General features: G+C 64.3%; 60 protein-coding genes (2 of these 60 running past the window's edge). 38 read left to right on the top strand and 22 right to left on the bottom strand.

All coding sequences use genetic code 11. The features are described from left to right. The 3 genes in view from B2P87_RS02810 to B2P87_RS02800 are tightly spaced (at most 48 nt apart) and all read right to left on the bottom strand, a layout consistent with a single transcriptional unit that may run on beyond the window. Positions 1-223 carry the 5' end (the start) of a DUF2235 domain-containing protein gene (locus B2P87_RS02810; RefSeq protein ID WP_141890627.1) on the bottom strand. It extends 854 nt beyond the left edge of the window, so the window shows 223 of its 1,077 coding nt (coding positions 1-223); it begins with the start codon at positions 221-223; its stop codon lies beyond the left edge, outside the window. After that, positions 201-2,498: a xanthine dehydrogenase family protein molybdopterin-binding subunit gene (locus B2P87_RS02805; protein WP_141890628.1), complete on the bottom strand. Its 2,298-nt coding sequence runs from the start codon at positions 2,496-2,498 to the stop codon at positions 201-203. The genes B2P87_RS02810 and B2P87_RS02805 overlap by 23 nt, the downstream gene beginning before the upstream one ends. 48 nt (positions 2,499-2,546) lie before the next feature. Next, positions 2,547-3,698 (bottom strand): type III PLP-dependent enzyme, encoded by a 1,152-nt coding sequence (locus B2P87_RS02800; protein WP_141890629.1) that lies wholly within the window; start codon positions 3,696-3,698, stop codon positions 2,547-2,549. A 104-nt stretch (positions 3,699-3,802) separates the two neighbouring features. Between B2P87_RS02800 and B2P87_RS02795 the strand changes: the two genes are divergently transcribed. The 17 genes from B2P87_RS02795 (at position 3,803) to B2P87_RS02715 (ending at position 20,610) form a co-directional block, all read left to right on the top strand. Next, complete coding sequence (locus tag B2P87_RS02795) at positions 3,803-4,240, top strand: Lrp/AsnC family transcriptional regulator (RefSeq protein WP_141890630.1); 438 nt, start codon at positions 3,803-3,805, stop codon at positions 4,238-4,240. Between the two features lie 367 nt (positions 4,241-4,607). Beyond that, positions 4,608-7,679 carry a valine--tRNA ligase gene (locus B2P87_RS02790; RefSeq protein WP_141890631.1) on the top strand — a complete coding sequence of 1,024 codons (3,072 nt, stop codon included), beginning with the start codon at positions 4,608-4,610 and terminating at the stop codon, positions 7,677-7,679. Between the two features lie 189 nt (positions 7,680-7,868). Continuing rightward, the gene (locus B2P87_RS02785) at positions 7,869-8,162 is read left to right on the top strand and encodes a DUF1330 domain-containing protein (RefSeq protein WP_058287816.1); all 294 of its coding nucleotides are present in this window, start codon (positions 7,869-7,871) and stop codon (positions 8,160-8,162) included. A 43-nt stretch (positions 8,163-8,205) separates the two neighbouring features. Beyond that, positions 8,206-8,667 (top strand): TerB family tellurite resistance protein, encoded by a 462-nt coding sequence (locus B2P87_RS02780; protein ID WP_058287849.1) that lies wholly within the window; start codon positions 8,206-8,208, stop codon positions 8,665-8,667. Then, the gene (locus tag B2P87_RS02775; RefSeq protein WP_058287817.1) at positions 8,667-9,107 is read left to right on the top strand and encodes a TerB family tellurite resistance protein; all 441 of its coding nucleotides are present in this window, start codon (positions 8,667-8,669) and stop codon (positions 9,105-9,107) included. Before B2P87_RS02780 ends, B2P87_RS02775 begins: the two co-directional genes overlap by 1 nt. Further along, positions 9,104-9,877: a phosphate/phosphite/phosphonate ABC transporter substrate-binding protein gene (locus B2P87_RS02770; RefSeq protein ID WP_141890632.1), complete on the top strand. Its 774-nt coding sequence runs from the start codon at positions 9,104-9,106 to the stop codon at positions 9,875-9,877. The genes B2P87_RS02775 and B2P87_RS02770 overlap by 4 nt, the downstream gene beginning before the upstream one ends. Positions 9,878-10,010: 133 nt before the next feature. Beyond that, positions 10,011-10,790 (top strand): ABC transporter ATP-binding protein, encoded by a 780-nt coding sequence (locus tag B2P87_RS02765; RefSeq protein WP_027238073.1) that lies wholly within the window; start codon positions 10,011-10,013, stop codon positions 10,788-10,790. Between the two features lie 47 nt (positions 10,791-10,837). Continuing rightward, complete coding sequence (locus B2P87_RS02760; RefSeq protein WP_027238074.1) at positions 10,838-11,545, top strand: transporter substrate-binding domain-containing protein; 708 nt, start codon at positions 10,838-10,840, stop codon at positions 11,543-11,545. A gap of 110 nt (positions 11,546-11,655) precedes the next feature. Continuing rightward, complete coding sequence (locus tag B2P87_RS02755) at positions 11,656-12,540, top strand: ABC transporter permease (RefSeq protein WP_058287819.1); 885 nt, start codon at positions 11,656-11,658, stop codon at positions 12,538-12,540. Further along, complete coding sequence (locus tag B2P87_RS02750) at positions 12,537-13,343, top strand: ABC transporter permease (RefSeq protein ID WP_141890633.1); 807 nt, start codon at positions 12,537-12,539, stop codon at positions 13,341-13,343. Before B2P87_RS02755 ends, B2P87_RS02750 begins: the two co-directional genes overlap by 4 nt. Before the next feature lie 191 nt (positions 13,344-13,534). Beyond that, on the top strand, positions 13,535-14,869 hold the full coding sequence (locus B2P87_RS02745; protein WP_141890634.1) for a glutamine synthetase family protein: 1,335 nt from the start codon (positions 13,535-13,537) through the stop codon (positions 14,867-14,869). A gap of 75 nt (positions 14,870-14,944) precedes the next feature. Further along, positions 14,945-15,625, top strand: coding sequence for a type 1 glutamine amidotransferase (locus B2P87_RS02740; RefSeq protein WP_058287822.1), 681 nt, complete (start codon positions 14,945-14,947; stop codon positions 15,623-15,625). Next, positions 15,625-16,983 (top strand): glutamine synthetase family protein, encoded by a 1,359-nt coding sequence (locus tag B2P87_RS02735; protein WP_141890635.1) that lies wholly within the window; start codon positions 15,625-15,627, stop codon positions 16,981-16,983. Before B2P87_RS02740 ends, B2P87_RS02735 begins: the two co-directional genes overlap by 1 nt. 105 nt (positions 16,984-17,088) lie before the next feature. Beyond that, positions 17,089-18,399 (top strand): NAD(P)/FAD-dependent oxidoreductase, encoded by a 1,311-nt coding sequence (locus B2P87_RS02730; protein WP_208764536.1) that lies wholly within the window; start codon positions 17,089-17,091, stop codon positions 18,397-18,399. Between the two features lie 143 nt (positions 18,400-18,542). Continuing rightward, positions 18,543-19,748: a DegT/DnrJ/EryC1/StrS family aminotransferase gene (locus B2P87_RS02725; protein WP_141890636.1), complete on the top strand. Its 1,206-nt coding sequence runs from the start codon at positions 18,543-18,545 to the stop codon at positions 19,746-19,748. A 92-nt stretch (positions 19,749-19,840) separates the two neighbouring features. Continuing rightward, positions 19,841-20,362: a hypothetical protein gene (locus B2P87_RS02720; RefSeq protein WP_286851711.1), complete on the top strand. Its 522-nt coding sequence runs from the start codon at positions 19,841-19,843 to the stop codon at positions 20,360-20,362. A gap of 65 nt (positions 20,363-20,427) precedes the next feature. Further along, complete coding sequence (locus B2P87_RS02715) at positions 20,428-20,610, top strand: hypothetical protein (protein WP_244270270.1); 183 nt, start codon at positions 20,428-20,430, stop codon at positions 20,608-20,610. Positions 20,611-20,719: 109 nt separating this feature from the next. Here the strand turns inward: B2P87_RS02715 and phaR are convergent, their stop codons facing one another. Next, complete coding sequence (gene phaR, locus B2P87_RS02710; RefSeq protein ID WP_058287827.1) at positions 20,720-21,277, bottom strand: polyhydroxyalkanoate synthesis repressor PhaR; 558 nt, start codon at positions 21,275-21,277, stop codon at positions 20,720-20,722. Between the two features lie 199 nt (positions 21,278-21,476). Here phaR and B2P87_RS02705 point away from each other — a divergent pair, with 199 nt between their 5' ends. Together B2P87_RS02705 and B2P87_RS02700 are read left to right on the top strand one after the other, a co-directional pair. Beyond that, entirely contained in the window at positions 21,477-22,346 is an 870-nt protein-coding gene (locus B2P87_RS02705; protein ID WP_141890638.1) for an NAD-dependent epimerase/dehydratase family protein, read from the top strand. Between the two features lie 117 nt (positions 22,347-22,463). Beyond that, the gene (locus B2P87_RS02700; protein ID WP_141890639.1) at positions 22,464-24,212 is read left to right on the top strand and encodes an adenylate/guanylate cyclase domain-containing protein; all 1,749 of its coding nucleotides are present in this window, start codon (positions 22,464-22,466) and stop codon (positions 24,210-24,212) included. 95 nt (positions 24,213-24,307) lie between these two features. Here the strand turns inward: B2P87_RS02700 and B2P87_RS02695 are convergent, their stop codons facing one another. Together B2P87_RS02695 and B2P87_RS02690 are read right to left on the bottom strand one after the other, a co-directional pair. Continuing rightward, positions 24,308-24,757: a phasin, PhaP gene (locus B2P87_RS02695; protein WP_141890640.1), complete on the bottom strand. Its 450-nt coding sequence runs from the start codon at positions 24,755-24,757 to the stop codon at positions 24,308-24,310. A gap of 131 nt (positions 24,758-24,888) precedes the next feature. Beyond that, a complete protein-coding gene (locus B2P87_RS02690; RefSeq protein WP_141890641.1) occupies positions 24,889-26,691 on the bottom strand; it encodes a PHA/PHB synthase family protein in 1,803 nt (600 codons plus the stop codon). A gap of 134 nt (positions 26,692-26,825) precedes the next feature. On the opposite strand from B2P87_RS02690, the gene phaZ reads away from it, so the two are divergent. Together phaZ and B2P87_RS02680 are read left to right on the top strand one after the other, a co-directional pair. Beyond that, entirely contained in the window at positions 26,826-28,112 is a 1,287-nt protein-coding gene (phaZ, locus tag B2P87_RS02685) for a polyhydroxyalkanoate depolymerase (protein ID WP_141890642.1), read from the top strand. Between the two features lie 4 nt (positions 28,113-28,116). Continuing rightward, the gene (locus B2P87_RS02680) at positions 28,117-28,689 is read left to right on the top strand and encodes a DUF6151 family protein (RefSeq protein ID WP_141890643.1); all 573 of its coding nucleotides are present in this window, start codon (positions 28,117-28,119) and stop codon (positions 28,687-28,689) included. Here the strand turns inward: B2P87_RS02680 and B2P87_RS02675 are convergent. The 3 genes from B2P87_RS02675 to B2P87_RS02665 all read right to left on the bottom strand — a co-directional run bounded on the left by B2P87_RS02675 (position 28,686) and on the right by B2P87_RS02665 (position 30,913). Beyond that, positions 28,686-29,408 carry an alpha/beta fold hydrolase gene (locus B2P87_RS02675; RefSeq protein ID WP_141890644.1) on the bottom strand — a complete coding sequence of 241 codons (723 nt, stop codon included), beginning with the start codon at positions 29,406-29,408 and terminating at the stop codon, positions 28,686-28,688. The two genes, B2P87_RS02680 and B2P87_RS02675, sit on opposite strands and share 4 nt — an antisense overlap. Positions 29,409-29,530: 122 nt before the next feature. After that, entirely contained in the window at positions 29,531-29,956 is a 426-nt protein-coding gene (locus tag B2P87_RS02670; RefSeq protein WP_141890645.1) for a VOC family protein, read from the bottom strand. Between the two features lie 198 nt (positions 29,957-30,154). Beyond that, positions 30,155-30,913: an alpha/beta hydrolase gene (locus B2P87_RS02665; RefSeq protein WP_141890646.1), complete on the bottom strand. Its 759-nt coding sequence runs from the start codon at positions 30,911-30,913 to the stop codon at positions 30,155-30,157. A gap of 133 nt (positions 30,914-31,046) precedes the next feature. Here B2P87_RS02665 and B2P87_RS02660 point away from each other — a divergent pair, with 133 nt between their 5' ends. After that, complete coding sequence (locus tag B2P87_RS02660) at positions 31,047-32,051, top strand: DUF4105 domain-containing protein (protein ID WP_141890647.1); 1,005 nt, start codon at positions 31,047-31,049, stop codon at positions 32,049-32,051. 102 nt (positions 32,052-32,153) lie between these two features. On the opposite strand, the gene B2P87_RS02655 is transcribed toward B2P87_RS02660, so the two are convergent. Then, positions 32,154-32,468 (bottom strand): hypothetical protein, encoded by a 315-nt coding sequence (locus tag B2P87_RS02655; RefSeq protein ID WP_286851696.1) that lies wholly within the window; start codon positions 32,466-32,468, stop codon positions 32,154-32,156. 214 nt (positions 32,469-32,682) lie between these two features. Here B2P87_RS02655 and thrS point away from each other — a divergent pair, with 214 nt between their 5' ends. From thrS to B2P87_RS02630, 5 genes are all read left to right on the top strand, one after another. After that, positions 32,683-34,629, top strand: coding sequence for a threonine--tRNA ligase (thrS, locus tag B2P87_RS02650; protein ID WP_141890649.1), 1,947 nt, complete (start codon positions 32,683-32,685; stop codon positions 34,627-34,629). Between the two features lie 231 nt (positions 34,630-34,860). Beyond that, positions 34,861-35,166 carry a DUF2282 domain-containing protein gene (locus B2P87_RS02645; RefSeq protein WP_058287839.1) on the top strand — a complete coding sequence of 102 codons (306 nt, stop codon included), beginning with the start codon at positions 34,861-34,863 and terminating at the stop codon, positions 35,164-35,166. Between the two features lie 68 nt (positions 35,167-35,234). Beyond that, complete coding sequence (locus B2P87_RS02640; RefSeq protein WP_141890650.1) at positions 35,235-36,089, top strand: DUF692 domain-containing protein; 855 nt, start codon at positions 35,235-35,237, stop codon at positions 36,087-36,089. Then, positions 36,086-36,841 (top strand): DNA-binding domain-containing protein, encoded by a 756-nt coding sequence (locus B2P87_RS02635; RefSeq protein WP_141890651.1) that lies wholly within the window; start codon positions 36,086-36,088, stop codon positions 36,839-36,841. The genes B2P87_RS02640 and B2P87_RS02635 overlap by 4 nt, the downstream gene beginning before the upstream one ends. Positions 36,842-36,845: 4 nt before the next feature. Then, positions 36,846-37,409: a DoxX family protein gene (locus B2P87_RS02630; RefSeq protein WP_141890652.1), complete on the top strand. Its 564-nt coding sequence runs from the start codon at positions 36,846-36,848 to the stop codon at positions 37,407-37,409. A 70-nt stretch (positions 37,410-37,479) separates the two neighbouring features. Here B2P87_RS02630 and B2P87_RS02625 read toward each other — a convergent pair whose 3' ends face one another. Then, entirely contained in the window at positions 37,480-37,848 is a 369-nt protein-coding gene (locus B2P87_RS02625; RefSeq protein ID WP_058287843.1) for a hypothetical protein, read from the bottom strand. 42 nt (positions 37,849-37,890) lie between these two features. Then, on the bottom strand, positions 37,891-38,208 hold the full coding sequence (locus tag B2P87_RS02620; RefSeq protein WP_141890653.1) for an ArsC/Spx/MgsR family protein: 318 nt from the start codon (positions 38,206-38,208) through the stop codon (positions 37,891-37,893). A 189-nt stretch (positions 38,209-38,397) separates the two neighbouring features. On the opposite strand from B2P87_RS02620, the gene B2P87_RS02615 reads away from it, so the two are divergent. Further along, positions 38,398-38,604: a cold-shock protein gene (locus tag B2P87_RS02615; RefSeq protein WP_008555379.1), complete on the top strand. Its 207-nt coding sequence runs from the start codon at positions 38,398-38,400 to the stop codon at positions 38,602-38,604. Positions 38,605-38,675: 71 nt separating this feature from the next. On the opposite strand, the gene B2P87_RS02610 is transcribed toward B2P87_RS02615, so the two are convergent. After that, entirely contained in the window at positions 38,676-39,155 is a 480-nt protein-coding gene (locus tag B2P87_RS02610; protein WP_141890654.1) for a dihydrofolate reductase, read from the bottom strand. Positions 39,156-39,173: 18 nt separating this feature from the next. Next, complete coding sequence (locus B2P87_RS02605; protein WP_141890655.1) at positions 39,174-40,007, bottom strand: thymidylate synthase; 834 nt, start codon at positions 40,005-40,007, stop codon at positions 39,174-39,176. A gap of 248 nt (positions 40,008-40,255) precedes the next feature. Here B2P87_RS02605 and B2P87_RS02600 point away from each other — a divergent pair, with 248 nt between their 5' ends. The 3 genes from B2P87_RS02600 (at position 40,256) to B2P87_RS02590 (ending at position 43,098) form a co-directional block, all read left to right on the top strand. Further along, a complete protein-coding gene (locus tag B2P87_RS02600; protein ID WP_141890656.1) occupies positions 40,256-41,158 on the top strand; it encodes a transferrin-binding protein-like solute binding protein in 903 nt (300 codons plus the stop codon). A 3-nt stretch (positions 41,159-41,161) separates the two neighbouring features. Further along, a complete protein-coding gene (locus B2P87_RS02595) occupies positions 41,162-42,595 on the top strand; it encodes a hypothetical protein (RefSeq protein WP_141890657.1) in 1,434 nt (477 codons plus the stop codon). A gap of 74 nt (positions 42,596-42,669) precedes the next feature. Then, entirely contained in the window at positions 42,670-43,098 is a 429-nt protein-coding gene (locus tag B2P87_RS02590; protein WP_008554058.1) for a VOC family protein, read from the top strand. 135 nt (positions 43,099-43,233) lie between these two features. Here B2P87_RS02590 and B2P87_RS02585 read toward each other — a convergent pair whose 3' ends face one another. Both B2P87_RS02585 and B2P87_RS02580 read right to left on the bottom strand, forming a co-directional pair. After that, entirely contained in the window at positions 43,234-43,425 is a 192-nt protein-coding gene (locus B2P87_RS02585; RefSeq protein ID WP_141890658.1) for a hypothetical protein, read from the bottom strand. Between the two features lie 13 nt (positions 43,426-43,438). After that, positions 43,439-43,678 carry a YdcH family protein gene (locus B2P87_RS02580; RefSeq protein WP_141890659.1) on the bottom strand — a complete coding sequence of 80 codons (240 nt, stop codon included), beginning with the start codon at positions 43,676-43,678 and terminating at the stop codon, positions 43,439-43,441. Positions 43,679-43,820: 142 nt separating this feature from the next. Between B2P87_RS02580 and B2P87_RS02575 the strand changes: the two genes are divergently transcribed. Further along, positions 43,821-44,744 carry a hydrogen peroxide-inducible genes activator gene (locus tag B2P87_RS02575; protein ID WP_141890660.1) on the top strand — a complete coding sequence of 308 codons (924 nt, stop codon included), beginning with the start codon at positions 43,821-43,823 and terminating at the stop codon, positions 44,742-44,744. Positions 44,745-45,267: 523 nt separating this feature from the next. Here the strand turns inward: B2P87_RS02575 and B2P87_RS02570 are convergent. From B2P87_RS02570 to B2P87_RS02560, 3 genes are all read right to left on the bottom strand, one after another. Next, positions 45,268-45,765, bottom strand: a complete 498-nt coding sequence (locus B2P87_RS02570; RefSeq protein ID WP_375543687.1) for a MarR family winged helix-turn-helix transcriptional regulator — start codon at positions 45,763-45,765, stop codon at positions 45,268-45,270. A gap of 76 nt (positions 45,766-45,841) precedes the next feature. Beyond that, positions 45,842-46,099: a succinate dehydrogenase assembly factor 2 gene (locus B2P87_RS02565; protein ID WP_141890661.1), complete on the bottom strand. Its 258-nt coding sequence runs from the start codon at positions 46,097-46,099 to the stop codon at positions 45,842-45,844. 7 nt (positions 46,100-46,106) lie between these two features. Continuing rightward, on the bottom strand, positions 46,107-46,523 hold the full coding sequence (locus tag B2P87_RS02560; protein WP_058285737.1) for a helix-turn-helix domain-containing protein: 417 nt from the start codon (positions 46,521-46,523) through the stop codon (positions 46,107-46,109). A 96-nt stretch (positions 46,524-46,619) separates the two neighbouring features. On the opposite strand from B2P87_RS02560, the gene B2P87_RS02555 reads away from it, so the two are divergent. Both B2P87_RS02555 and B2P87_RS02550 read left to right on the top strand, forming a co-directional pair. Beyond that, the gene (locus B2P87_RS02555) at positions 46,620-47,822 is read left to right on the top strand and encodes a pyridoxal phosphate-dependent aminotransferase (RefSeq protein ID WP_141890662.1); all 1,203 of its coding nucleotides are present in this window, start codon (positions 46,620-46,622) and stop codon (positions 47,820-47,822) included. A gap of 13 nt (positions 47,823-47,835) precedes the next feature. Beyond that, entirely contained in the window at positions 47,836-48,249 is a 414-nt protein-coding gene (locus B2P87_RS02550) for a hypothetical protein (RefSeq protein ID WP_141890663.1), read from the top strand. A 21-nt stretch (positions 48,250-48,270) separates the two neighbouring features. On the opposite strand, the gene B2P87_RS02545 is transcribed toward B2P87_RS02550, so the two are convergent. Next, positions 48,271-49,071 (bottom strand): hypothetical protein, encoded by an 801-nt coding sequence (locus B2P87_RS02545; RefSeq protein WP_141890664.1) that lies wholly within the window; start codon positions 49,069-49,071, stop codon positions 48,271-48,273. A 219-nt stretch (positions 49,072-49,290) separates the two neighbouring features. On the opposite strand from B2P87_RS02545, the gene B2P87_RS02540 reads away from it, so the two are divergent. Both B2P87_RS02540 and B2P87_RS02535 read left to right on the top strand, forming a co-directional pair. Continuing rightward, on the top strand, positions 49,291-50,154 hold the full coding sequence (locus B2P87_RS02540) for a delta-class carbonic anhydrase (RefSeq protein ID WP_141890665.1): 864 nt from the start codon (positions 49,291-49,293) through the stop codon (positions 50,152-50,154). 149 nt (positions 50,155-50,303) lie between these two features. Next, positions 50,304-50,666 (top strand): PRC-barrel domain-containing protein, encoded by a 363-nt coding sequence (locus B2P87_RS02535; RefSeq protein ID WP_058285742.1) that lies wholly within the window; start codon positions 50,304-50,306, stop codon positions 50,664-50,666. Between the two features lie 18 nt (positions 50,667-50,684). Here B2P87_RS02535 and B2P87_RS02530 read toward each other — a convergent pair whose 3' ends face one another. Then, positions 50,685-51,128 (bottom strand): nucleoside deaminase, encoded by a 444-nt coding sequence (locus B2P87_RS02530; protein WP_244940718.1) that lies wholly within the window; start codon positions 51,126-51,128, stop codon positions 50,685-50,687. A gap of 174 nt (positions 51,129-51,302) precedes the next feature. Between B2P87_RS02530 and B2P87_RS02525 the strand changes: the two genes are divergently transcribed. Next, positions 51,303-51,671: a DUF1428 domain-containing protein gene (locus tag B2P87_RS02525; protein WP_141890667.1), complete on the top strand. Its 369-nt coding sequence runs from the start codon at positions 51,303-51,305 to the stop codon at positions 51,669-51,671. A 15-nt stretch (positions 51,672-51,686) separates the two neighbouring features. On the opposite strand, the gene B2P87_RS02520 is transcribed toward B2P87_RS02525, so the two are convergent. Further along, positions 51,687-53,069, bottom strand: coding sequence for an MATE family efflux transporter (locus tag B2P87_RS02520; RefSeq protein WP_141890668.1), 1,383 nt, complete (start codon positions 53,067-53,069; stop codon positions 51,687-51,689). A gap of 118 nt (positions 53,070-53,187) precedes the next feature. On the opposite strand from B2P87_RS02520, the gene B2P87_RS02515 reads away from it, so the two are divergent. Continuing rightward, on the top strand, positions 53,188-53,344 hold the 5' portion of the coding sequence (locus tag B2P87_RS02515; RefSeq protein WP_141890669.1) for a TIGR02453 family protein. The gene runs 494 nt beyond the window's last position; 157 of the gene's 651 nt are visible here — the first part of the coding sequence; the start codon lies at positions 53,188-53,190; its stop codon lies beyond the right edge, outside the window.

Genomic DNA, 53,344 nt, shown 5'->3' with positions numbered 1-53,344 from the left:
CGCCGGATTCATAAAAGACCGAGACCTGGCCGCTGGTCTGGCTGCACAGCCGGTACAGCTGGCCGGCGTGGGTTTCATGCCCCGCCTCCAGCGTCGACATGGTGCCGTCCAGGATGATCACATGCGCCTGCGGCCCGCGCAGCTTGGTTTCGCCGGAATGCTCCGAGCGCAGCGGCCGTCCCAGCCACCCTAGAACCCTTTTACTCAGCTGCTTCAGAAACATCCCTAAGCACTTCCCAAATCCTCAGCGGGGTGAAAGGCATGTCCACCTGCCGCACGCCGCGGTCCCAGACCGCGTCCTGCACCGCGTTTGCCACCGCTGCCAGCGCGCCGACGGTGCCCGCCTCGCCGCAGCCCTTCATCCCCATCGGGTTCTGTGTCGAAGGCACCGGCTCGGAGGTGAATCCAATCATGGGAACGCCGCTGGCCCGCGGCAAGGCATAGTCCATGAACGAAGCCGTGAGCAGTTGTCCGTCCTCGTCATAGACAACACGCTCCAGCATGGCCTGTCCCAGCCCCTGCGCCACCCCGCCGTGCACTTGGCCTTCGGCCAGCACCGGGTTGATCAGATTACCGAAATCGTCGACTACAGTGTAGCGCTCCACAGCGGAATTCCCAGTCTCCGGATCGATCACGACCTCGGCAACATGGGCACCGTTCGGAAACGAGCGCCCCGGCAGCCGGGCCCGCGCCGCGTGACGCTGCAGATCGAGCCGCCCGTGCGCGCGGGCCATCTCTGCCGCTTCCAGCATGGTGGGGGTCAGGTTCGAACCCGGTGCACGGAAGGTTTCGCCATCAAACCCGACAGCCTCTTCCTTCACCCCCATCTCCTCCGCCAGGAAGGGGATGAAGGCGGCGATCATCGCATCCACCGCCGCCAGCGTGGCATTGGCCTGCGTCGTCACCGAGCGCGAGCCGCCGGTGCCGCCGCCGGTGGCAATACGGTCGCTGTCGCCCTGGATGACCTGGATCTTTTCTGCCGAAATACCGCTCTGGTCGGCAAGAAACTGGGCATAGACGGTTTCATGCCCCTGTCCGTTGCTTTGCGTGCCGACATAGATATGCACCCGCCCGTCCTCCAGAAACTCCACTTCCGCGCTTTCCGAAGGATCGCCCAAAATGCTTTCGATATAGTAACAAAGCCCGGCGCCCCGTAACTTGCCGCGTTTACCATCTTCGGCGCGGCGGGCCGCGAATCCCGCGATATCAGCCTCTTGCGCGGCGCGGCTCAGGACTTTGCTAAAATCGCCTACATCATAGGTCTCTCCGGTCACGGTGTTGTAGGGAAACGCGTCAGCCGGAATGAAGTTCCGCCGCCGCAGCTCCCACGGGTCCACCCCCAGTTCGCGGGCGGCCCGGTCCATCGCACGCTCCAGCACATAGATCGCCTCCGGTCGCCCGGCGCCGCGGTAGGCATCGACCTGGGTGGTGTTGGTATAGATCCCCTCCACCTGCAGCCAGGCGGTCTGAATGTCGTAGACACCTGCCAGCACGCGGCTGAACAGCTGGGTCTGAATCGGCTGGCCGAAATGAGAGTTGTACGCGCCAAGGTTGCAGCGGGTGGTGACCCGGTAGGCGCTGATCTTGAGGTTTTCGTCAAAGGCCAGTTCCGCCAGCGAGGTGAGGTCGCGGCCGCCATTGTCGCTGAGCATCGCCTCGGAGCGGTCCGACATCCAGAACACCGGCCTGCCCAGCGTCCGGGCGGCATGGGCGACCGCGAAATACTCCGGATAAGGCATCGCCTTCATGCCAAAGCCGCCGCCCACATCGGGCGTGGTGACTTTCACAGCGGCCTCGTCCAGCCCCAGTTTGGCGGCAAGCTGGGATTTCATCGCCCAGACCCCCTGCCCGCCGTAGCAGAAATGCAGCCGCTCCGCGGACCACTCGGCAAAACAGCCGCGCGGCTCCATCGAATTGACGATGATCCGGTTGTCCTCGACCTGCAGCGCAACAGTATGGGCCGCGCTTTGGAACGCCGCCGCGGTGGCGGCCTCATCGCCCATGCCCCAGTCAAACGCTTTGTTGTCCGGAACCCCCGCGTGCAGCGGCGCACCGCCCGGCAGCACGTCCAGCTTCACCGGCAGATCGTCGATGTCCAGTTCGATCAGCTCCCCCGCATCGCGGGCCTGATCCAGCGTCTCCGCGATGACCACCGCCACCGGCTCCCCGACATAGCGCACCCGGCCACGCGCCAGCATCGGGCGCTCGGGCGCCGCGCCCTTGGTGCCGTCGCGGTTGGTCACCAGCGAGCCGTCCATCGAGGTGTTGATGCCCGCAGCTTCCAGATCGGCCAGGGTGATTACCGCATGGACGCCCTCCGCCGCGCGCGCATCCTCGACGTCCAGCGCTGAGATTTCCCCATGCGCCACCGGGCTGCGCAGCACCCAGGCGCGCAAGGCGTCCGCCGGGGCAGCATCCTCGATGTACCGCCCCTGGCCGGTCAGGAACCTGACGTCCTCGACCCGCTTTACCGGCTGGCTTTTCCCGAATTTTTCCATGCTCGCCCCCTGTCCGCGCTGGCTGCTGTTGCGGGGGCGAGACTACTGTCAGCGGGCCGCTTGTCCAGCCAGCTCAATCACCGTCGCCACGTCAGACAGGCCATAGCCGTTGAATTGCGTGCTCATGGCCGAGGAATAGGCGCCCAGCCCCGGAAACAGCACATAGTCCCCCGCGACGCAATCGCAAGGCAGCGGCAGCCCGTCCGGCAGCCGGTCAAGACTGTCGCAGGTCGGTCCGAACACCACCCGCGGCTTGCGGACACCGCTGCGGTGGGTGCCGTCGGAGGCCACGACCTCAACCCGGCCCGGCAGCCCCATGTCGCGGATATCGACCAGGCCGCCATAGATCCCGTCGTTCAGGAACACCACCGCGCCGTCCTTGCGCATCCCCTTGATGCGGGCGGCCAGGGTGAAGCTTTCGGAGACCATCGCCCGGCCCGGCTCGCAGATCAGCGTGGGCTTCTCCGCGCCGAACGCCTGATCCGCCGCCGTGCCAATGGCGGCAAAGACCTTTTCCAGATCCGGCGCCACGCCATCGCGGTTGGCGGCAAAGCCGCCGCCCACATTCAGGCGCGCAATCCGCACTCCCGCCGCATCGACGATCCGCTTTGCGGCATGGACATATTCGACCCAGGCCATCTCATCTTCGCACTGAGTGCCCGGGTGGAAACACAAGGCAGGCGTCCAGCCCTTGGCCGCCACCTGCTTCAGCAGTTCCACCGCCTCCTCCGGCGCGGCGCCGAACTTGCTGCCGAAATCATAGGCCGCGCCCGCCACCGGCAGCGCAAAGCGCACGGCGATCTCGCAGGCGCGCGGCACAGCGTCCAGCTTTTCCAGCTCGCTCAGCTCATCCACTGACCAGCTGGCGACGCCGTGTTCGATCCCGGCGGCGATCTCCGCTTCGGACCGCATCGGGTTGTTGTAATGCATCACCGCATCGGGGCTGGCGGCGCGCACCGCCTCCATCTCTGCGGGCGAGGCCACATCAAAGGCGGTGATCCCCGCCGCCACGAGGTTGGACAGAACCGCCGGGTGCGGGTTGGCCTTGACCGCATAGGTCACCAGCCCCGGAAACCCCTGGCTGAACCGCCGCGCCACCTCGTGCAGGACCCGCGGCGAGAAATACAGGATCGGATGATCCGGCGCGCTGCGGGCCAGGTGGGACTCAGGCGAAAGCCAAAGCGGGGGAATCTGCTGCATCTGTAACCCTCATTCGTTTTACATATTTTCCGCGAGTTTTCCGTCGATTCCGCTCGTCACTTTGCCTATAGTGACGAAAACTTTCGTCAGATCGCAGGCATTTCATGCAAACCGACGACACCGATCAGCGCCTTGTCACACTGATGCGGGAGAATGCCCGCCGCCCGGTGGCCGAGCTGGCGCGCCATCTTGGCCTTGCCCGCACCACAGTGCAGGCCCGGATCGAGCGGCTGGAGGCCACCGGGGTGATCACCGGCTACACGCTCAAATCCTGCGCCGCCGCCCGCCCGCCGCTGCAGGCCACGGTGCTCATGTCGATCGAGCCGCGCAGCGGGCCGGAGGTGCTGGCGCGGCTGCGCAAACTGCCGGGGGTTGAGGTCGTTCACACCACCTCCGGCCGGTTCGATCTGCTGGCGCAGGTGGTGGCGCAAAGCACTGCGGAACTGGACGAAACCATCGACAAGATCGCGGAAGCCCGCGGGGTGCGCTCGTCGGAAAGCCTGATCCACCTGGCGACCAAGCTGGACCGGACCGGGCAATAAGGGGCAGACGGTCCGTGCGCGATCCAGCTGCCTGCGGCGGAGATTACGGCCGCCGGGCCTAAGGTGTCGCGCTCTCCGGAAAATCGTGCGCCCGGCCCGTACCGCGGAATGCGCGTCAGCAGGGGCCGGGCGTCTTTGATTTCGGCGCCGCTGCGGGGCGCTTGAAAGACCGGTGCGCCACCGCTGTTCCGCGCGGCGCTTGGTTAACGGAAAACGCGCCCGCCCGCCGCTGGTTCCATAAAAGTTGACCGATGCCACGCCCGGCAGGCCGCCGCACTGCCCCGGTGCCGCTGGGACTTTCCCTTTGCCGCCCCTTTCGGTAAGGGATAGCGCGACCCCAAATTTACACGCACGCAGGACCTAGCGCATGGCGATGGAAAAGACATTCAACGCGGCTGAGGCCGAAAGCCGCCTTTACAAGGCCTGGGAAGAGGCCGGCTGTTTCAAGGCAGGCGCAAATGCCAAGCCGGAAGCCTCCACCTATTGCATCATGATCCCGCCGCCGAACGTCACGGGCGTCTTGCACATGGGCCACGCCTTCAACAACACGTTGCAGGACATCCTGATCCGCTGGAAACGGATGCAGGGGTACGACACCCTGTGGCAGCCGGGCACCGACCACGCGGGGATCGCGACCCAGATGGTTGTCGAGCGTGAGCTGGCCAAGACCCAGCAGCCGTCCCGCCGCGTGCTGGGCCGCGAGCAATTCCTGGAGAAGGTCTGGGAGTGGAAGGAAAAATCCGGCGGCACCATTGTTGAGCAGCTGAAACGCCTCGGCGCGTCCTGCGATTTCTCCCGCACCGCCTTCACCATGGCGGGCGCCCATGGCGACACCCGCGTGGGCCACGAGAACTCCCCCAACTTCCATGACGCCGTGATCAAGGTGTTCGTGGAGATGTACAACAAGGGCCTGATCTACCGCGGCAAGCGGCTGGTCAACTGGGACCCGCATTTCGAGACCGCGATCTCTGACCTCGAAGTCGAGAACATCGAGGTTGCGGGCCACATGTGGCACTTCAAGTACCCGCTCGCGAATGGCGCCACCTACACCTATGTGGAGAAGGACGCCGACGGCAACGTCACGCTGGAGGAAGAGCGCGACTATATCTCTATCGCGACCACCCGGCCCGAGACCATGCTGGGCGACGGCGCGGTTGCGGTGCATCCCAGCGATGAGCGGTATGCGCCCATCGTCGGCAAGCTGTGCGAAATCCCGGTCGGCCCCAAGGAGCACCGCCGCCTGATCCCGATCATCACTGATGAATACCCGGACAAGGACTTCGGCTCGGGTGCGGTGAAGATCACCGGCGCGCATGACTTCAACGACTACCAGGTTGCCAAGCGCGGCGGCATCCCGATGTACCGCCTGATGGACACCAAGGGCCAGATGCGCGACGACGGCGCCCCCTACGCAGAAGCCGTCGGCATTGCCATGGCAGTGGCCAAGGGCGAACAGACCCTGAGCGAGAATGAAGCCGACGCCATCAACCTGGTGCCGGACGACCTGCGCGGTCTGGACCGGTTCGAGGCGCGCAAACTGGTGGTGGAGCAGATCACCCGCGAAGGCCTGGCGGTGATGCAGACCGTCACCAAGACCGACCCTGAGAGCGGCGAGGACGTTCAGGTGCAGGTGCCTTACGTCGAGAACAAACCGATCATGCAGCCCTTTGGCGACCGTTCCAAGGTTGTGATCGAGCCGATGCTGACCGACCAGTGGTTCGTGGACGCGGAAAAGGTTGTCGGCCCGGCGCTGGATGCCGTGCGTAATGGCGATGTGAAGATCCTGCCGGAATCGGGCGAGAAGACCTATTACCACTGGCTGGAGAACATCGAACCCTGGTGCATCTCGCGCCAGCTGTGGTGGGGCCATCAGATCCCGGTTTGGTACATCCCCGGCGAGGAGGACTGGTACCCGATCTGCGCCGCGACTGAGGAAGAGGCGCTGGAAAAGGCACGCCTGCAGTCCGCCGAAGGCACCGAATTCCGCATCGTTGCAGATCAGCACGAAGCGGCGAAGATTCTGGCCGAACAGGTCAAGCTGATGGACGTGCAGGACGAAGGCGCGATCCGCAGCTTTGACGGGCCGATGCAAGTGCCGATGTTCCGCGACCCTGACGTCCTCGACACTTGGTTCTCCTCCGGCCTCTGGCCGATCGGCACGCTGGGCTGGCCGGACACCACTCCGGAAATGGAGAAGTACTTCCCGACCTCGACCCTGGTCACCGGCCAGGACATCCTGTTCTTCTGGGTTGCCCGGATGATGATGATGCAGCTGGCGGTGCTGGACGAGAACCTGCCGGTCAAGAAGCGCATCCCCTTCGACACCGTCTACCTGCATGGCCTCGTGCGCGACGCCAAGGGCAAGAAGATGTCGAAATCCACCGGCAACGTGGTCGACCCGCTGGAGATCATCGACGAGTTCGGCGCCGACGCGCTGCGCTTCTCCTCCGCCGCGATGGCGGCGCTTGGCGGCGTGCTGAAGCTGGATATGGAGCGGCTCAAGGGCTACCGGAACTTTGGCACCAAGCTGTGGAATGCGGTGAACTTTGCCCATTTCAACAACGTCTATGACCCGAACGTCCCCGCCTACGCCTGCCCGGATGCCAAGGCAGCCGTGAACCAGTGGATCATTGGCGAGACCGCCAAGGTGCGGGTTGAAGTGGACGCCGCCCTCGAGGCGTTCCGCTTCAACGATGCGGCCAATGCGCTTTATGCCTTTGTCTGGGGCAAGGTCTGCGACTGGTACATCGAGCTGTCCAAGCCGCTGTTCGGCTCCGAAGATGAGGCGGTGATTACCGAGACCCGCCAGACGCTGGGCTGGGTGCTGGATCAGTGCATGATCCTCCTGCACCCGATCATGCCCTTCATCACCGAGGAGCTGTGGGGCAACACCGCCAAGCGTTCGAACATGCTGGTGCATGAAGACTGGCCGGCCTACGGCACTGAGCTGGTCAACCCGCAAGCGGACGCCGAGATGAACTGGGTGATCACCGCAATCGAGAACATCCGCTCTACCCGCGCGCAGATGCATGTGCCGGCCGGGGCCAAGATCCCGATGGTGGTGACCGAATTCTCCGATCAGGCCCGCGCGGCCTGGGAGAAGAACGAGGCGATGATCCAGAAACTGGCCCGCATCACCTCGCTGGAACAGGTGGAGAGCTTCCCCAAAGGCTGCGCCTCGGTCGCTGCTCCGGGCGCCTCCTTCGGTCTGCCGCTGGCGGATGTGATCGACGTGGACGCCGAAAAGGCGCGGCTGGAAAAGACCCTGGGCAAGCTGGCCAAGGAGCTGGGCGGCCTGCGCGGGCGGCTGAACAACCCGAAATTCGCGGCCTCCGCCCCGGAAGAGGTTGTGGCAGAGGCGCGCGAAAACCTCGCCGCGCGCGAAGAAGAGGAAGCCAAGGTCAAGGAAGCGCTGGCACGCCTGGCTGAAATCGGCTGACACGGCCCTGCCGTTAATCATGGTTGAAACGCCCGCCGTGTCTGGCGGGCGTTTTCCTTTCCGGCGCAACATACTGAAACAACCGCAAATTCCGTCAGAACGGCAAATTCTTAATAACCGCCCCATTGTGTTCGGAACGGATTTGTATCAGCCTGAACTCAACCATAAAAAGAAGGGAGGCTGCACCCCATGCCCAAAGGATACTGGGTGGCCCACGTGGATGTGAATGACGCGGAGCGTTACAAGGATTACATCAGCGCCAACGGGCCGGTGTTTGCGGAATACGGCGCCAGGTTCCTGATCCGCGGCGGCCCGAAGGAAGTGCGCGAAGGGCAGATGAAGGCGCGCACGGTGGTGATTGAATTCAAGGATTTCGCAACCGCAAAAGCCTGCTATGATTCAGTGGCCTACCAGGACGCCAAGGCCTTGCGCGATCCGGTGTCTGCCGGTGATATGGAAATCATCGAAGGCTACGGCGAATAATCCCGCGCCCCGCCGCGCAGCTGACTGAGGTCATCGAATGCCCCTGCTTAAGAAATTCTTCCAAGCTTTCCGCCCGTCCGAACCGCCGGCCCTGCCCGACCCGGATGCCGAACTGGCGCTGGGGGCGCTCTTGGTGCGGGTGGCGCAATCCGACCGCGACTACCAGCTGGAGGAGATCAGCCTGATCGACCGGATCCTGGCCCGGCTTTACCAGCACAACGCGATCGAGGCCGCCAAGGTGCGCGCCACCTGCGAGAAGCTGCACGCCGCGGCGCCGGAAACCGACACCTTCGGGCGGCTGATCCGCGAAACCACCGGCCTGGAGGAGCGCCTCGCCGCGCTGGACGCGCTGTGGGAAGTGGTGCTGGCCGACGGCAGCGCCCACGAGGGCGAAGTCACCATCGTCGAGGAGGCCCGCAAGGCGATGGGCCTGTCCTATACCGACAGCCAGAAGGCCCGGGAGCGCGCCGAGGAGAAACTCGGCAGCACCGCTGGAGAGCATTGATGTTCCGGGAGCTTCTGCACCGCCTGCTGGAGCCCGCGCCTGCCACGCTGGATGACGAAGGCGCGCGGCTGGCGCTGACCGCGCTGCTGGTGCGGATTGCCCGCTCAGACCACAATTATTCCGAAGTGGAAAAGGACCGCATCGACCGCATTCTGGCGGCCCGCTACGGGCTGGACACCGGCGGCGCGCTGATCCTGCGCGAACAGGCGGAGGCGATGGAGGCCGAGGCCCCCGACACCGTCCGCTTTACCCGCGCGATCAAGGATGCCGTGGCCTATGAGGACCGCACCGGCGTGCTTGAGGCGCTGTGGCAGGTGGCCCTGGCCGACGGACGCCGCGATGCGAACGAAGACGCGCTCTTGCGGCTGTCAGCCAGCCTGCTGGGGGTATCGGACGTGGACAGCGCCAAGGCGCGCCAACGGGCAGAGGCTGCTTTATGATTGCTCATCTTGAAATGTACGACCGCCCGGAAACCGCGGCGGCAAACGACCGGTTCTGGGCCTCGATCCGCGATCACCTTGGCGGCGGCCCCGGGCAGCTGACCCGCGGCGCCGATTTCTGGGAGGTCTGGAAATCCCCCGATCTGCTGCTGTCGCAGACTTGCGGCTGCCCTTACCGCACCCGGCTTTACGGCGAGGTAGAGCTTGTCGGCACCCCCGACTACGGCCTGCCCGGCTGCCCGCCCGGCCATTACAACAGCGTCTTCATTGCCCGCAAAGAGGACGCAGGCCAGCCCCTTGGCAGCTTTGCCGGACGCCGCTTTGCCTACAACGAAGCGCTGTCGCAATCGGGCTGGGCGGCGCCGATGGTGCATCTGCATGACCGCAGCATCCTGCCCGGCGCGCTGGTGGACACCGGCGGCCACCGGCTGTCTGCCGAAGCCGTGACCGAGGGCCGCGCCGACTTTGCCGCGCTGGACGCGCTGACCTGGGAAATGGTCCGTGAATTCGATGGTTTCGCCGCCGGGCTGACAGAGATCGAGCGCACCGAGCCCACGCCCGGGCTGCCCTATATCACCGCTTTGGGCGGCGACACCAAGGCGCTGTTTTCCGCAATCGAATCCGCCATCCGCGGGCTGGACCCGGAGACCCGCCGCCTGCTGCACCTGAACGGCCTCGTTCAGATCGCTCCCAGCGGCTACCTGGCGGTGCCGACGCCGCCTGGCCCGGTGCTGACCAGTCAGCGCATCCGGACTGCAGAGCTGACGTAGCGCCCCTTCCAAAACGGCGGCACACTCCCCCGTTTTGCGGCCTGCGGTGCCAGCTTGTGCGGTTTGAACGTTGCATTCGGTCTTTTTTTCGGTCCAATAAGAACGAATTTCCACTCATAGGGACAACGACACCTTGACCGATACAACGCCCGTTCTGCAAATCCGCGGCCTGCACAAATCCTATGGTGAGCTGGAAGTGATCAAAGGCGTGGATATCACCGCCCACAAGGGGGATGTGGTTTCGCTGATCGGGTCTTCGGGGTCGGGCAAGTCCACCCTTCTGCGCTGCTGCAACCTGCTGGAAGACAGCCAGGAAGGCGAGATCCTGTTCAAGGGCGAACCCGTCACCTGGACCGGCCAGGGGCTGAACCGCCGCCCCTCCGACGCCAAGCAGATCCTGCGCATCCGCACCAATCTCAGTATGGTATTCCAGCAGTTCAACCTGTGGGCCCATATGACCATCCTGCAGAACGTGATGGAAGCGCCGGTCACCGTGCTGGGCCGCGACAAGTCTGAGGTGGAGGAGAAAGCCCGCTATTACCTGACCAAGGTCGGGATCGGCGACAAATGCGATGTCTACCCGGCCCAGCTGTCGGGCGGCCAGCAGCAGCGCGCCGCGATTGCCCGCGCGCTGTGCATGGAACCCGAGGCGCTGCTGTTTGACGAGCCCACCTCCGCCCTTGATCCGGAGCTGGAACAGGAAGTGATCAGGGTGATCAAGGACCTGGCTGCCGAAGGCCGCACCATGATGATCGTGACCCATGACATGAAAATGGCTGCCGACGTCTCCAGCCACGTTGTCTTCCTGCACCAGGGCCTGATCGAAGAAGAAGGCACCCCCGACGAAGTCTTTGGCGGCACCCGCTCCGAGCGGCTGCGCGCCTTCCTGTCCTCGACGCGCCACGCGCATTGAGCAATAACAAACAAGTCCAACAACCAACCAAAAACGGGAGTATACTCATGAAATCACTGATCCTTGGCACCGCCGCCCTGGCGCTGTCCGCGGGCATGGGCCTGGCGGAGACGGTGCGCCTTGGCACCGAAGGCGCCTATGCGCCGTGGAACTTCGTCAACGACGCGGGCGAAATCGACGGTTTCGAGCGCGAACTGGGCGACGAGCTGTGCAAGCGTGCCGAGCTGACCTGCGAGTGGGTCAAGAACGACTGGGATTCGATCATTCCGAACCTGGTGTCCGGCAACTACGACACCATCATCGCCGGCATGTCGATCACCGACGAGCGTGACGAGGTCATTGACTTCACCCAGCCCTACACGCCGCCGGATCCGTCCGCCTATGTTGCCCAGTCGGCAGACATCGACCTGGAATCCGGCGTGATTGCCGCCCAGGCCACCACCATCCAGGCCGCCTTTGTGGCCGAGCAGGGCTGGACCCTGGTTGAGTTTGCCACCCCGGAAGAAACCGTCGCCGCCGTGCGCAACGGCGAAGCTGACGCGGTTCTGGCCGACAAGAGCTTCCTCGACACCGTGGTTGGTGACGATCTGGTGATGCTCGAAAAGACCGAAGCTCTGGGCGGCGGCGTCGGCATGGGCTTCCGCGAGTCGGACGCTGAGCTGCGCGGCAAGTTCGATGCGGCGATCCAGTCGATGAAAGATGACGGCTCGCTGAACGAACTGATCGCCAAGTGGGAAGTGTCCTCCCAGTGGTAATCTGATCCTGTTCCAGGATCTGCAGGCCCGCCGCCGCGGCGCGCGGGCCTCATTCATTCTCTTCCGGCGGCCATGCTGCCGGGCACGGCCGGAGAAAGACAGGCACTAACATGTTTTCCTATTGCACGGACCCGTCCACGCTTGAGGGGCTGAGCTGGCTCAGCTGCTACCTGACCACGGGCAAGCACTTGAACCTTTACATCTCGGTCGTCGTGGTTCTGGTCCTGCTGGCCATCACCGCCCCGGTTGCGCTGCTGTTCGGCTTCGGCGCCGCCAGCGCCGCCCGCTCCAAGTTCCTGCCGCTGCGCTGGTTCGGAAAGGGTTATACCAGCATCGTGCGGGGCGTGCCGGACATTGCCTTCTTCCTGTTTTTCGTTATCGCGCTGGACCAGGCGTTCGAGTGGATGCGCCACAAGGTGAAATGCCCGGACTGGGATCAGCCGATCCGGCAGGGCATCGACTTTGTGGTCTGCGACGCAGCCAAGCTGCCGCTGTCCGCATCGCCGCAGTGGGTGCATGAAACCTACGGCTTTTTCCTGGCGGTTCTGACCTTCTCGATCGTCTTCGGGGCCTTTGCCGCCAACGTTCTGTACGGCGCCATGCGGGCCGTTCCGCGCGCCCAGATCGAAACCGCCGAGGCCTATGGCATGACCACACGCCAGGCGTTCTGGCGCATTCTGGTGCCGCAGATGTGGGTCTATGCGCTGCCGGGCCTGTCGAACCTGTGGATGGTGCTGATCAAGGCGACGCCGCTTTTGTTCCTGCTGGGGGTCGAGGACATCGTTTACTGGGCGCGGGAGCTGGGCGGCACCAAGACCGAGCGTTTCACGGAATACCCGCATCCGAACTGGCATGTCTGGTATTTTGCGGCGCTCTTGGTGTTCTACCTCTGCTTCACCAAGGTGTCCGAAGTGGTTCTGGCCCGGATCATGAAGCGCCTGACCAAAGGCCAGGCCACAGCGGGCGGCGAAGCACAAAGAAAGGCAGCGGCATGAGTTGCGTTGAAACCATCCAGGCCTATGCCTTCCGCTCCCTGGGGATTGGCGAACGGCTGCTGCCGCGCGGCGAATATACCCTGTGCGAGCATTTCACCCTGATCGGCTCCGGCCTGATCTGGAATGTCTACTTCGGCGCGCTGGCGCTGGCGACCGGCTTTTTCCTGGCGGTGGCGCTGGCGGTGGGCAAGTCCAGCCCCAACCCGCTGTGGCGCAAACCGGCGGAGTGGTTCATCTTCGTGTTCCGCGGCAGCCCGCTGTTCATCCAGTTCTTCTTTGCCTATGCCTGCTTCCTCAGCCTGAAAAGCGTCTCCAGCTTCTTTGACCCGTTCACCTCGGCCTGGCTGGGCGCCCTGGTCGTGCTGTTCTTCAACACCGCCGCCTATTCGGGGGAGATCTTCTATGGCGCGCTGCTGTCGATCCCCAAGGGCGATATCGAGGCCGCGGACGCCTATGGCATGTCCGGCTGGACCCGGTTCCGCCGCATCACCTTCCCGACCATGCTGCGGCTGGCCTGGCCCGCCTACACCAACGAGGCGATTTTCCTGTTCCACGCCACCACGCTGGTGTTCTTCTCCGGCTTCCCGGCCTGGCGGCAGCAGGGCGATGCGCTGTATTACGCCAGCTACTTCGCGGACAAGACCTTCAACCCGTTTGTCCCCTACCCGATCCTGGCGTTCTACTTCATCTTGCTGACGCTGGTGATCATCGCCATCTTCGGCGCGGTGAACAAACACCTGAACAAGCACCTGCCCCAGGAACGGCGGAGAAAATTTCGCTTGCGTCCTAATCTGATCCGGTAGTATCCATTATTTGATCAAATTCAGTACCCAGGTGTCCGGCCGCAGAATCCTGCGAGTTCATGGGCAAACCCTAGGCCGCGCTGGATTATGATCAAAAATTGGACCAGGGGTGATAAGCTGCCCCGGCCCTGCTGCGCCCCGTCCGGGGGCGCTGGCGGCCGGCGGTGCCCCCGAAACCGTCAGGTGATTAGATGAAGAACTGGCTCAGGAAAAACCCGCATGTGCGCACCATCCGCGTTGCGGCGGCGGACATCAACGGTCAGGCCCGGGGCAAACGCGTCCCTGCCCGCTTTGCCGACAAGGCGGTCGAGGAAGGCACCCGCTTTCCGCTGTCGGTTCTGAACCTGGACATCTGGGGCGAGGATATCGACGACAGCCCGCTGGTGTTTGAGAGCGGCGATGCCGATGGGGTGCTGAAGCCGACCGAGCGCGGCTTTGTGCCGATGCCCTGGCTGGACGCGCCTTCGGCGCTGCTGCCGATCTGGATGTACCGTGAAGACGGGCGCGCCTACGAAGGTGACCCGCGCCACGCACTGCGCGCCGTGGTGGACCGCTACAAGGCGCTGGGGCTGACCCCGGTGGTCGCGGTGGAGCTGGAATTCTTCCTGATCGACGACAGCGGCAAGAACCTGCAGGTGCCGACGTCGCCGCGGTCCGGCAAGCGCCGCAAGGCGGCGGAAACCATGTCGATCCGGGCGCTGGACCAGTTCGACACCTTCTTCACCGATCTCTACGACGCCTGCGAGGACATGGACATCCCGGCCGACACCGCGATTTCCGAGGCGGGCCTGGGCCAGTTCGAAATCAACCTGATGCACGGCCCCGACGCGCTGCGCGCCGCCGATGACGCCTGGCTGTTCAAGATGCTGGTAAAGGGCCTTGCCCGCCGCCACGGTTTTGCCGCCAGCTTCATGGCCAAACCGTATGAGGACTACGCCGGCAACGGGTTGCACACCCATTTCTCGGTGCTGGATCAGGACGGCAACAACATCTTTGACGACGGCGGCCCCAAGGGCACCGATGCCATGCGCCACGCCGTCGGCGGCTGCCTGAAGGCAATGGGCGATTCCACCCTGGTGTTTGCGCCGCACGGCAACAGCTATGACCGGATGGTGCCGGGCGCCCACGCCCCCACCGGCATCTGCTGGGCCTACGAGAACCGCACCGCCGCGATCCGCGTGCCCTCCGGCAGCCCCAAGGCGCGCCGGATCGAGCACCGCTTTGCGGGCGGCGACGTGAACCCCTATCTGATGCTGACCGCCATTCTCGGCGCCGCGCTTTATGGGATCGAGAACAAGATCGAGCCTTCGGAGCCGATCACCGGCAACGCCTATGCGCTGGACCTGCCGCAGGTGCCCAACACCTGGCAAAGCGCCATTGACGCGTTCGAGAACTCGGACGTCATCCCGCAGTTCTTCTCCGCCGAGATGATCCGCAACATGGTGCTGACCAAGCGCCAGGAGCTGCATTACATGGAAGAACTCACCCCGGAAGAGCGGGTGGAGATCTACCTGGATACGGTCTGACCTAACGGTGGCTTGCCCGCCGTCCTGGCGGCGGGCTACCGTCCCGTGCAGCGAACTTCTTCTGACTGGTGACTTATGAAAATCGGCATCCTGCAAACCGGCCACTCCCCCGAAGACCTGTATGAACCGTTCGGCGATTACGACGGCATGTTCCGCGGCATGCTGGATGGCAAGGGGTTCGAGTTTCAGACCTGGGCCGTGGTGGACGGCATCTTCCCGGACGGGCCGCAGGACGCCGACGGCTGGCTAATCACCGGCTCCAGGCATGGCGCCTATGAGGATCACGCCTGGATCCCGCCGCTGGAGGACCTGATCCGCGCCATCCACGCCAGCAAACAGCCGCTGGCCGGCATCTGCTTTGGCCATCAGATCATCGCCCAAGCGCTTGGCGGAAAGGTCGCCAAGTTCGAAGGCGGCTGGGCTGTGGGCCGCGTCACCTACCAGACGCAGGACGGCCCGCTGACCCTGAACGCCTGGCACCAGGACCAGGTGGTGGAGCTGCCCGAGGGCGCGCGGGTGCTGGGCGGCAATGATTTCTGCCGCAACGGCATCCTGGCTTATGGCGACCACATCATCTCCTGGCAGCCCCACCCCGAGTTTCCCAGCGCCTTTGTCGGCGGCCTGATCGAAAAACGCGGCCGCGGCGTGGTGCCCGACGAGGTGCTCGACCGCGCTGCTGCCGGTCTGGATGCCCCCGTGGATAATCAAAACATCGCAACCTTCCTCGCAGAGTTTTACAGGAAAGAGAGGACCTAATGTCAGCCTGGCTCGACGCCCTTCCCGATGCAGCAAAATCCTATCTGGAGGGCCGTCGTCTCGACGAAGTTGAATGCGTTATCTCGGACCTTCCCGGTATCGCCCGTGGCAAGGCGGTACCGGCATCGAAATTTGCAAAGACCGATTTTTTCCATCTGCCGGACAGCATCTTTTACCAGACCATCACCGGCGACTGGGCCGATGCTGCGGATGACGACGGCTGGATCGAAAAGGACATGACCCTGAAGCCGGACATGTCCACGGCCACGGCCGCGCCCTGGACCGCGGACTGGACACTGCAGGTGATCCATGATGCCTATGACCGGGACGGCGATCCGATCCCCTACAGCCCGCGCAACGTGCTGAAGCGGGTGGTGCAGCTTTATCACGACCAAGGCTGGAAGCCGGTTGTGGCGCCGGAAATGGAATTCTTCCTGGTGTCGCGCAACCTGGACCCGGCGCATGAAATCAAGCCGATGATGGGCCGCTCCGGCCGCCCGGCGGCTGCACGGCAGGCCTATTCGATGACCGCGGTCGACGAATTCGGCCCCGTGATCGACGACATCTACGACTTTGCCGAGGCGCAGGGGTTCGAGATCGACGGCATCACCCAGGAAGGCGGCGCCGGCCAGCTGGAAATCAACTTGCGCCACGGCAACCCGGTCAAGCTGGCGGATGAGGTGTTCTACTTCAAGCGGCTGATCCGCGAGGCAGCGCTGCGTCACGATTGCTTTGCCACCTTTATGGCCAAGCCGATCGAGGATGAGCCCGGTTCCGCGATGCACATCCACCATTCGGTGATCGACATCGAAACCGGAGAGAACATCTTCTCAGGCCCGCAGGGCGGCGAGACCGATGCATTCTTCCACTTCATCGCCGGGCTGCAGAACCACCTGCCCGCGGGTCTTGCGGTCATGGCGCCCTATGTGAACTCCTACCGCCGCTACGTGAAGGACCACGCCGCGCCGATCAATCTGGAATGGGCGCGCGACAACCGCACCACCGGCATCCGAATCCCGCTGTCCGGTCCTGAAGCGCGGCGGGTGGAAAACCGCATCGCAGGCATGGACTGCAACCCCTATCTGGGCATCGCCCTGTCACTGGCCTGCGGCTATCTCGGCCTGATCGAGGAGCAGCGTCCGCGCAAGCAGTTCAAGGGCAATGCCTATGACGGGGATGGCGACATTCCGCAGGTGATGGGCGAGGCGCTCGACATGTTCGAGGAGGCCACCGCCCTGCATGAGGTGCTGGGCCCGGATTTCGCCCGTGTCTACTCCATCGTAAAACGCGCGGAGTACGAGGAGTTCCTGCAGGTGATCTCGCCCTGGGAGCGAGAGCACCTGCTGATGAACGTCTGAAACCTCAGGCGCTGCGCCCCGGTGCAGCGCCCGTGCAATTGAGTATTTACAGAAAGATGAAGAGCAGGCGACGCGCTGGCGGGCCTGCTCCTGATGAGGTGCGTGATGGGGATGAACCTGCTCTATTCCAATGACCGCAAGGGCGAGTACCCGGACAGCTGGTATGCGGCGACGGCCATTCCGATGGAGCGCTTTGCAGCCCTTGACGGCGCGGTGGCCGCGGACGTCTGCGTTGTGGGCGGCGGCTATACCGGGCTGTCGGCAGCGCTGCATCTGGCCGAAGCGGGAATGTCCGTGGTGCTGCTGGACGCGCAGCGGGTGGGCTTTGGCGCCTCCGGGCGCAACGGCGGCCAGCTCGGCAGCGGCCAGCGCATGGACCAGGAGGGTCTGGAGGCGCTGATGGGCGGGCCGGAGGCGCAGAAGCTCTGGCAGCTGGGTGAGGATGCCAAGGATCTGGTGAAATCGCTGATCGCCCGCCACGGCCAGGACTGCCACTTGAAACCCGGCGTCGCCTGGACCGCCTTTTCCGAAAAGGAGGCGGCAGAGCTGCATGACTATGGCCGCCACCTGCAGGACCGCTACGGCTACGGCAGCATTGAGCTGCTCGGCAAGGACGCCTGCTGGGCCATGTGCCCCTCGCCCGCCTATAAGGGCGGCATTCTGGATCACGGTGCGGGGCATCTGCATCCGTTGAACTATGCCTTCAGCCTGGCCCGTGCGGCTGCGGCTGCCGGAGCCGTCATCCACGAGGGCAGCGAGGTTCTGGAGATCGAGGAAGGCGCCAAGCTGCGCATCCGCACCGCGGGCGGCAGCGTCACCGCCGATCATCTGATCCTTGCCTGCAACGGCTATCTTGGCGGCCTGAATGGCCAGGTGGCCGCGCGGGTCATGCCGATCAACAACTTCGTGGTGGCGACTGAGCCGCTGGGCGAGGACGTCGCCCGGGTGCTGGCCCGCGACGTGGCGGTGGCGGATACCAAATTCGTGGTCAACTACTTCCGACTCAGCCATGACAAGCGGCTGCTGTTCGGCGGCGGCGAAAGCTATGGCTACCGCTTCCCCTCCGATATCCAGGCCACCGTGCGCAAGCCGATGACGGAGATCTTTCCGCACTTGAAGGACGTGAAGATCGATTACGCCTGGGGCGGCACCCTGGGTATCACCATGAAGCGGATGCCCTATCTGGCGCGGCTGGCGCCCAACGTGCTGACCGCCTCGGGCTATTCCGGCCACGGTGTCGGCACTGCCACCCATGCGGGCAAGCTGATGGCGCAGGCGATCCAGGGCCGGGCAGAGGGGTTTGACACCCTGGCCCGCGTTCCTGCCCCGCGCTTTCCCGGCGGGCCGCGGATGCGCTCGCCGCTCCTGGTGCTGGCGATGACCTGGTTTGCCCTGCGCGACCGGCTTGGCGTTTAGGCGCTCCTGAGCCGGTTTTCGCGCAACTTCGCAACAATCCTGTGAAATTTTGCCGGGGCGCGGCAAATTCCGCCGCGTCCCCTCTTGGCAGCAGCACTGGTTAGTTTTATGTTTCCTGAAGCAACAATTCAGGATTTTGAAATATGGCCCTGCCGCCCAACGTTCATGACGCTGAGCCCATTCCCGCAGCCGCCCGCGAGGCCATCGACGCGCTGATGCAATCGGGCGATCTTTTCCGCTACACGGCGCCTGATGACGCTCCGGTCACGCTGCTGGAACAGGAATACGCTGAACTGCTGGGCAGCAAATACGCGCTGGCAGTCTCCTCCTGCTCGGCGGCGCTGTTCCTGTCGCTGAAGGCGCTTGGCCTGCCCCGCGATGCCCGGGTGCTGATCCCGGCCTTCACCTTTGCCGCCGTGCCGTCCTCGGTCGTGCATGCCGACTGCGTGCCGGTGCTGTGCGAGGTGGCTGACAACTACCGCATCGATCTGGGCGATTTCGAAGCCAAGCTGGACAGCGTGCAAGCGGTGATCATCAGCCACATGCGCGGCCATACCTCCGATATGGATGCGATCATGGCGCTGTGCGATGCCCGCGGCATCCCGGTGGTCGAGGACGCGGCCCATTCGCTGGGCACCACCTGGAACGGCCGGAACATCGGCACCATCGGCAAGGTGGGCTGCTTCTCCTTCCAGTCCTACAAAATGGTCAACGCTGGCGAAGGCGGCATCCTGATCACTGACGACGCCGACCTGATTGCGCGCGCCGTGATTATGTCCGGTGCCTATGAGCACAACTGGAAAAAGCACAAGGGCCCGCACAGCGATAACACGCCGGAGCTGGCGCAGGCCTTTGCCAAGTGGCAGAACCAGCTGCCGCTTTATAACCTGCGGATGAGCAACCTGTCGGCGGCCGTGATCCGCCCGCAGCTGCCGGAACTGGCGCGCCGGGTGCGCGACGGGCTGGCCAATCACGACTATGTGGCAGCCCGGCTGAACGCCTCCCCCTTCTTCGACGTGCCCGCACCGCTGGGCCCGGAACGCCGCGCGCCGGATTCGATCCAGTTCAACCTGGCGGGCCTCAGCGAAGACCAGACCCGCGCCTTTGCCGCCGCGGCGGAGGCCAAGGGCGTCAAGGTGCAGGTCTTTGGCCTGTCCACCGACAACGCCCGTGCCTTCTGGAACTGGCAGTTCTTGCGCGACCTGCCCGATCTGCCGCAGACCCGCGCCATGCTGATGAAGGCCTGCGACGTACGCCTGCCGGTCCGCCTCAGCCGGGCAGAGCTGGACGTGATCGCGGATATCCTGCTGGGTGCGGTTGAAGATACCATGGGCAAGGCCGCCGCCTGAGACGCAGCCAAGACCTGACAGTTGCAGCCCCGGCCCTGCGCCGGGGCTTTTTCGTGATTGCAATCCGGGCGTGTGCCGTCCACCTTGCCGCCATGAAAGCTCCATTGAAATTCAAGCGGCGCCCGGCAACCGCGCTGGTTGCGATGGCAAACTCCCTGAGCATGGGGGATCCGATCCCCAAGGGCGACCTGAGCCGGATCATCGGCGCGGTTGTGTCGGACCGGGCAGAACGCGCCGCGCTGCTGGCCGCCATCCGCGCCGCCAATGACCCGGACTGCGGTCTTGCCGTGGCCGACCTGCTGACCGCCTTTGCCACCGAGTCGGCAGAGGCTGAGGCGCAGGCCCGCGACGCGGATCAGGTGATCGGCCAATGGGCGCAGCGGCTGGCAGCCGGCGCGCTGCTGGCAAGCTTCGGCGCGGCGATTGCAGGCACGGTGACCGGGGGGCTGGCCTTTGGCCTCATCCTGCTGTCGTTTTCGGGGTTCATCTTCGCAACCGCCTCCCGGATCGGCGGCCGGGTGAAAATGCGCCACCGCGCGCAGGAGCGCGACAGCGCCGAAACCCTTGCCCGCCACGTGCTGGAAGCCGGTAAGCTCGGCGCGGACGGGAAGTGATATGGAATTTTCAGCTTTGTTGCCTTATATAGGGGAAGCAACCGGAGAAACGCATGTTTGAAGCCATGGGACTCGAAACAGTCATCGTCAGCACAATCGTCGGCGCCTGCGCCCTGTCTTTTGGCGCCAGCGCTTATCTGTTCCTGCGCGCGCGGCCAGCAGCTGAAGCCAAAACCCTGGACGAGATCGTGAAGAACGCGCCATACCACCGGCTGCACAATGTGCTGAAGGTCGAAGCCGGGTCGTGACATAACCCTGCACCATACCCTGCACCAAGCCCCCTTATAGAAAAAGCCCCCGCCAAGCTGGACCGGGGGCTTTTCTGTGGGATTTTCTGCCGGCGCGAGCCGCTCAGCCTCACTTCATCTTCGACAGCTTTTCCTGCAGCTCCGCCAGTTGCTTCTTGATATCGTCCAGATCTTCGCCGCTGCCGCCGGATTTCTCCTCCTCGCGCCCGCCGCCGGTCCAGCCCGCCGTGCCAAAGCCGCTGGTCATCGCCTTCAGGAACGCCTCCTGCTGCGCCTTCACCGCCTCGAACCCCGGCATCTTGGCCATCGGGTTCATTGCGGTCATGTTCTCCATCATTTTCGACTGGCTTTCGCGCAGCATGTCGAATGAGGTCTGCAGGAACTGCGGCATTACCCCGCCGCCGGGCACCATGTAGCTGCGCACCAGGTCGTTCAGCACATTCACCGGCAGCACGTTCTCTCCGCGGCTTTCATGCTCGGCAATGATCTGCAACAGGTACTGGCGGGTCAGGTCATCGCCGGTTTTCAGGTCGACGATCTGCACCTCGCGGCCATCCCGGATAAACCCCGCGATATCCTCCAGCGTGACGTAATCGCTGGTCTCGGTATTATACAGCCTGCGGCTGGCATACCGTTTGATCAGCAAGGGTTTGTCCTGTTCTGCCATGTGTTCCCTCCCCGGTCATGACGCATCGCAGCAAAGCCTATGCCACTGCAGAACAAAAGGGAAGCCTCAGCGCCGTTTCCGCAACATTTGATCCTGCCAGCCCCGGTGGCGGCCTGCTGCGGCAGGCCTTGACCTGAACCGGGCTTGAGCTTTTACAGGTCTGTCCTGCAGCACATTCCGCGGCAGGAGCGCATTGAAAATGAAAGTTCTGATTCTCGGCGGCACCGGATCCATCGGCACCGCCGTCACCCGGGAACTGGTCCGCAGCGGCCACCAAGTCACCGGCCTCAGCCGCTCGGCGGCCTCGGACAGCAGGCTGGGCGCGATGGGCGCCCGGCCACTGCGCGGCGATTTGCGCCGCCCCGAAGGCTGGGTGCAGGAGGTTGCCAGCGCCCATGCGCTGATCCAGCTGGCCGCCACCTTCGGCGATGGCATGGCCGCGGCCGACACCACGGCCATCACCGCCATCCTGCACCATGCCTCCCGGCGCCCTGAACCGCTGCGGCTGCTCTACACCGGCGGCTGCTGGCTCTATGGCGCCACCGGCGACAGGATCGCCAATGAGGCCAGCCCGCTGCGGCCGATCAAACCCTTTGCCTGGATGCAGGAAAACGGCCAGAGGGTTCTGGCCTCACCTGCCCTCTCTGCCGCTGTGGTGCATCCGGCGATGGTTTACCACGCGGGCGGCGGCGTTTTCAGCCGCTATCTTGAGGCTGCCCGCAGCGCCAGGCCGTTTGAGATCTGGGGCAGCATCACCACCCGCTGGCCGCTGGTCCACCGGTCGGATCTGGCCCGGGCCTACCGGCTGCTGCTGGAACAGCCGCAGCTTACCGGCCACTTCAACGCCAGCGCCGAAACCGGGGTTTCAGTGGCGGACATCACTGCAGAGATTGCCCGCCGCCACGCGCATGATGCTAGCTATGTGGTGCGCAGCTTGAAATATGTGCTGACCAAACACGGCGCTTGGGCAGAAGGGCCGGCATTGGACCAGCAGATGGAGTCCGGCAAGCTGCGCCGCCTGGCGGGCTGGCAGGTGAAGCATTCTAACTTCCGCACTGCGCATTTTTGACGCCGAAGCGGAACACATTGAACCAGATATCATATTTTTTGCATCTAAAGAGCACCAAAAAATTCTCAATATGATACAATTAGCGTCAGGTCTTTCGAGTCTGCGGTACTAGGGAAAATGGCTGACCAAGGGGACGGGCAAAAACAAGCTGCCATACTGATTGCTGATGTGGCCGGATATTCCGCCTTGGCTGAGGCCCGGGAAGCGGAAACCATTGCCGCGGTCCGCGATCTGGGCAGCCGCATCATCGCCCCGGCGGCACGGGAGCATGAAGGACGGGTTGTCAAAACAGTGGGTGACGGGTTCCTGCTGGAATTCCCTTCAGCAGTGCCCGCAGTCAAGGCGGCCATGGCGATTTCCAGCAAGGCCGCCGCCTGCCGCAACGGCCCCCGCGGGCTGAGCCTGAGGCTGCGGATGGGCATCCACGCGGGCCTGGTGTTCCCCGCCGGCGAAGACCTGCTGGGCAACTGCGTGAATATCGCCGCCCGCTTGCAAAGCCTTGCCGCGCCGGGGGAGATCTGCATTTCCGGCACCGTGCATCAACAGGTCCGCGGCAGGGTCGGCGCGGCCTTCGACGACCTCGGATTGCAGCAGGTCCGCAATATCGCGGAACCGGTGCGGATCTACCGCATCACCGGCAACTCGCTGCCCGCCCTGGAGCCGGAAGGCCCCTCGCCAGAGGCATCGGTGGCGGTGCTGCCCTTTTCCAGCGCCTCTCCCGCCAGCGAACACACCGAAGCCATGGCGCAGACGCTGACCGAGGACATCACCATCGGCCTGTCCCGGTTCCGGGCGCTGCGCGTTGTCTCCCGCAATGCGGCGCAGCGCTTTGCCGCCAGCGGCGCCGGGGCGCCGGTTGTCGCGGCTGAGCTGGGCGTCCGCTACCTGGCCGAAGGCAGCGTCCGGCAGCTGCCCGGCAGGCTGCGGATCACTGTCACGCTGTCCGATGGCACCAGCGGCCTGTCGCTGTGGAGCGGCCGGTATGACCGGGATCTGTCCAATGATTTCGCCCAGCAGGATGTGCTGGCGGCGCAGATCACTCAAACCCTGGCGACGCAGCTGCAATCCATCTCGCGGCAGAAGTCCGCCGCGCTGGCGTCAAAACGCGGCACGCTGACCGCACGGGAGCTGGTGATGCAGGCCAAGTCCGTCATTCTGGACTCCCGCGGCAGGCTTAAGAAGTGCCGCACCCTGTACCAGCAGGCCTGCGATGCCGATTTCGGCAATGCGACCGCCTATTCCGGGCTGGCGCTGACCTATCTGGTGGAGTGGATGAGCGGCTGGGCAATGTCGGCGGAACTCACTCTGGACAAGGCCTTTCCGCTGCTGCGCCATGCCGCCCGGATCGACCCGCTCGACAGCGTTGCGCAGCGCAGGCTGGCCGTGATGCATTTGTGCAAGGGCAATTTCGCCCTGGCGGAGGACCATTTCCAGCGCGCCCTGATGCTGAACCCCAACGATACCGATGCCATGGCGTTCCGCGGACTGTCGCTGATTTATCAGGGCAGGCCGGAAAAGGCGCTGGCCGAACTGGACCAGGCAACGGCGCAGAACCCGTTCCACCCGACCTATTTCCACTGGTTCCGCGGGCTCGCGCTCTACATGTGCCGGGCCTATGATCCGGCGGTTTCAGAGGTGTCTAAGGCGATTGAGCTGTTTCCGGGCTTCCCGGCGCCGCACCGCCATCTGGCGGCCTGCTACGCGCAGCTGGGGAACCGGCCCGCGGCCGCGCGCGAATGCGGGCGCATCCTGGACCTTGAGCCGAAATTCTCGGTGGCCCGCATCGGCAAGACGCTGCCTTTTGCCAGGGCGCAGGATCTGGAGCATTACTGCGACGGCCTGCGGCAGGCTGGATTGCCCGAATGATCCCCTGAAACGCAAAAGGACAGGCCTTGCGGCCTGTCCTTCTTCACGGTCCGGCTCCGTCAGGGAGGAGAGCGAGGGCCGGATCGTGGTCGTTCTTACTTGGCAGCTGTCGAAGCTTTTTTCGCTGCGGTGGTCACCTCGTCAGTGGCCTTCTTCATCGCAGCGGTTGCTTCTTCGGACATGTCCTTGCCGGCCGCCATCATCAGTTCGACGGTGTCCATCTGGACCTTCTTGGCCACTTCGGCGAAGGCAGCCATGTTTTCGGCAGCCACTTCAGCGGAAGCGGAGGCGAAGTCGGTTGCCGCCTTGGCGTAGTCGGCCGGCTCAGCCTTGACCTTGGAAACGTCGCTCAGCTTGGCGATGGTTTCTTTGGTCCACTTGCTGGAGATCTCGGCGGATTTGCCGGCAGCGTCCAGCGCAACGGCGGACAGCTTCTCGTTCAGGGCTGCGGTGTTTTTGAAGACGTCTTCCATTGCTTTGGTGTCAACCGGGAAGGCGCCCATGAAGTCTTTCATCATCGCGGTGAAGTCTTGGGTCTTTGCCATAGTTCTAATTCCTCAGAAAGCTGCAGCAGGACCATCCTGCGCTCTTAGCATGAAAGGAATATGCGCGCTGCACTGCAGCATTTCAAGGGTTTTGATGCTGCGGCGCAGAAAAAATTTCTGCGCCTGCAATATCAACGGTTTGCCTTGACCTTCACATAGGATCCCGGCGCCGGCATCAAAGAGGGATAGCCCGAATCCCCCACCTCGCGGGCGGGAACCTGCTTGCCGGACCGTTTCTTGAGCCAGTCATTCCAGCGCGGCCACCACGACCCCTCGTGGTACTGAGCGCCTTCCATCCAGGCCTCGCTGTCCCCCTTCAGGTCATCGTTGGTGTAATGGCCGTACTTCTTCTTGCTGGGCGGATTGACGATGCCTGCGATATGGCCGGACTGCGACACGATAAAGCTTTTGCTGCGCGACCCCATCTGCTGCACGCCGCGGTAACAGTCCTTCCAGCGGGCGATGTGATCGGTTTCGCAGGTGATCGACATCACCGGCACATCCACGTCCTTGAGTTGCAGCTTGTGGCCCATCAGCTCGAACCCTTCGCCGGCGAATTCATTGTTCTGGCACAGGCCGCGCAGGTACTGGATCGCCATCCGCCCCGGCAGGTTGGCGCCATCGCCGTTCCAGTAGAGCAGATCAAAGGCGGGCGGCGTCTCGCCCATCATGTAGCTTTTCACTGCCGGGCCATAGATCAGGTCCTTGGAGCGCAAGAACGACATGGTGCGCGCAATCACCCACGACCGCAGCAGCCCCTCCTGTTCCACCTGCGCCTCGATCCCGTCGACGAAATCGTTCTGCAGGAAGGGGGTGAACTCGCCCTGGTCGCCGAAGTCTGTCAGCGTGGTGAAGAAGGTTGCCGATTTCACCGATTTGTCACCGCGCTGTTTCAGCAGCGACAGGGTCAGGCTCAGGGTGGTGCCCGCGATGCAGTAGCCCACCGCGTTGACCTGATCGGCCTTGCAGACCTCCTTGGCCTTTTCGATCGCGGCCAGGAAGCCCTCTTGGATGTAATCCTCCATCCCCACATCGGCGAGGCTGGCGTCAGGATTGACCCAGGACACCACAAACAGCGTGTAGCCCTGCTCTGTCACCCATTTGATCAGGCTGTTCTGCGCCTTCAGGTCGAGGATGTAGAATTTGTTGATCCAGGGCGGGAACAGCACAATCGGGGTTTCATGCACAGTGTCCGTCACCGGCTTGTACTGGATCAGCTCCATCATCCGGTTGCGGTAGATCACGTCGCCCGGCGTAGTGGCGATGTTGCCGCCCAGCTCAAACGCGCTTTCATCCGCCAGCCGCACCACCAGCTCGCCGTTGTTGGCCTCCAGGTCGGTGACCAGGTTCTCCAGCCCGTCGATCAGCGACTGGCCCTCGGTTTCCACCGCCTTTTCCAGCGCGTCCGGATTGGTCGGCAGGAAATTGGTCGGCGACATCATTTCGATGATCTGATCGGCAAAGTAGCTCAGACGCTGCTTGTCCTTGGCATCCATCTCACCTGCACTCTGCACCGCCTTGCGGATCGCCTCGGCGTTGGTCAGGTACTGCTGTCTGACATAATTGAAGTACGGGCTGCTCTGCCACAGCGGATTCGAAAAACGGCGGTCCGTGGGGCCGCCGTCATCCGTGCTGTCCAATTGTCCGGTCAGAGCTTTCTGCGCTTCGGCGAAATTCAGCACAGACTTGCTCCAGAATTCGAGCTGATGCTCCAGAAGTTTGGCGGGATTCTGCATGGCCTCCGTCCAATAGGCGGTTGCTGCACGCGCATAAAGCTCTTGATTCGGACCGTCCAGAGCCGGGTTATGCGGCACCTTCCGGGACATAACGTCAGCCAGGCGCTTGCTCAGCTCCTCGACGCGGATCATATTTTCCTTAAGTTTTTCAAAGCTCTCAGAATTGGACGTTGCGGATACTTCGTCACTAGTTGTCATATAAAGGAATCCCTCATAGGCTTTCTGCTATGCAGAATACTCGTCTGCAAAAGGCAGGGCAAAGCGGCGATTGGTCCGATGTTCCGGATTTTCTGGTCCGATGACGCGGGGACAGAGCCCGTAAGGAGACGCGCATGCGATACATGATGACCTACGACCTGATGGAGACCGTCCGGAACACCAACCAATGGCTGGGCGCCACCGCCCTCTCCATGGCATCTTACCCGGTCTTTTCCGCCTTGCCAAATCCTGCGCTCAGCTGGATGGCGGCTTGGGGCGAAGTGACCGAACGCACCTACCAGCGGATGGTGGTGAAACCCGCCTGGGGCATCCGCACCTTCACCTGCGAAGACGGCAAGGACCACTTGGTCGACATTACCACCGTGGTAGAACGCCCCTTTGGCGACCTGATCCATTTCAAGGTCAACGGGCGCGCAGAACAGCCGCGCAAGGTGCTGCTGGTTGCGCCGATGTCCGGCCACTACGCCACCCTCCTGCGGTCCACCGTCAAAAGCTTGCTGGTGAACTGCGAAGTGTATGTGACCGACTGGCACAATGCCCGCGACATTCCTGTTTCTGCAGGGAAATTCGATATCGAGGACTACACGCTCTACCTCGTCGACTTCATGCGGGAGCTGGGCCCGGACACCCATGTCGTCGCGGTCTGCCAGCCGGTGCCGCTGACGCTTGCCGCCACCGCCTACCTGGCGGAGCGCGAGCCGGATGCGCAGCCTTCCTCGCTGACCCTGATCGGCGGCCCGGTGGATCCGGACGCCACCCCGACGGAGGTCACTGACTTCGGCCGCCGCGTCACCATGGGCCAGCTGGAGGAAACCATGATCCAGCAGGTCGGCTTCAAATACCCGGGCGTCGGGCGCAAGGTCTACCCTGGCCTGCTGCAGCTCGCCTCCTTCATGTCGATGAACGGCGAACGCCATACCAAGGCGTTCCTGGACCAGATCCAGCGCGTCTCCCGCGGGGAAGCCTCGGACCACGACGCCCACAACCGGTTCTACGACGAATACCTGGCGGTGATGGATATGACCGCCGAATTCTACCTGTCAACGGTGGAGCGCATCTTCAAGAAGCGCGAGATCGCCCGCAACGTCTTCACCGTCAACGGCCACAAGGTCGATTTCAGCAAGATCACCGATGTGGCGGTCAAGACCGTCGAAGGCGCCAAGGACGACATCTCCGCCCCCGGCCAGTGCGTCGCGGCGCTGGACCTCTGCACCGGCCTGCCGGAAAGCAAAAAGGCCAGCCATTTGGAACCGGGCGCCGGCCACTACGGGATCTTTGCCGGCCGCAGCTGGCGCGACAATATCCGCCCGCTGGTGATCAACTTCATGAACGCCAACAGCCGCAGCACACCGGCCCGTAAACCGGCCAGCAAACCGGCCAACAAGAACACGGCTGCCTGACGGGATGGGCGGCGGCCTGGCATTCTCCTGCAATTGCGGGACCTTGCGCGGCGAAGTTTCAGCAGCGGGTGTCAAAGGCGGCACCCGCGTCGTCTGCTACTGCGCCGACTGCCGCGCCAACGAACTGTACCACGGCCAGCCGGATCCGGCCCCGGATCCGGTCGATTTGTTCCAGCTGTCGCCCGACACCATCACCATCACCCACGGCGCAGAGCAGCTGAGGGCGATCCGCTTGGGCCGCCGCGGCCCCTTGCGCTGGTACGCCGCCTGCTGCGGCACGCCTTTTGCCAACACGCTGGCCAAGCCCGGCCTGCCCTTTGCCGGCATGCGCTCCAACCTGTTTCAGGATCCGTCCGCCCTGGGCAAGATCCGCGCCAGGGCCTTCCTCCCCGTTCCCGGCAAACAGTCCAGAACCAAGGGCGGCGGCGCCATGGCCTTGGGCATCCTCAGCCGGATGATCACCGCCCGCCTGTCGGGCCGCTGGAAAGACACGCCATTCTTTGATGCGGACACCGGCAAACCGGTGGCCGAGCCCGAGCTGCTCAACAAGGCACAGCGCGCCGCGCTCTACCCTTAGGCCGGCACTGCCAGCCAGTGCAGCAGCGCCCGGTTCACCGCATCGGGCGCCTCCAGCACCGGGAAATGCCCTGCCTCCGGGATGACCTCCAGCCGCGCGTGCGGGATCAGCTGCGCCAGCAGCTCCTGCTTGGCACGCGGCACGATCGTGTCATGCTCCCCCGCCAGCACCAGCGTTGGCACATGCACCCGCCGCATCGTGGCCTGCTGGTCGGGCCGCCGCTGCAGGGCGCGCGCCTGCGCCACATACAGTTCCGGCCCCAGCTCCATTCCCATGTGGCAGAACAGTCTGTGCACCTCCAGCCGCGACGGCCCCGGCGCCAGCGCTTCCATCGGCAGCGCCGCGCGCAGGACATCCTCCAGCCGGCCGGTGCGTGCGGCAATGATTTGCGGCTCCCGGTCGGCGGCCTGCTCCGGCGTCTCCGCCAGCGGGCTTGCTCCTATCAGGCACAGGCGGCTGATCCGTTCCGGCGCCCGTCGCACCAGCTCCATCGCCAGGATCCCGCCCATCGACATCCCCGCCAGGGCAAAGCGCGGCGGCAGGTGGCTCAGCATCCGGGCGGCAATCTTCTCTACCGTGTCGCCGCCTGCCAGCGGCAGCACCATCACCGGCATGCTGCCGGAAAATGTCCTGATCTGAGCGTCAAAGATCCGGCCGTCGCACATCATCCCCGGCAGCAGAACCAATGGTTCGCGGCTCGGTTGCTGGTCATGAGGCATATCCTGCCCTCGCGGTTTGGCTGCCACCCGTCTCTGCAACTGTGCGGAGAGGCGGCAGCCGGATCAAGAAAAACCTCCCCAAGGCAGCGGTTTGCCGAACCGCTGCCGCCGCCGCGCCACGCTCAGTAGCCGTTCCAGCGGAACGCGCCATTCTGCGCCAGCGGCGAAAACGGGTTGAAGGCGATCTCCCAGACATGCCCGTCCGGGCTGCGGAAATAGCCATGATGGCCGCCCCAGAACACATCCTGCACCGGTTTCAGCACCTCTGCCCCCGCGGCCTCCGCAGCCGCCAGCAGCTCTGCCACCGCCTCCCTGCTGCGGGTGTTGTGGCTCAGCGTCATCGCGCCGGTGCCCAGCTCCGCCTCCGCCACCCCGATATCTTCCGCCAGCGCCGCCAGGGGGTAGAGGCCCAGCGTCTGCGAGATCAGGTCAAAGGCGATCACCCCGTCCGGGCTCTCCGCCCGCTGCCAGCCCAACGCCTCGTAAAAGGCCGCGGCCTTCTCCATATCCGGCACGCCCAGCGTGATCAGGCTTACCCTCTGTTCCATTTCTGAAATTCCTCATCCAAAAGACCTATGCCTTCAGCCGCCCGCGTGGCCCCGGTAAAGCCCGGGGCGCGCTCTGCGGCACCGCAACTCTAATGGCTTTGCCCAACTGGACCGATACGTGAACAAGCCACTGCAATCGCAAATGCCTTGGCAGCCTGTCGGCATTTCGATCACCTTTTCGATCACCTTAATGCCGCCTCAGGCACCGCCCAGCACGTCCAGCACGTCCAGCACAGCATTTTCGATCAACTTCAGGCAGGCAGCGTCCGAGAACCGGTGATCGGCATCTTTCACCAGGGTAAGCCGCATGTCCGGGCAGGTCGCATGATCCATCAGCCGCAGCGCTGTTTCCGTGGACACCGCGGTGTCCGCGGTGCCCTGCAGGCAGCGCGTCTTGAACGGCAGAAACAGCGGCGAGCGCAGCACCAGGTGCTTGCGGCCGTCCTCGATCATCCGCTTGGAGATATGATAGGGTTCCATATAATCGCTCGGCAGCTCCACATAGCCGCGGCTCGCCAGCTCCGCCTTCTGCGCCTCGGAGAAGTTGGCCCAATAGCCGTCCTCGGTGAAATCCGGCGCTGCGGCGATGGTCACCATGCCCTTGATCCGCTCCGGCATCTCCCGCGCCAGCAAGAGCGCCTGCCAGCCGCCCATGGAGGAACCCACGGGCACGATCTCGCCCTCCGTCAGCTCTTGCACCGCCGCCAGCGTGTCCTCATGCCAGTCACCGATGCAGCCCTCCTCGAAAGTGCCGGAGCTTTCGCCATGGCCAGAGTAGTCAAACCGCAGAAACGCTTGCCCGCGCGCCTTGGCCCAGGCTTCCAGATGCACCGCCTTGGTGCCCTCCATGTCCGACTTCAGCCCGCCCAGAAACACCACGCACGGCCCCTGCCCTTCGCTCTTGTGATAGGCGATGCGGCGGCCCTTGGCGGTGCCGAGAAACGATGTGGCGGGCATGTCTTTGGTCTCCTGTCCTTTTCCTCAAAATGTGGCATGGCTCCGCCTTACCTGCAAGCGGCAGCACAGCCTGCTTGCAAGTCCCCTGCCGGTCTCCTTATGGTCTGCCGGAAAATTCCGGGGGGCCGCGGGCATGTCAAAATTCTTCAAAACCGCGGTGCTGGCCGCTGCCGTCCTCGCGGTGGCGCTGGCCACCGCCTGGGCGGCGCTGGCGCTGTGGTACCGGCTGCCCTTCGCCACGCTGCCGCGCGCCGCTCTGTCGGGCGGGTTTGCCTTGCTGGGCGTTGCCGTCACCGCCGGATTGTTCCGCAGCCACGCCCTGCGGGCGCTCACCACCTTCACCCTGGCCCTCGCTGCGGTCATCCTGTGGTGGTCCACCCTCACCCCGCCCGAAGACGGCACCTGGTCGCCCGATGTGGCGCGCCAGGTCACCGGCGAGGTGCAGGGCGATATCCTGACCCTCACCGATGTCCGCAACTTCACCTGGGAAACGCCTGATGACTACAAGGTGAACTGGGAAACCCGCAGCTACGACCTCACGGCGCTGCAGACCGTGGACCTGTTCATGTCCTATTGGGCGGGGCCGCAGATGGCGCATATGATCGTCAGCTTCGGCTTTGAGGACGGCGAGCAGATCGCCTGGTCGGTCGAGGTGCGCCGCCAGGAGGGCGGCGGCTTCTCCCCCGTGGCCGACATGTTCAAATCCAACACCCTGGTGATGATCGCCGCGGATGAGCGCGACCTGGTCGGCACCCGCACCAATGCCCGCGGCGAAGACGTGCAGCTGTTCCGCATCGGCGTCAGCCCCGACACCGGCCGCGCCCTGCTGCTGCGCTACGTGGCCGCTGCCAACAGCCTTGCGGCGCAGCCGCAGTGGTACAATTCGCTGACCACCAATTGCACCACCGTGGTGATGGCGCTGATCCGCACCTTCGCCGCTGAGGTGCCGCTGGACTGGCGGGTTCTGGCCAACGGCTACCTGCCGGAATACGCCTGGGAGCAGGGGGTTCTGGACCAGACCCGCAGCGTCGAGGAGCTGCGCGCGCTCGGCAGCATCACCCCGATTGCCCAGGCGCATGGCCTCACCCCCGACTATTCCGCCGTTATCCGCGAGGGCGTGCCCTCGCCCGCACCCTGATCCGGGATCCTTTTCATCTGGCTGAAAATATCCCGGGGAGCGCGAGGGGCTGGCCCCTCGCTCATAGCTTGGCAGGCATGATACCCGCCGGCAGCTATGGCATCAGGACAGGCTGGCAGCCGGTACTCCGTTGACCTTCTGCGTCTGCAGGCGGCCAAGCAAGCTTTGAATCCGGCTCAGGGCTTCCTTCGTCCGCACAGCCTTCTCCTGGCTCACCCCGCCTTCGATATACGCGCAATGCTCATAGGACAGATGGCGCTGCGACAGGATCTCCCGGGACTGGCACAACGCGGTTTCAATAAGATCCACATCTTCAACCGTCAGGTCAAAGCTCGGGTTCGGGCGGGTCATCGGAACACTCCTGGTATGTCCATCGGGCCTGAGATTTCGGCCACCCTGCCCCGGATCGCGTTCCATGGCAACATTTTTCTTATTATTTTTCAATTACTTACCAGTATACACATTTGTACAACCGCATACACGGGCACACAATGGGATTTTCCCGCGCAATTACAATCACATGCAAAGCTGCCTTGACTTGCCCCCGCTTTGACCGCAAAACGCGGCGCACAAACACATACCCGCAACCGGGCGTTCTGTGGGCGCCAAACCGACGAGGAGCAGCCAGCAAATGGCCCAAATCTCTCTCACCTTCCCCGATGGTAATGCACGATCCTATGACGCAGGCGTAACGCCCGCGCAGGTGGCTTCCAGCATTTCCACCTCGCTGGCCAAAAAGGCCATCTCCGCCACCGTGAACGACAAGCACTGGGACCTGCAGTGGCCGATCGACGCGGACGCCACCATTGCCATCCACACCATGAAGGACGAGGCCCAGGCCAACGAGCTGATCCGCCACGACCTGGCGCATGTGATGGCGCGCGCGGTGCAGGAAATCTGGCCCGACACCAAGGTCACCATCGGCCCGGTGATCGAGAACGGCTGGTACTACGACTTCGACCGCGCAGAGCCCTTCACCCCCGAAGACCTGGGCGCGATCGAGAAGAAGATGAAGGAAATCATCAACAAGCGTGATGAAGTCCGCACCGAGGTGTGGGAGCGCGACCGCGCGATCCAGCATTACACCGACAACAATGAACCCTATAAGGTCGAGCTGATCGAAAGCATCCCCGGCGACGAGCCGCTGCGGATGTACTGGCATGGCGACTGGCAGGACCTCTGCCGCGGCCCGCACCTGCAGCACACCGGCCAGCTGCCGGGCGACGCCTTCAAGCTGATGAGCATCGCAGGCGCCTACTGGCGCGGCGACAGCTCCCGCGCGATGCTGCAGCGGATCTACGGCGTTGCCTTCACCGGCAAGGAGAAGCTCAAGGCGCATCTCCACATGCTGGAAGAAGCCGCCAAGCGCGACCACCGCAAGCTGGGCCGCGAGATGGACCTGTTCCACATGCAGGAAGAGGCGCCGGGCCAGATCTTCTGGCACCCGAACGGCTGGAAGGTCTACACCACCCTGCAGGACTACATGCGCCGCCAGCAGGAAAAAGGCGGCTATGTCGAGGTGAACACCCCGCAGGTCGTCGACCGCAGGCTGTGGGAGGCTTCGGGCCACTGGGAGAAATATCAGGAGAATATGTTCATCGTCGAAGTCGACGAGGAGCACGCCCGCGAAAAGGCAGTGAACGCGCTGAAGCCGATGAACTGCCCCTGCCACGTGCAGATCTTCAACCAGGGCCTCAAATCCTACCGCGACCTGCCGCTGCGCATGGCCGAATTCGGCTCCTGCAACCGCTATGAGCCCTCGGGCGCGCTGCACGGGATCATGCGGGTGCGCGGCTTCACCCAGGACGACGCGCATATCTTCTGCGCCGAAGACCAGATCGAGGCGGAAACCAAGAAGTTCATCGACTTCCTGTCTGAGATCTACAAGGATCTGGGCTTTGAGAAGTTCTCGGTCAAATTCTCCGACCGCCCGGAAAAACGCTCAGGCTCCGATGCGGTCTGGGACAAATCCGAAGCGGCGCTGAAGGCGGCGACCGAAGCGGCCGGCTGCGCCTTTGAGCTGAACCCGGGCGAAGGCGCCTTCTACGGTCCCAAGCTGGAGTTCGTGCTGACCGACGCCATCGGCCGCGACTGGCAGTGCGGCACCCTGCAGGTCGACTTCGTGCTGCCCGAACGGCTGGACGCCACCTATATCGGCGCCGACGGCGCCAAGCACCGCCCGGTCATGCTGCACCGCGCCACCCTCGGTTCGTTTGAGCGCTTCATCGGCATCCTGATCGAGGAGCACGCAGGCAAGCTGCCGTTCTGGCTGGCGCCGCGGCAGGTGGTGGTCGCCTCGATCACCTCTGACGCCGACGCCTATGTGCAGGAGGTCGTGGCCGAACTGAAGAAAGCCGGCGTGCGCGCCGAGGCCGACATCCGCAACGAGAAGATCAATTACAAGGTCCGCGAGCATTCCGTGGGCAAGGTGCCGGTCATTCTCGCCGTCGGCCACCGCGAGGTGGAGGAGCGCACCGTCTCCGTCCGCCGCCTGGGCGAGAAGCAGACCAAGGTGGAAAGCCTGGAAAATGTTACAAAGGCGCTGGCGGCGGAAGCGACCCCGCCCGATCTTCTGTAACAATTCCCGCCATTTTCAACGCAAGCGGCCCCCACCTGGGGGCCGTTTTGTTTCAGCCAACTCCCAAACCCCTGAAAACCATAGGCTTAGTCATCTTCGGCGCGCGCCTTCGGGTCACAGGCTCTGACGCGGATGTGAGACACGGCCTCGTGACTTAAACTCTGGAAAACCTCGGGTTAGTGTTTGCGTGTCATCACGACACCGCATGTAGAACCGAAAGGAATTCACGAGATGTCGAACACCGCAAAATCCCTGGCCGTTGCAGGTGCCGTTGCCGCCGCTCTGACCGCAGCGTCCACCATCCCCGCCGCCGCCGGCACCAAGGAAAAGTGCTACGGCGTGTCGCTGGCAGGCCAGAACGACTGCGCCGCAGGCCCTGGCACCACTTGCGCAGGCACCTCGACCGTCGATTACCAAGGCAACGCCTGGACCCTGGTTGACGCAGGCACCTGCGAAGGCATGGACCTGCCGGCCATGGCAGACGGCACCGAGCGCAACGGCTCTCTGGAGCCGCTGGAGCGTGACCTGCCGGCATAATTGCCGCTCGAATTCAGGGGCGGGAGTGCGAATTCCCGCCCCTTTTGCCCCCGCAAACAGGACCCGCCATGCTTGACGCCGCTGCCCATGATGCACTGCCCGCCGCCCCTGGCGTTGGCTACAAGCCGCAGCATTTCGCCCAGATCACCGCGGGCTCCAGCGCGGTCAAATGGCTGGAAATCCACGCCGAAAACTACATGGGCGACGGCGGCCGCCCGCTGGCGCAGCTGCGCCACCTGTCCGAACGCTTTGCCATGTCGGTGCATGGCGTCGGCCTCTCCATCGGCGGCGAAGGGCCGCTGGACAAGGACCACCTCGCCCGGCTCAAACACCTGGCAGGATGGCTGAACCCCGCCAGCTTCTCCGAGCATCTGGCCTGGTCCACCCACGACAGCCACTTTTACAACGACCTGCTGCCGCTGCCCTACACGGATGCCAGCCTGCAGCGGATCTGCGATCATATCGACCAACTGCAAGAGACCATCGGGCGGCGGATGCTGCTGGAGAACCCCTCCAGCTACCTCGCCTTCGCCGAGAGCACCTGGGCAGAGCCGGAGTTCCTGGCGGAAATCTCCCGCCGGACCGGCTGCGGGCTGCTCCTGGATGTGAACAACGTCTTTGTCTCCGCCAGCAATCTGGGGTTTTCGCCGCAGGGCTACATCGACGCCTTCCCGCTGGACAAGGTGGGCGAAATCCATCTGGGCGGTCATGACGAGGATGACGACGGCCAGGGCCGCCCGCTGCTGATCGACAGCCACGGGCGCGAAGTGGCGGATCCGGTCTGGGCGCTCTTGGACTATACGCTGGCGAAATCCGGCCCCAGGCCGGTGCTGATCGAATGGGACAACGACGTGCCGGACTGGCCGGTGCTGGAAGCAGAGGCCGCCCGCGCCGCAACCGCGTTGGAGCGCATTCCGGCATGAGTGTTTCGCAGACAGATTTCACCCGCGCCATGATGGATGCGGGCCAGCCGGTGCCGGACGGGCTGACCGATCATCTCGGCCAGCCTGCGGGCCGCCGGTTCAGCGTCTACCGCAACAACGTCGCGGTCTCGCTGACCGAGGCGATGCACAGCGCCTTCCCGGTGATTGCGAAACTCCTGGGCAAGCAGAACATGGACGGGCTGGCAGGCATCTACCTGCGCCGCCACCCGCCGTCGTCGCCGCTGATGATGTTCTACGGCGCAGAGTTCCCGGCCTTCCTGGAAGCGATGGAGCAGCTGAAGCATCTGGGCTACCTCGGCGATGTGGCCCGGCTGGAGCTGGCGCTGCGCCGCGCCTATCACGCCGCCGATGCCGCCCCCATCGCGCCGGAGGCGCTTGGCGCGCTGCCGCCGGATGCGCTGCTGGACACGCGGCTGGAACTGGCGCCTGCGGTGCAGGTGCTGCGCTCGCCCTGGCCCATTCACGCCATCTGGCGCTACAACACCGAAGACGGCGCGCCCAAGCCCGCGGCACAGGCCGAGGACGTGCTGATCACCCGCCCCGAATTCGACCCCATTCCCCAGGTCCTGCCGCCCGCCGGCGCGGTCTGGATCAGCGCCCTGATGGCGGGCGCCACCATCGGCGCGGCGATGGAACAGGCCGCCGCCGAAAACGAAGCATTCGACCTGGGCGCCACCCTGGCCCTGCTGTTGCAGGGCGGTGCGGTCACAGGACTGAACAGCAAAGGGTAAGACCATGCACGCACTAGTCTCCATTCACGACGCCGTTTTCCGCCAAGTTGAAAGGGCCGGCAACTGGCTGCTGCCGCTGGCGGCGCGCTTTGTCTTCGCCTCAACGCTGCTGCTCTATTTCTGGAATTCCGGCCTGACCAAGCTGGGCGACGGCATCTTCGGCCTGTTCAGCCCCTCAATCGGCGCCTACAGCCAGATCTTCCCAAAGCAGCTGGAGGCGGCAGGCTATGATGTGGACCAGCTGGGTGTCTTTCACTGGGCCGTGGCCCTGGCAGGCACCTACGCCGAGTTCATCCTGCCTCTGCTGATCGTGATCGGGCTGCTGACCCGGCTGGCCTCGCTGGGCATGATCGGCTTTGTGGCCGTGCAGTCGCTGACCGACATTTATGGCCACGGGGCCACCGATGACAAAACCCTTGGCGCGCTGTTTGACCGTTTCCCCGATGCGGTAATCCTCGATCAGCGGCTGTTCTGGATCTTTCTGCTGTCCGTCCTGGTGGTCAAGGGCGCGGGCGCCCTGTCCGTGGACACCCTGCTGCGGCACCGGATGCAACCTGCCATCGCCTGACGCTCTGGCCCAGAAACAAAAAAGGCGCCCTGCCCCCGGCAGCGGCGCCTTTTTCGTTTCCCGGCAAGCCTCAGAAATGCGCCTTGGGCTCATCCGGCTGGCCCGCGGCCAGCGCCATCAGCCCGGCAGTGGCGGCAAAGCTGATCGGGAAAATGGTAAAGACATTAAAGCCGAAGCCCGCGTACATCCCGGCCGCAGACCCCAGCAGCAGCACGCCGCCCCACAGGGCCCGCGCCCGCGCCATCGCACCGCCGGCAATCGCCAGCAGCGGCGACAGCACCGCCAGCAGGCGCAGCTGCTGCACGTTGCCGACCTGCTCCGCCAGCCCTTCGATCTCGCCGAAATGCTCGACCGCAGCGGTGTAGCCGTAGCCGAAAAAACCCACAATCATACCGAAAATCCCGGCGGTAATCCCCAGAACCAGGGCTGCGTTGCGCATCGTCAATCTCCCGAAAACTGCCGCACCGACATAATCAGCCGGTCACGCGGCACCAAGGGCCGCCTTCGTGTTCTGATCCCAACCCAGGAATAATTCCCCGTCACGCTCGATCAGCGGCCGCTTCATCAGCGCCGGATGCGCCCGCAGCAGATCCAGCGGCTCACCGGCGCGCTCTTCTTCGCTCAGGCCGCGCCAGGTGGTTGACCGCGTGTTGACCAGCTTGGCCCCGAATTGCGCATAAGCCGCCTCCAGCAGACCGTCCGGCATTCCGTCTGCCCGGATATCGGCAAAAGTCGAATCAGGAAGCTGTTTCAACGCCTTGCGGCACGTATCGCAGGTCTTCAGCCCGTAGATTTTCATACATCCCCCTATGTCCCGCGCCGCGGCGGGCACAATTTATGGTAGAATTCACCGGTTTTTCTTGATTTTTGCCCGGCCCGTGTAACACTCAAGGTTGTCCGGCTTCCCCCGCGGAATTTTGGCAGGGTGCGGGCCGGATGCCCTGGGCAGCCCCCATGGCGGAGTGCAAAGTAGAAGGAGACACGGGAAATGCCAAGCGGCACCGTGAAGTGGTTCAACACCACCAAAGGGTACGGGTTTATTGAACCCGATGAAGGCGGCAAGGATGTGTTTGTGCACATTTCAGCGGTAGAGCGGTCGGGCATGACCGGCCTCGCCGACAATATGAAAATCGGCTACGAGCTGTCCGAAGGCCGCGACGGCCGGAAAATGGCTGCGGAGCTTAAGGCGCTTTAATCAACTGATGATGCACTGCGCCCGGACTTGGGCTGGGCGCAGGCACTGACGGGCCGGGGGTCTCGCCCCTTTTACGCCCGCCGCAGATATTCAACCATCACGCAGGCCGGATCGCTGTCCCGCAGGACCGTTTCACCGGCCTTGACCCATTTGTCCGGCTCGAACGCCGGGAAATAGGCGTCAGCATCTGCAATGGTCAGATCCACCTCAGTAATCAGCAGCCGGTCCGCCATGCCCAGCATGCCGCGGTAAATCCCCTCGCCGCCAATGCCGTAGACGCGCCTGTACCCCTGCGCATGGGCTTCCGCCACCGCCGCCCCGATTGACGGCAGCACGATGTCTGCCGCCCCAGGGTTCGAGGACACCACCAGATTGAGCCGGTTCTTCAACGGTTTCACCGGCAGGCTGTCCCAGGTCCTGCGGCCCATGATGATGGCGCCGCCCAATGTCTCGCGCTGGAACGCCTTCAGATCCTCGGGCGCAAACCAGGGGATATCGTTGTCCTTGCCAATGGCCCCGTTGCGCGCCCGCGCAGCGATCAGGGTGATCATGGGTATCTTCCTTTGAGATCAGACCGCCACCGGCGCCTTGATCGCCGGATCAGGGTCATAGTTCAGGATCTCGAAATCCTCGTATTTGAAATCGAAGATCGAGCTGACCTGCCGCTTGATCCGCAGCTGCGGCAGCGGCTTGGGCGTGCGCGACAACTGCAGCCGCACCTGCTCCACGTGGTTGGAATAGATATGCGCATCGCCCATCGTATGGACAAAATCCCCCGCCTCATACCCGGTGACATGCGCCAGCATCGCCAGCAGCAGCGCGTAGGAGGCGATGTTGAACGGCACCCCCAGGAACATGTCGGCAGAGCGCTGGTACAGCTGCAAATGCATCTTGCCGCCCGCCACCCGCACCTGCCACAGCGTATGGCAGGGCGGCAGCGCCATGTCCGGCACGTCCGCTGGATTCCAGGCCGATACGATCAAGCGGCGGCTGTCGGGGCTTTTGCGGATCATCTCCACCAGATCCGCAATCTGATCGACGCTGCCGGCGCGGTAGAGCGGCTCATCCCCGGTGGTGCCTTCCGCCAGCTCCAGCTTGGGAAACCGGCGCCACTGATGGCCGTAAACCGGACCCAGATCGCCGTTCTCATCCGCCCATTCATCCCAGATCGAGACGCCGTTTTCCTTCAGGTAACGGATGTTGGTGTCGCCCGACAGGAACCACAACAGCTCATGGATGATGGAGCGCAGATGCAGTTTCTTGGTGGTGACCAGCGGAAACCCGTCGGCCAGGCTGTAGCGCGCCTGCATCCCGAAACAGCTCAGCGTGCCGGTGCCGGTGCGGTCGTCCGATGGCACGCCATTGTCCAGAATATGGCGCAGCTGATCCAGATACTGCTGCATGGAGCCCCCCCTGGCTTTGCCCTGTATATCACGCCCCGGAATACCCCCTGCACCGCCAGCCGCCAAGGGTAAAAATCCGTGCCGGGGCGCGTCCGCCCCACAACATATACGCCGCACAACCGGGCCAAAGCCTACATACGGGTAGCGCATCCGCCACGGTTGCGCCGGAATCCTCAGTGTTCAATTGACTTTGCCGCGGCCGCGCCCGAAGGTGGCGCAAAACGATAAAGATATTGAGGTAGAGGCAGATGAGGCGCTTTTGGCTAGGGATCGCGGCGGCGGCCGCGCTGTCCGCGTGCGGCGGGGGCAACCCTTTCATCACCAGTGATGATGACCCTACGGACGTCACCGGCACAATTCCGGAAGACCTGGCCGGGGACGTCGACAGCGTCAGCTACAACGCCGCCAATCAAACCCTGACGGTGACAGGCGTAGGCCTGGATGACTCACCCTTCCCTGCTACATATGTCCGCAAGCCCGCGCTCGACCGGGCCGGGTACGAGGCCTACACCGTCCAGGACAACGAATTGACGGAACACTCCACCGCCTATGTGCGCACAACAGAAGGCGGCTACGCCGCCGTTGTCGTGACCGGCGGGCAGTTCGGGTTTTTCCAGGGCGGCACCACCTACGGGCGCACCGGCACTTATTCGGCGCCGGACACCAGCCAAAGCGGCACTGGCATCGTCAGCTATGCCGGCACCTACGTTGGCCTGCTGAACGTCGACGGCGACAACGGCGATCTGATCGACCCCTCCAACGGCACCAACCCGTCCATTCTGCCTGGCCAGGCAGCTGAGGTCACCGGCGACGTCTTCATCAATGCCGATTTCACCGACAACCGGGTAAAAGGCGGCATCTACAACCGCCAGATCACCGATCAGCCCGGAACCGCAGTTGAAAACCTAGCCCTCAACCCGACCGGCATCGCTTCCGACGGCAGCTTTACCGGCGACGTCTCAACGGATGGCAGCGCAGTTGGTCAATACGGCGGCGTCTTTGCCGGCTCCAATGCCGCCGCAGTGGCAGGATCGCTGCACGCTACTGACCACATCAGTGCCCTCCGAGGCGGCACGGTTCCGATCGAGGAATACGGCGTCTTTGTGCTTGGCTCCTGCGACGGCGCCAGCCCGGACCCGGCCTGCCCCTAAACCATGCGCAAGGCAATTGCGGCATGTCTGATGCTGGGCCTGGCAACGGCCCAGCCCTCCGCTCAGGAGACCAAGCAGCCCCAGATGCACCTGTCGCTCCAGCAGGGGCATGTTCTGGCGGCGCATGCCTTGAGTTCCGGCAACCACCAGCTGGCGCTGCGGGTGTCGGAGGCGCTGCTGCAGGCCGACCGCAAGAACCACCTGGCCTGGCACCTTCAGGCCGCCGCCTATGCGCAGGCCGGGCAGCCGGATAAGGGCCGCAAATCCGCCGCCCGCGCCTTCCGCTTCGCCCCCGACGACGCCACCAAATACCAGATGGCCCAGCTCGCCTCCCGCCTGGCGTTCCAGGGCGGCAGCCCGGTCCTGTCGCAATACTGGCTGCGCCGCACCGCAGTCTACGCGCCCGACAGGAAGGCCGAAGAGCTGATCGCCAAGGACTATCAGGCGCTGCGCCGCATCAGCCCCTGGTCCTTCCGGCTGAGCGGCGGGCTGAAACCATCGAACAATGTGAACAACGGCTCCGATGCCGCGACGCAGGAAATCGACGGGCTGTCGTCGCATGAAAACCGGTTCGGGCCGCGGGCGGTTGCCCTGTCCGGTCTCATTGGCACCCTTGATGCCGGCATAACCCGCCGCCTGCGCCAGAGCGGCACCAGCCTGACCACGCTCAGCGGGCGCCTCTATGTGCAGCGCGTGGCCCTGTCCTCCGGCGCCAAGGCAGAGGCGGCAGATCTTGCCGCCAGCACCGGGACCACGGCCCCCCGGAATTCAGAATTCGGATCGACCTATGGCGAGATCACCCTCAGCCACGCCTTCACCGCAGGCCCTGCGGACAAGGGCGGCAGCGCCCGGGCCGACCTGACCGCCGCCACCTCCTGGTACGGTGGCCAACGAAACTACAACCTTGCGAAACTGTCTGCCGCCCGCAGCTGGGCCCTCTCGCCCCGCAGCCGCCTCACCCTCAACGGCAGCGCCGAACACCGCCTGGATCCGCGACTGGCCAGCCTGCAAGCCGATGTCTTCGGCCTTGGGGCATCGCTGTCGCGCAAGCTTGAAAACGGCGACAGCCTCACCTTCACGCTTGGCCTGCGCGACACCCGGGCAAACAGCGTGAACTCCAGCGGCCAAACCGCCACCGTTCACGTCGGCTATGCCTTCGGGCAGCTGGTCGGCCCGGCCAGGATCAGCACCGGCCTGATTTTGGGGGCCGCCGATTACCCGGACCACATCTTCTATGACGGCAGCGACTGGCAGCCCATCCCCGGCGGCCGCCAGGACCGCTCCGTCTATGCTGACCTGAACCTGTTCTTCGAAGACTACGACTACGCCGGCTTTGCGCCAATGCTGCGGGTCCGGGCCGGCAAGCGCAGTTCCAACCACAGCCGCTTTGACAGCTCGGAATTCTCCGTCTCGCTGGGGATCGAGTCAAAATTCTGACACCGCCCGGCGCTTTTGCTGGCCTTCCCGCGCCGCGCCGCTAAAGTCCCTGACAGCGATAACAGGAGACCCCCATGCCCCTCAAATATCTGCACACCATGGTCCGGGTGAAGGATCTGGAGAAATCCATGGCCTTCTACGAGCTGCTGGGCCTCAAGGAGACCCGGCGCTGGGAAAACGAGCAGGGCCGTTTCACCCTGATCTTCATGGCACCGCCGGGCCAGGAGGAAACCCCGCTGGAGCTGACCTACAACTGGGACGGCGACGACGCGCTTCCCGATGACAGCCGCCATTTCGGCCATCTTGCCTATGGGGTGGACGATATCTATGCCACCTGCCAGCACCTGATGGACAACGGCGTCACCATCAACCGGCCGCCGCGCGACGGGCATATGGCCTTCGTGCGTTCGCCCGACAACGTCTCCATCGAACTGCTCCAGAACGGCGAGTCGCTGGCCCCGGCAGAACCTTGGGCCAGCATGGAAAACACCGGCCACTGGTAGGCGCCGGCAGGCCGCGGGGTCCGGTGCGGACCGGCGGCGGCCCGTTCGATCGGTTCGGCTGAAAAGAAATCAGCCCTCCGGCTTGCACCGGAGGGCGATCAGGCGGCTTCGCGCGGCGCGCGTGTCTCCGCCCCCTCAGGCCCGGCGGGTCTGGGATCCGTACGTCAGCGTCACCTGCGAACGCTGCCCGGCGATAAAGGGGCTGCCGCCATCAGGACCGTCGTCGTCCTCTTTTTCTTCCTCATCAAGCAGGGCCGCGCGCATATCGTCCAGATCGGCGCTGTGCATAAAGCCCGCACCGCTCAGCGGATGGGTATACTGAAACATCACCGCTGCCTCCCTATGCGGACTGCTGCTGCGAAAAGCCCGGCAGCCCGGTGCGGCGCAGCTGGGTCAGGCAGCGCATGATCTCATCCTTGGTCCGCAGGCGCTGGCGCTTCAGCCCCTGCAGCATCATGCTGCACGGCGACGGGCGTTTCAGCTCCTTGGCGATTTTCGCCTTCAGCGACTGGTGCTTCAGGCGCAGCTTGGCCAGCCTCACCTGCAGCGAGAAAACCTTTACCCGTGGACTGTTCTTCATCAATTGCCTCCTTTTTTCCGGTACCGGCGGCACACCACCCCGCCGCCTGACACTCAAGATGGGCTGCAATTGCCTTTTAAGAAGCCAATAGTATTGTGAATAAAGATAGGTTTTAGCTATCCAACGCAATGGAGGGCCCCAGATGCCGGAGATCACCCTGCGCCAGCTGCGCTATTTCTCTGTCCTCAGCAAAGCCCTGCAATACCGCAATGCGGCGCGGCAGCTGGGCATCAGCCAGCCCTCCCTCAGCCTGCAGATCGCCGCCCTGGAGAAGGCCCTGGACACGCGCCTGATCGAACGGCGGCGCAGCGGCCTGATCCTGACGCCGGCAGGACGGGACACCGCCCTCCAGGCCGAAAAGATCCTGCAGGATGTGGAGCGGCTCAGCCAGACCGCGGGGGCCTCAGGCGCCCAGCTGGAGGGCACCCTGCGGCTCGGTTCGTCGCCGACAATCGGCCCCTACCTGCTGCCGCGGGTGCTGCGGCGCCTGCATCAGTCTTTCCCGGACCTCAAGCTGGTCATCCGCGACGCCCCCCCGCGCGAGCTGACGGAGGATCTGCTGGCGGGCCGGCACGATCTGATCCTGACCCAGCTGCCGGTGCCGCGCGATGACATCCGCCACACCTTCCTGTTCCGGGAGCCGCTGAGCCTGGCTGTGGCCCGGGACCACCCGCTGGCCGGCCAAAAGCGGGTGAAGACCGCGGATCTGGCCGGGGAGAACCTGCTCAGCCTCAACCCGTCTTACACGCTGAGCCGCCAGGTCTCGCATCTCAGCGCGGCGTCGGGGGCAAACCTGCGCGAGGATTTCGAGGGCACCAGCCTTGATGCGCTGCGCCAGATGGTCTCGCTTGGCATGGGCGTCACGCTGCTGCCCGCGCTGTATGTCGGCTCCGAAGTCAAGCGCGGCGAAGGCGATGTCGCAGTGATCCCGATGCAGCCGGTGCTTTACCGGCAGGCCGGCCTGGCCTGGCGCCGCAGCAGCGGCAGCCCGCCCGCCTTCCTGAAACTCGCAGACTTCATCCGCAGCGTTGCCGAACAGGAATTTTCCGATCAGGTGATCCTGTAAACCCGGACACAGGCCAGGCCGCGCGGGGGCCGCCGTGAACCGCATCTGTCCGCCTGGCGGCAAGGCCCCAGGCCAGCGCCCGGTCCGCTGCCGGCAGCCCCAGCCCAGTCAGCCCGGCCAACGCAGCCAGCCCGCCAACGCAGTCAGCGTGATGGAGCTTCGCTTGGGCGGCCCCGGTTGCGCAGTTGGCTGTACCGCCCGGCACAACGCAAAAAACCGGCACAGCGCCTGACCGGTGCTGTCCGTGCCCGGCGGTGCAATACCCCGCCTTCCGGTTTTCTGAAAAACACAAACCAATAATAATTTCCGCTTCAGCGGGACAAGCCGCCGCAGGGTAAACCCCTCATGCGGGAACAAGGGCGGTCACTTCTGCAACCTTCAGCCGCGGCCCCGCACGGGTCCCGGCGCTTTGCCCTTCAATACACCCGGAACACGGTTTCCCCTCATGCCCGGTTTTGGCCTGCCAGTGCTTTGCCAGCATTTCACGGCCCGTCGCCACCGGGATCATCGCCCGGCCAGCGCCTTAGTAGATATAGCGGATCTGATCCGACCAGTAGCGCTCCACCCGCTTCAGCGAGGCGGTGATATCCTCGATCCCCTCCGAGGAGATCACGTTCTTGCCTTCCAGCCCTTCGGCATGGCGGGCAAACAGCGCCGACACGATATCGCGGATCTCACGGCCGCGCTGAGTCAGCCGCACCCGCACCGAGCGGCGGTCGATCTCGCAGCGCTGATGGTGCATATAGCCCATCTCGACCAGCTTCTTGAGGTTGTAGCTGACATTGCTGCCCTGATAGTAGCCGCGGGTCTTCAATTCCCCGGCGGTCACCTCATTGTCACCGATGTTGAACAGCAAAAGCGCCTGAACCGCGTTGATTTCCAGCACGCCGACGCGTTCAAACTCGTCCTTGATGACATCCAGCAGCAGACGGTGGAGACGCTCGACAAGGGCCAGCGCCTCCAGGTAGCCAGTCATGAAACCTTTGCGGTCCGTCCGGCTAATTGGCAATTCCATACTCATTCGCATCTCCGACTCGAATTTGCTTCTGAGGTAAGATGCCAACAATTCCCGAAAAATCGGTTAAGCCGGTATTTTATTATTTTTGGTACGTTTGCGCTATGTCCGCGACCAGTGCGCGGAACCGCTCCTGCGGCTCCGCCTGGCCGGTCACCCACTGGTACAGATCCTGGTCGTTTTCGTGCAGCAGCTGGTCATAAAGATCCAGCTGCGCAGTATCCATCTGCTCCAGATTGGCGGCTGCAAAGGCCGACAGCAGGATATCCATTTCCTTGATACCCCGGCGCATAGAGCGCATCTGCAGCCGTTTCAGGCGGATGGTCCGGTCTTCCTGCATCCTGGTCTCAGGCAACTTCTGTGGTCTGGCCGTCATTGACCTGCAGCAGGGTCCGCAGCTTCTTCTCCAGCCGCGCCGCCCGCTCCGCATTCTGGCGCATTTCGCTGCGCAGGTCACGCAACTCGTTCAGAATGCTTGTGAAATCGCCCGCTTCCAGCTCCAGCGGCGCCGGTTCCGACATCCCTTCGCCCTCGCCGGTCAGCAGCCAGGACATCGACACGTTCAACACGCCGGCCAGCATCGTCAGCTTGTTGGCGCGCGGCTCCGCCAGGTCGCGTTCCCAGGCGCTGAGCGTGGACTTCTTGATCCCAAGCCGGCGCGCAAGCTGGCCCTGGGTCATTCCGGCAGCTTCCCGTGCAGCCGCCACGCGGTCGCCAAATGTCGCTGCGTCCGGGCCGTACCAGTCTGTAGTCTGCTCCGTCATTGCCAGTTCTCCTCATCCAGTTTGAACGCGGCTTGATCGCCGTCCAGCCGCACCCTATGACAGTTGCGAGCAACATACAAACCGAGGCCGCAGACCATGTCTTTCCTGTCCGAGACCTTATCCCGCGTCAAACCGTCACCGACCATTGCGATGACTGCCAAGGCGGCCGAGCTGAAGGCCGCCGGACGCGACGTCATCGGCCTCAGCGCCGGCGAGCCGGACTTTGACACGCCGCAAAACATCAAGGACGCGGCCGTCGCCGCCATCGCCGCGGGCAAGACCAAATACACCGCCCCCGACGGCATCGCGGAGCTGAAACAGGCGGTCTGCGCCAAGATGAAGCGCGATCACGGGCTGGACTACACGCCGGCGCAGGTCTCCGTCGGCACCGGCGGCAAGCAGACGCTGTACAACGCCCTGATGGCCACCCTGAACGACGGCGACGAGGTGGTGATTCCCGCCCCCTACTGGGTTTCCTACCCCGACATGGTGCTGCTGGCGGGCGGCACGCCGGTGATTGCCGAAACCTCGCTGCAGACCAATTTCAAGCTGACCGCGGATCAGCTGGAGGCGGCGATCACCCCCAACACCAAATGGTTCATCTTCAACTCCCCCTCCAACCCCACCGGCGCGGGCTACAGCCGGGAGGAACTGAAGGCGCTGACAGACGTGCTGCTGCGCCACCCGCATGTCTGGGTGATGACCGACGACATGTATGAGCATCTGGCCTATGACGGGTTCGAATTCTGCACCCCCGCCCAGGTGGAGCCGCAGCTTTACGACCGCACCCTCACCTGCAACGGCGTCTCCAAGGCCTATGCGATGACCGGCTGGCGCATCGGCTATGCCGCAGGCCCGGAGAAACTGATCGCAGCCATGCGCAAGGTGCAGTCGCAGTCCACCTCCAACCCCTGCTCGGTCAGCCAATGGGCCGCGGTAGAGGCGCTCAACGGCACCCAGGAGTTTCTGGCGCCCAACAACGAAACCTTCGTCCGCCGCCGCGATCTGGTGGTGTCGATGCTGAATGAAATCGACGGCATCTCCTGCCCCACGCCCGAGGGCGCGTTCTATGTCTACCCCTCCATTGCCGGTCTGATCGGCAAGACCACGCCCGCGGGCAAGGTGATTGAAACGGACGAGGATTTTGCCACCGCCCTGCTGGAAGAGGCCGATGTCGCCGTGGTCTTTGGTGCGGCCTTCGGCCTGTCGCCGAACTTCCGCGTCAGCTACGCCACCTCGGACGCAGCGCTGGAGGAGGCCTGCCGCCGCATCCAGACCTTCTGCGCCGCGCTGGCCTGACAGGAGACAAGGCATGAGCGCCGATCTGCCGGAGTATTATTTCCGCGTCCGTGAAAACGGCGCTTTTGTTTTCCGCGTCGACACCGAAAACCGCCAGCGGCGGATCGAGATGGACCAGATCGCCGTTGTGAACATCCGCAACGGCGAGATCAAGCCGCACGGCCAGCGCCAGCTCAGCGATCAGGACATGGCCGAGATCAAGTCCTGGATGGCGGCCCGCACCGCCACCCTCGCCGCCCGCGATACCGACGATATCCACCGGGCCATCGACCATCTGAACCTGACCGCCCACTGGGCCAACAGCCGCGCCACCGATGAGCAGCTGGAGGATGTCACCGATGCGCTGCTGCTGGCCATGCACGACCTGCGCAGCGTGCTGGTGCGCAAGAAGGCTGATCGGCTGATCAAGGCCCGCGGCGGCGAATAAGCCACCCGCATCGCGGCCGGGTCAGCCGCAAAACAGCGAGCGCACCGAATAAGACCGGAACCGCACCGGCGGCGGCGGCCGGTCCCGGCCGTCCAGCCCCGAAGCACGCGGCGGCAGCAGCGGGTTCCCCAGCAAGAACAGGCTGCGCTGCCATTGCTCCAGCGGCGTTCCCGCCTGCGGACCGCCCAGTTGCAGCCGCCACTGCAGATGCAGTATACCCCGTGACCGCGCATCGCCGCCCAGCCGGAACAGGCCGCTTGCGCTTGCAGGCACAGGCTGCGGCTCCGCGCCCTCCACGCTGGCGATCTGGCAAATGTGCTGGGCCGCCACCGCCGCCTCCAGCCCGCCGCCCGGTTGCTGACGGAACAGGGTGACGGCGTGACCGGCCTTGATGCCAGCCCCGCGGATGGCAAACTCAAGCACCCGCGGCAGCTCAAACCGCTGTGTTTGCGCACCCGGCCCGAACAGCCGGTCCTCGCCCTGCCAGCGTTCGCCGCTGGCAAACCGCAGCACATAGCGCCCCGGCGGCACCAGCACCTTGAAGAATGCGCCGCCCTCGATATAGGCCGCCAGCGCCGCCGCGCCGGTCTCTGCATCGCTGAGGGTGAGGTAATAATCCGCCCCCGCCGGCGTCTTCACTTGCAAGGGAAACACGGCGGGCAGCCCGGTGCGGTTCCACATCAGCCCGGCCCTTGGCGGCGCGGGGCTGGTCTGCGCAGGCACAGCAGCCGGCAGCAGGCAGGCCAGCAGCGCCAGCAGCGCCAGCAGCAGGACCTGCCGCAGACCCGGCCACCGCGTGCTGATGAAATGGCGTCGTGCCATGCTGGCGCCTCCCTGCCGGCGGCAATCTTGCTCCCCCTGTAGCTTACCACAGCGCCGCCGCAGGAAAAGCGTGGCGCAATCAACCTTTACGATATTAACAATCCTTAAACACAACTTAATTACCACACCAATGCCGCTGCCGCCCTGGCAGCCGGGAACGGCACCTGCGGCGGCACCCCGGCGCAATTTCTCTGGTTTTCAGTTACAACAGGATCCCCCATGCAAAAAGTGACTCTGGCCCTGGCCGCCGCAACCGCCTCCGCTTTGCTCACCAGCACCGCCGCTTATGCGGTTGATGCGGCCCCGGTTGCTGATGACGTGATCGCGGCGCAGCGCGCTGCGCTTACTGCCCGGACCAAAGGCGCGGGCTTCGGCCCGCAATCCCCGCGCGACATTGATGCCGCTTCCGGCGCCAACAGCCGCAGTTTTGAACCGGCCCCGCCCTCCACCGCCATGAACCTCTGCAACATCCACTTTCACAAGAACGCCGAACACCGCGGCGGTGAATTCACCACCTATGCCGGCAATGGCGACGGCCAGGGCCACGGCACCGGCTACACATACGACGGCACGCTGACCGCGGCAGAAACCGCCGCGCTGGACCACCCGATCGGCGCCTCCGCCCATGGCGGCCTGCAGCCCGGCGACACGATCGAGGTGCATTACGTCCACTCCACCGCCCAAGTGCAGCCCGGCCCCACGCTCGGCGCCTGCCTCAGCGATGCGATCAAGAACCCCCAGCTGAGGGTGGAGGCGCAGGTGTTTGTGCTGGTGAACGATGACGCCGCGCTTGATTTCGCCGTGCTGGCCGAACCCGGCATGGCCAACGGGCTGCATCAGGCCGTCAATATTCCCAGCTCCACCGGCACCCCGGTGCAATATGCAGGCTCCACCACCGGCCCCGGCTATAACGAGGCTGGCTCCCCCTTCCAGGTGACCTGGAGCGTGCGCCCCAAGGTTGCCAAGGTGAACATCCATTCGGTCGGGAAGTGGCTGGACGGCAATGTCTTTGACGAGGACCACGCGCACGGCGTGCGCAATCTGGTGACCAATCCGGACCTGCTGTCGCACATCACCCGGTAACCGCCTGGACCGCTCCGCCTGGCCTGCTGCCGCCCCGGACGCAGGCCAGGCAAGGGGCTTCGCGCCGCCCGGCCCGCCCGCCCGGCACCGGAACAATCGGCCAGCCGGGACGTTGTTTCTTTGTCCATACGAGAAACAGGAGCAAGACCATGCAACAGGCTCAACACGGCTCTGGCGGCAGCCTCGTCTCGACAAATGACGTCACCGGCACCGCGGTCTACGACAAGACCGGCGAGAAGGCGGGCACCATTGATCACCTGATGATCGACAAGTCCTCTGGCAAGGCCGTTTACGCGATCATGACCTTCGGCGGCTTCCTGGGCCTTGGCGAACGGGAATTCGTGATCCCGTGGGGGGCGCTCTCATACGACAGCGGCCTGGACGGGTTCCGCACCAGCATCACACCGGACCAGCTGAAAAGCGCCCCGGCGCAGTACGAAGGCTGGCACCGCGACCGCAAGCACGAGGAAAGCATCTACGATCATTACCACGTGCCCTATTACTGGTTCTGACCGCGCCTCCCCTATCCCCTATTCGGCGATGTCTTCCGCCCACAGCTCCGGCTTTTCGCGGATGAACCGCTGCATCAGCGCGATGCAGTCCGGGTCCTCGGCGATCACCACCTCGACACCGCGGGCGCGCAGGAATTCTTCATTGCCGCCAAAATTCTGCGTGTCGCCGATCACCACCCGCGGAATGCCGAACTGCACGATGGTGCCGCTGCACATCATGCAGGGCGACAGCGAGGTATAAAGCACCGTATCGCGGTAAGACGTCTGCCGCCCCGCCTTGCGCAGCGCATCCATCTCGCCATGCGCAATCGGGTCGCCCATCTGCACCCGCTGATTGCGCCCCTGCGCCACCACCTGGCCGCCGCGCGCCAGCACTGAGCCGATCGGGCAGCCGCCCTCGTCAAATCCCGCCTTGGCTTCCTCATTGGCAATCCGCAGCAGGCGTTTGTCGTCGTCGGTCATCATGGGCAAGAGGCTTTCCGGTTGAAAATCAGACTGTTCCAGAACCCTGCCCGCAGGGCGCCAGACGGTCAACCCCGCGCCGCGGCGCGCAGCAAGAGACTGGAGCGAACGGCCGCCCCGTGCCACACTCGCCCAGGCCGGGCCGCGCCCCGGCCGATCCTTGGGAGGGCCGCCATGTATGTCGCCGGATTCGTGATCCCCGTGCCGGAAGAAAACTTCGAAGCCTACAAGGCCTGGGCGAAAACCAGTGCCAAGCTGTTCCGGGAATACGGCTGTCTCGAGTCTGTCGATTCCTGGGAGGACAACGTGCCGGACGGCGAGACCACCGATTTCCGCCGCGCCGTCGCCGCCCGCCCGGGGGAGCGGATCGTCTTTTGCTGGCAGGTTTGGCCCAGCCGGGAAGACATGGAAGAGGCCGAAGCCCGGATCGCCAAGGACACCCGGTTTGACATCCCGGTCGAAATCCCCTTTGACCACCGCCGCCTGATCCTGGGCGCATTCTCCCCCATCCACACCATGGGGCGCGGCACCGGGTGGGAGTGACCGGCCCTGCCCGGCCTACGCGGGCTTCGCCCCCACCCGTTTGATTGACTGCCCCCAGAACCGCTTCATCAGGAACAGCCCCGCTGCGGTAAGCCCCGCAACCAGCCCCATCCAGACGCCGGCGCCGCCCCAGCCAAGCACGAACCCCATGACATAAGAGGCCGGGATGCCCACTGCCCAATAGCTGAGCACTGCAATCACCATCGGCACACCGGTGTCCTGCACCCCGCGCAGCAGGCCCAGCGCAACCGCCTGCATCCCGTCCATCATCTGAAACAGTGCCGCCGCCGCCAGCAGGCCCCCGCCGATCAGCAGGATCTGATCCTTCTGCGGGTCAGCCGGGTCAAGAAACAGCGACATCAGCGGGCCGGGGATGGCCAGGAACAGGGTGATCCCCACCACCGAAACCCCCAGCGACATCACCGTCACCACCTTGCCGCCGCGCGCCATATGCGCCCGGTCGCCGCGGCCAAAGGCATTGCCCGCGCGGATGGTGGCGGCATTGGACAGCCCCAGATGCACCATGAACGTCAGCCCCGCCAGCGAGATCGCAATCCCATGCGCCGCCAGCGGCACCGTGCCCAGCCAGCCCATCATCATCGCCGAGGCCGCGAACAGGCTGCTCTCGCTCAGCGTCGTGAGGCCAATCGGCGCCCCCATCCGGAACACCCGGGCCAGCATCTCCCAGTCGGGCCGCTGGAAGTTCTTCAGCAGTTCATGCTCCGGCAGCGCCTTCAGCGCATAGGCCAGCACCAGCGCAAAGGACACCCCGTTGGTCACCAGGGAGGCAATCGCCGCCCCGGTAATCCCCAGCTCCGGCGCGCCCCAGTTGCCGAAAATCAGCGCATAGTTCACCAGCGCATTCAGCACCGCCCCGATCACCGACAGCCACAGCACGATCTGGGTCCGCTCCAGCGCCGCCAGATAGGATTTGGCGACCATGTACAACAGCGCCGGAAAGACCGCCCAGCCGGCGATCCGCAGATACTCTGCCGCCGCATGGGCCACCTGCGGCTCCTGCCCCAGCAAAAGCAGGATCGGCTCCGACCACCACAGCAAGGGCATCGCCAGCGCGCAATAGGCCAGCGACAGCCACAGCCCCATCCGGGTGGAGCGGCGGATCTGCCGCTCCTCGCCCGCGCCGGCCGCCGCCGCCACCATCGGCATTACCGCAAAGGCAAAGCCGGACCCAAGGAGGAAGATCGAAAAGAAATAGGTCGAGCCCAGCGTCACCGCTGCCAGCTCCTCCACCCCGTACCAGCCCAGCATCACCGTATCGGTGAGGCCGATGGCAAACTGCGCCACATGGCCGCCGATCAGCGGCAGGCCAAGAACGGCGATTGCCCGGGCATGGCCGCCGGGGGACATTTCGGAGTGTCGGTTCGTTAACGTGCTCATGAAATCAGCCTTAGGCCCGCCGGAAGGCTCCGGCAAGAGCAGAGTCTCCTTGCCCCCCGCACAGGCCCATGGTGGTATTCTGCACAGACCGCCCCACCGCTTGCAGGAGCCTATTCAAATGACCGACCCCTTTGCGCAGCTGATCCCCGACGCCCGCGCCTTCCTGACGGAGCTGTCGCAGGACAACAGCCGCGACTGGTTCACCACGCATAAGGACCGGTATGAGGCGCAGCTCAAATCCCCCGCCCTGCTGCTGCTGGACGAGGTCGCGCAGG

The sequence above is a fragment of the Leisingera sp. UBA4491 genome, assembly GCF_002388965.1.
In the GTDB taxonomy this organism is placed as follows: Bacteria; Pseudomonadota; Alphaproteobacteria; order Rhodobacterales; family Rhodobacteraceae; genus Leisingera; species Leisingera aquaemixtae.
The sequence above is the reverse complement of the archived record's forward strand: the minus strand, read 5'-3'. Positions and strand labels throughout refer to the sequence as shown.

What these genes read in the sequence shown, in the direction of transcription:
- B2P87_RS02635 (WP_141890651.1), top strand. Translation starts at nt 36,086, where the DNA reads ATGAGTGTTTCGCAGACAGATTTCACCCGCGCCATGATGGATGCGGGC.
- B2P87_RS02705 (WP_141890638.1), top strand. Translation starts at nt 21,477, where the DNA reads ATGAAAGTTCTGATTCTCGGCGGCACCGGATCCATCGGCACCGCCGTC.
- B2P87_RS02520 (WP_141890668.1), bottom strand. Translation starts at nt 53,069, where the DNA reads ATGAGCACGTTAACGAACCGACACTCCGAAATGTCCCCCGGCGGCCAT.
- B2P87_RS02560 (WP_058285737.1), bottom strand. Translation starts at nt 46,523, where the DNA reads ATGACGGAGCAGACTACAGACTGGTACGGCCCGGACGCAGCGACATTT.
- B2P87_RS02770 (WP_141890632.1), top strand. Translation starts at nt 9,104, where the DNA reads ATGATTGCTCATCTTGAAATGTACGACCGCCCGGAAACCGCGGCGGCA.
- B2P87_RS02795 (WP_141890630.1), top strand. Translation starts at nt 3,803, where the DNA reads ATGCAAACCGACGACACCGATCAGCGCCTTGTCACACTGATGCGGGAG.
- B2P87_RS02620 (WP_141890653.1), bottom strand. Translation starts at nt 38,208, where the DNA reads ATGAAAATCTACGGGCTGAAGACCTGCGATACGTGCCGCAAGGCGTTG.
- thrS (WP_141890649.1), top strand. Translation starts at nt 32,683, where the DNA reads ATGGCCCAAATCTCTCTCACCTTCCCCGATGGTAATGCACGATCCTAT.
- B2P87_RS02785 (WP_058287816.1), top strand. Translation starts at nt 7,869, where the DNA reads ATGCCCAAAGGATACTGGGTGGCCCACGTGGATGTGAATGACGCGGAG.
- B2P87_RS02610 (WP_141890654.1), bottom strand. Translation starts at nt 39,155, where the DNA reads ATGATCACCCTGATCGCTGCGCGGGCGCGCAACGGGGCCATTGGCAAG.
- B2P87_RS02575 (WP_141890660.1), top strand. Translation starts at nt 43,821, where the DNA reads ATGCCGGAGATCACCCTGCGCCAGCTGCGCTATTTCTCTGTCCTCAGC.
- B2P87_RS02640 (WP_141890650.1), top strand. Translation starts at nt 35,235, where the DNA reads ATGCTTGACGCCGCTGCCCATGATGCACTGCCCGCCGCCCCTGGCGTT.
- B2P87_RS02715 (WP_244270270.1), top strand. Translation starts at nt 20,428, where the DNA reads ATGGGACTCGAAACAGTCATCGTCAGCACAATCGTCGGCGCCTGCGCC.
- B2P87_RS02550 (WP_141890663.1), top strand. Translation starts at nt 47,836, where the DNA reads ATGAGCGCCGATCTGCCGGAGTATTATTTCCGCGTCCGTGAAAACGGC.
- B2P87_RS02645 (WP_058287839.1), top strand. Translation starts at nt 34,861, where the DNA reads ATGTCGAACACCGCAAAATCCCTGGCCGTTGCAGGTGCCGTTGCCGCC.
- B2P87_RS02530 (WP_244940718.1), bottom strand. Translation starts at nt 51,128, where the DNA reads ATGACCGACGACGACAAACGCCTGCTGCGGATTGCCAATGAGGAAGCC.
- B2P87_RS02615 (WP_008555379.1), top strand. Translation starts at nt 38,398, where the DNA reads ATGCCAAGCGGCACCGTGAAGTGGTTCAACACCACCAAAGGGTACGGG.
- B2P87_RS02700 (WP_141890639.1), top strand. Translation starts at nt 22,464, where the DNA reads ATGGCTGACCAAGGGGACGGGCAAAAACAAGCTGCCATACTGATTGCT.
- B2P87_RS02720 (WP_286851711.1), top strand. Translation starts at nt 19,841, where the DNA reads ATGAAAGCTCCATTGAAATTCAAGCGGCGCCCGGCAACCGCGCTGGTT.
- B2P87_RS02660 (WP_141890647.1), top strand. Translation starts at nt 31,047, where the DNA reads ATGTCAAAATTCTTCAAAACCGCGGTGCTGGCCGCTGCCGTCCTCGCG.
- B2P87_RS02695 (WP_141890640.1), bottom strand. Translation starts at nt 24,757, where the DNA reads ATGGCAAAGACCCAAGACTTCACCGCGATGATGAAAGACTTCATGGGC.
- B2P87_RS02730 (WP_208764536.1), top strand. Translation starts at nt 17,089, where the DNA reads ATGGGGATGAACCTGCTCTATTCCAATGACCGCAAGGGCGAGTACCCG.
- B2P87_RS02775 (WP_058287817.1), top strand. Translation starts at nt 8,667, where the DNA reads ATGTTCCGGGAGCTTCTGCACCGCCTGCTGGAGCCCGCGCCTGCCACG.
- B2P87_RS02595 (WP_141890657.1), top strand. Translation starts at nt 41,162, where the DNA reads ATGCGCAAGGCAATTGCGGCATGTCTGATGCTGGGCCTGGCAACGGCC.
- B2P87_RS02580 (WP_141890659.1), bottom strand. Translation starts at nt 43,678, where the DNA reads ATGAAGAACAGTCCACGGGTAAAGGTTTTCTCGCTGCAGGTGAGGCTG.
- B2P87_RS02535 (WP_058285742.1), top strand. Translation starts at nt 50,304, where the DNA reads ATGCAACAGGCTCAACACGGCTCTGGCGGCAGCCTCGTCTCGACAAAT.
- B2P87_RS02675 (WP_141890644.1), bottom strand. Translation starts at nt 29,408, where the DNA reads ATGCCTCATGACCAGCAACCGAGCCGCGAACCATTGGTTCTGCTGCCG.
- B2P87_RS02525 (WP_141890667.1), top strand. Translation starts at nt 51,303, where the DNA reads ATGTATGTCGCCGGATTCGTGATCCCCGTGCCGGAAGAAAACTTCGAA.
- B2P87_RS02735 (WP_141890635.1), top strand. Translation starts at nt 15,625, where the DNA reads ATGTCAGCCTGGCTCGACGCCCTTCCCGATGCAGCAAAATCCTATCTG.
- B2P87_RS02630 (WP_141890652.1), top strand. Translation starts at nt 36,846, where the DNA reads ATGCACGCACTAGTCTCCATTCACGACGCCGTTTTCCGCCAAGTTGAA.
- B2P87_RS02655 (WP_286851696.1), bottom strand. Translation starts at nt 32,468, where the DNA reads ATGGAACGCGATCCGGGGCAGGGTGGCCGAAATCTCAGGCCCGATGGA.
- B2P87_RS02760 (WP_027238074.1), top strand. Translation starts at nt 10,838, where the DNA reads ATGAAATCACTGATCCTTGGCACCGCCGCCCTGGCGCTGTCCGCGGGC.
- B2P87_RS02680 (WP_141890643.1), top strand. Translation starts at nt 28,117, where the DNA reads ATGGGCGGCGGCCTGGCATTCTCCTGCAATTGCGGGACCTTGCGCGGC.
- B2P87_RS02670 (WP_141890645.1), bottom strand. Translation starts at nt 29,956, where the DNA reads ATGGAACAGAGGGTAAGCCTGATCACGCTGGGCGTGCCGGATATGGAG.
- B2P87_RS02605 (WP_141890655.1), bottom strand. Translation starts at nt 40,007, where the DNA reads ATGCAGCAGTATCTGGATCAGCTGCGCCATATTCTGGACAATGGCGTG.
- B2P87_RS02625 (WP_058287843.1), bottom strand. Translation starts at nt 37,848, where the DNA reads ATGCGCAACGCAGCCCTGGTTCTGGGGATTACCGCCGGGATTTTCGGT.
- B2P87_RS02755 (WP_058287819.1), top strand. Translation starts at nt 11,656, where the DNA reads ATGTTTTCCTATTGCACGGACCCGTCCACGCTTGAGGGGCTGAGCTGG.
- B2P87_RS02805 (WP_141890628.1), bottom strand. Translation starts at nt 2,498, where the DNA reads ATGGAAAAATTCGGGAAAAGCCAGCCGGTAAAGCGGGTCGAGGACGTC.
- B2P87_RS02600 (WP_141890656.1), top strand. Translation starts at nt 40,256, where the DNA reads ATGAGGCGCTTTTGGCTAGGGATCGCGGCGGCGGCCGCGCTGTCCGCG.
- B2P87_RS02800 (WP_141890629.1), bottom strand. Translation starts at nt 3,698, where the DNA reads ATGCAGCAGATTCCCCCGCTTTGGCTTTCGCCTGAGTCCCACCTGGCC.
- phaR (WP_058287827.1), bottom strand. Translation starts at nt 21,277, where the DNA reads ATGGCAGAACAGGACAAACCCTTGCTGATCAAACGGTATGCCAGCCGC.
- B2P87_RS02570 (WP_375543687.1), bottom strand. Translation starts at nt 45,765, where the DNA reads ATGAGTATGGAATTGCCAATTAGCCGGACGGACCGCAAAGGTTTCATG.
- B2P87_RS02790 (WP_141890631.1), top strand. Translation starts at nt 4,608, where the DNA reads ATGGCGATGGAAAAGACATTCAACGCGGCTGAGGCCGAAAGCCGCCTT.
- B2P87_RS02690 (WP_141890641.1), bottom strand. Translation starts at nt 26,691, where the DNA reads ATGACAACTAGTGACGAAGTATCCGCAACGTCCAATTCTGAGAGCTTT.
- B2P87_RS02565 (WP_141890661.1), bottom strand. Translation starts at nt 46,099, where the DNA reads ATGCAGGAAGACCGGACCATCCGCCTGAAACGGCTGCAGATGCGCTCT.
- phaZ (WP_141890642.1), top strand. Translation starts at nt 26,826, where the DNA reads ATGCGATACATGATGACCTACGACCTGATGGAGACCGTCCGGAACACC.
- B2P87_RS02725 (WP_141890636.1), top strand. Translation starts at nt 18,543, where the DNA reads ATGGCCCTGCCGCCCAACGTTCATGACGCTGAGCCCATTCCCGCAGCC.
- B2P87_RS02750 (WP_141890633.1), top strand. Translation starts at nt 12,537, where the DNA reads ATGAGTTGCGTTGAAACCATCCAGGCCTATGCCTTCCGCTCCCTGGGG.
- B2P87_RS02585 (WP_141890658.1), bottom strand. Translation starts at nt 43,425, where the DNA reads ATGTTTCAGTATACCCATCCGCTGAGCGGTGCGGGCTTTATGCACAGC.
- B2P87_RS02555 (WP_141890662.1), top strand. Translation starts at nt 46,620, where the DNA reads ATGTCTTTCCTGTCCGAGACCTTATCCCGCGTCAAACCGTCACCGACC.
- B2P87_RS02745 (WP_141890634.1), top strand. Translation starts at nt 13,535, where the DNA reads ATGAAGAACTGGCTCAGGAAAAACCCGCATGTGCGCACCATCCGCGTT.
- B2P87_RS02545 (WP_141890664.1), bottom strand. Translation starts at nt 49,071, where the DNA reads ATGGCACGACGCCATTTCATCAGCACGCGGTGGCCGGGTCTGCGGCAG.
- B2P87_RS02740 (WP_058287822.1), top strand. Translation starts at nt 14,945, where the DNA reads ATGAAAATCGGCATCCTGCAAACCGGCCACTCCCCCGAAGACCTGTAT.
- B2P87_RS02590 (WP_008554058.1), top strand. Translation starts at nt 42,670, where the DNA reads ATGCCCCTCAAATATCTGCACACCATGGTCCGGGTGAAGGATCTGGAG.
- B2P87_RS02665 (WP_141890646.1), bottom strand. Translation starts at nt 30,913, where the DNA reads ATGCCCGCCACATCGTTTCTCGGCACCGCCAAGGGCCGCCGCATCGCC.
- B2P87_RS02540 (WP_141890665.1), top strand. Translation starts at nt 49,291, where the DNA reads ATGCAAAAAGTGACTCTGGCCCTGGCCGCCGCAACCGCCTCCGCTTTG.